39 protein-coding genes and 4 pseudogenes (1 of these 43 only partly in view) are annotated in these 57671 nt (G+C 70.5%); 18 read left to right on the forward strand and 25 right to left on the reverse strand.

Features of this window, described 5'->3' with window-relative positions:
- Positions 1–499 precede the first annotated feature (499 nt).
- Positions 500–2230, forward strand: a complete 1731-nt coding sequence (locus AC07AZ_RS27730) for a RecQ family ATP-dependent DNA helicase (protein WP_478852359.1) — start codon at positions 500–502, stop codon at positions 2228–2230.
- 410 nt (positions 2231–2640) lie between these two features.
- On the opposite strand, the gene AC07AZ_RS27735 is transcribed toward AC07AZ_RS27730, so the two are convergent.
- Positions 2641–3825, reverse strand: a complete 1185-nt coding sequence (locus AC07AZ_RS27735; RefSeq protein ID WP_478852361.1) for a beta-ketoacyl-[acyl-carrier-protein] synthase family protein — start codon at positions 3823–3825, stop codon at positions 2641–2643.
- A 593-nt stretch (positions 3826–4418) separates the two neighbouring features.
- On the opposite strand from AC07AZ_RS27735, the gene AC07AZ_RS27740 reads away from it, so the two are divergent.
- Positions 4419–5294: an NAD-dependent epimerase/dehydratase family protein gene (locus tag AC07AZ_RS27740; RefSeq protein ID WP_478852363.1), complete on the forward strand. Its 876-nt coding sequence runs from the start codon at positions 4419–4421 to the stop codon at positions 5292–5294.
- A gap of 324 nt (positions 5295–5618) precedes the next feature.
- Here AC07AZ_RS27740 and AC07AZ_RS27745 read toward each other — a convergent pair whose 3' ends face one another.
- The 5 genes from AC07AZ_RS27745 to AC07AZ_RS27765 form a co-directional block, all read right to left on the reverse strand.
- A complete protein-coding gene (locus tag AC07AZ_RS27745; RefSeq protein WP_478852365.1) occupies positions 5619–6746 on the reverse strand; it encodes a glycoside hydrolase family 12 protein in 1128 nt (375 codons plus the stop codon).
- A gap of 238 nt (positions 6747–6984) precedes the next feature.
- Positions 6985–8007: a LacI family DNA-binding transcriptional regulator gene (locus AC07AZ_RS27750; protein WP_478852367.1), complete on the reverse strand. Its 1023-nt coding sequence runs from the start codon at positions 8005–8007 to the stop codon at positions 6985–6987.
- Positions 8008–8270: 263 nt separating this feature from the next.
- Positions 8271–8813: an NAD(P)H-dependent oxidoreductase gene (locus tag AC07AZ_RS27755; protein ID WP_478852369.1), complete on the reverse strand. Its 543-nt coding sequence runs from the start codon at positions 8811–8813 to the stop codon at positions 8271–8273.
- A gap of 138 nt (positions 8814–8951) precedes the next feature.
- Positions 8952–9932, reverse strand: a complete 981-nt coding sequence (locus tag AC07AZ_RS27760; RefSeq protein ID WP_478852371.1) for an aldo/keto reductase — start codon at positions 9930–9932, stop codon at positions 8952–8954.
- 216 nt (positions 9933–10148) lie between these two features.
- Positions 10149–10997: an SDR family oxidoreductase gene (locus tag AC07AZ_RS27765; RefSeq protein WP_478852373.1), complete on the reverse strand. Its 849-nt coding sequence runs from the start codon at positions 10995–10997 to the stop codon at positions 10149–10151.
- A 250-nt stretch (positions 10998–11247) separates the two neighbouring features.
- Between AC07AZ_RS27765 and AC07AZ_RS27770 the strand changes: the two genes are divergently transcribed.
- A complete protein-coding gene (locus AC07AZ_RS27770; protein ID WP_478852375.1) occupies positions 11248–12240 on the forward strand; it encodes a helix-turn-helix domain-containing protein in 993 nt (330 codons plus the stop codon).
- Positions 12241–12500: 260 nt separating this feature from the next.
- On the opposite strand, the pseudogene AC07AZ_RS27775 reads toward AC07AZ_RS27770, so the two are convergent.
- From AC07AZ_RS27775 to AC07AZ_RS27820, 10 genes and pseudogenes are all read right to left on the reverse strand, one after another.
- A pseudogene (locus AC07AZ_RS27775) lies at positions 12501–13752 on the reverse strand (RICIN domain-containing protein).
- 100 nt (positions 13753–13852) lie between these two features.
- Positions 13853–15979 (reverse strand): beta-galactosidase, encoded by a 2127-nt coding sequence (locus AC07AZ_RS27780; RefSeq protein ID WP_478852377.1) that lies wholly within the window; start codon positions 15977–15979, stop codon positions 13853–13855.
- A gap of 602 nt (positions 15980–16581) precedes the next feature.
- On the reverse strand, positions 16582–17508 hold the full coding sequence (locus AC07AZ_RS27785; RefSeq protein ID WP_478852379.1) for a hypothetical protein: 927 nt from the start codon (positions 17506–17508) through the stop codon (positions 16582–16584).
- A gap of 205 nt (positions 17509–17713) precedes the next feature.
- Positions 17714–19219 carry an FG-GAP-like repeat-containing protein gene (locus AC07AZ_RS27790; RefSeq protein ID WP_478852381.1) on the reverse strand — a complete coding sequence of 502 codons (1506 nt, stop codon included), beginning with the start codon at positions 19217–19219 and terminating at the stop codon, positions 17714–17716.
- A gap of 170 nt (positions 19220–19389) precedes the next feature.
- Positions 19390–19817, reverse strand: a pseudogene (locus AC07AZ_RS27795) (LysR substrate-binding domain-containing protein); the annotation flags it as partial.
- Positions 19818–19878: 61 nt separating this feature from the next.
- Positions 19879–19956: pseudogene (locus tag AC07AZ_RS27800) on the reverse strand (hypothetical protein); the annotation flags it as partial.
- 201 nt (positions 19957–20157) lie between these two features.
- A complete protein-coding gene (locus AC07AZ_RS27805; protein ID WP_478852383.1) occupies positions 20158–20550 on the reverse strand; it encodes a DUF7144 family membrane protein in 393 nt (130 codons plus the stop codon).
- Positions 20551–20715: 165 nt separating this feature from the next.
- A complete protein-coding gene (locus AC07AZ_RS27810) occupies positions 20716–22089 on the reverse strand; it encodes a chloride channel protein (protein ID WP_478852385.1) in 1374 nt (457 codons plus the stop codon).
- Between the two features lie 874 nt (positions 22090–22963).
- On the reverse strand, positions 22964–24742 hold the full coding sequence (locus AC07AZ_RS27815; protein WP_478852387.1) for a cation:proton antiporter: 1779 nt from the start codon (positions 24740–24742) through the stop codon (positions 22964–22966).
- Positions 24743–25220: 478 nt separating this feature from the next.
- Positions 25221–26747 (reverse strand): annotated as a pseudogene (locus AC07AZ_RS27820) (glycosyltransferase family 39 protein); the annotation flags it as partial.
- A gap of 128 nt (positions 26748–26875) precedes the next feature.
- On the opposite strand from AC07AZ_RS27820, the gene AC07AZ_RS27825 reads away from it, so the two are divergent.
- Complete coding sequence (locus AC07AZ_RS27825; RefSeq protein ID WP_478852389.1) at positions 26876–27556, forward strand: response regulator transcription factor; 681 nt, start codon at positions 26876–26878, stop codon at positions 27554–27556.
- Positions 27543–29003, forward strand: coding sequence for a sensor histidine kinase (locus AC07AZ_RS27830; protein WP_478852391.1), 1461 nt, complete (start codon positions 27543–27545; stop codon positions 29001–29003). The genes AC07AZ_RS27825 and AC07AZ_RS27830 overlap by 14 nt, the downstream gene beginning before the upstream one ends.
- A gap of 110 nt (positions 29004–29113) precedes the next feature.
- On the opposite strand, the gene chvE is transcribed toward AC07AZ_RS27830, so the two are convergent.
- The 6 genes from chvE to AC07AZ_RS27860 all read right to left on the reverse strand — a co-directional run bounded on the left by chvE (position 29114) and on the right by AC07AZ_RS27860 (position 37162).
- The gene (gene chvE, locus AC07AZ_RS27835; RefSeq protein ID WP_478852393.1) at positions 29114–30208 is read right to left on the reverse strand and encodes a multiple monosaccharide ABC transporter substrate-binding protein; all 1095 of its coding nucleotides are present in this window, start codon (positions 30206–30208) and stop codon (positions 29114–29116) included.
- A gap of 1230 nt (positions 30209–31438) precedes the next feature.
- Positions 31439–32266 (reverse strand): enoyl-CoA hydratase/isomerase family protein, encoded by an 828-nt coding sequence (locus AC07AZ_RS27840; RefSeq protein ID WP_478852395.1) that lies wholly within the window; start codon positions 32264–32266, stop codon positions 31439–31441.
- Positions 32267–32294: 28 nt separating this feature from the next.
- Positions 32295–33035 carry an SDR family oxidoreductase gene (locus AC07AZ_RS27845; RefSeq protein WP_478852397.1) on the reverse strand — a complete coding sequence of 247 codons (741 nt, stop codon included), beginning with the start codon at positions 33033–33035 and terminating at the stop codon, positions 32295–32297.
- Positions 33036–33248: 213 nt separating this feature from the next.
- Positions 33249–33518 carry a hypothetical protein gene (locus AC07AZ_RS27850; protein WP_478852399.1) on the reverse strand — a complete coding sequence of 90 codons (270 nt, stop codon included), beginning with the start codon at positions 33516–33518 and terminating at the stop codon, positions 33249–33251.
- 924 nt (positions 33519–34442) lie between these two features.
- Complete coding sequence (locus AC07AZ_RS27855; RefSeq protein ID WP_478852401.1) at positions 34443–35981, reverse strand: hypothetical protein; 1539 nt, start codon at positions 35979–35981, stop codon at positions 34443–34445.
- Complete coding sequence (locus AC07AZ_RS27860; RefSeq protein ID WP_478852403.1) at positions 35981–37162, reverse strand: FAD-dependent monooxygenase; 1182 nt, start codon at positions 37160–37162, stop codon at positions 35981–35983. Before AC07AZ_RS27860 ends, AC07AZ_RS27855 begins: the two co-directional genes overlap by 1 nt.
- 750 nt (positions 37163–37912) lie before the next feature.
- Here AC07AZ_RS27860 and AC07AZ_RS27865 point away from each other — a divergent pair.
- The 9 genes from AC07AZ_RS27865 (at position 37913) to AC07AZ_RS27905 (ending at position 48309) form a co-directional block, all read left to right on the forward strand.
- The gene (locus AC07AZ_RS27865) at positions 37913–39895 is read left to right on the forward strand and encodes an APC family permease (protein WP_478852405.1); all 1983 of its coding nucleotides are present in this window, start codon (positions 37913–37915) and stop codon (positions 39893–39895) included.
- 608 nt (positions 39896–40503) lie between these two features.
- Positions 40504–40971 carry a cobalamin B12-binding domain-containing protein gene (locus tag AC07AZ_RS27870; protein ID WP_478852407.1) on the forward strand — a complete coding sequence of 156 codons (468 nt, stop codon included), beginning with the start codon at positions 40504–40506 and terminating at the stop codon, positions 40969–40971.
- A 1-nt stretch (position 40972) separates the two neighbouring features.
- A complete protein-coding gene (locus AC07AZ_RS27875) occupies positions 40973–42310 on the forward strand; it encodes a methylaspartate mutase (protein ID WP_478852409.1) in 1338 nt (445 codons plus the stop codon).
- Positions 42311–42315: 5 nt separating this feature from the next.
- Complete coding sequence (locus AC07AZ_RS27880) at positions 42316–43257, forward strand: transporter substrate-binding domain-containing protein (protein WP_478852411.1); 942 nt, start codon at positions 42316–42318, stop codon at positions 43255–43257.
- Positions 43258–43495: 238 nt separating this feature from the next.
- Entirely contained in the window at positions 43496–44470 is a 975-nt protein-coding gene (locus AC07AZ_RS27885; RefSeq protein WP_478852413.1) for a DMT family transporter, read from the forward strand.
- Positions 44471–44484: 14 nt separating this feature from the next.
- Positions 44485–45528, forward strand: coding sequence for an aspartate-semialdehyde dehydrogenase (locus tag AC07AZ_RS27890; protein ID WP_478852415.1), 1044 nt, complete (start codon positions 44485–44487; stop codon positions 45526–45528).
- The gene (locus AC07AZ_RS27895) at positions 45525–46610 is read left to right on the forward strand and encodes an amino acid kinase family protein (protein WP_478852417.1); all 1086 of its coding nucleotides are present in this window, start codon (positions 45525–45527) and stop codon (positions 46608–46610) included. The genes AC07AZ_RS27890 and AC07AZ_RS27895 overlap by 4 nt, the downstream gene beginning before the upstream one ends.
- 25 nt (positions 46611–46635) lie before the next feature.
- A complete protein-coding gene (locus AC07AZ_RS27900; protein WP_478852419.1) occupies positions 46636–47664 on the forward strand; it encodes a TauD/TfdA family dioxygenase in 1029 nt (342 codons plus the stop codon).
- Between the two features lie 75 nt (positions 47665–47739).
- Positions 47740–48309: a nitroreductase family protein gene (locus AC07AZ_RS27905; protein WP_478852421.1), complete on the forward strand. Its 570-nt coding sequence runs from the start codon at positions 47740–47742 to the stop codon at positions 48307–48309.
- A 51-nt stretch (positions 48310–48360) separates the two neighbouring features.
- Here the strand turns inward: AC07AZ_RS27905 and AC07AZ_RS27910 are convergent, their stop codons facing one another.
- The 3 genes from AC07AZ_RS27910 to AC07AZ_RS27920 all read right to left on the reverse strand — a co-directional run bounded on the left by AC07AZ_RS27910 (position 48361) and on the right by AC07AZ_RS27920 (position 52520).
- Positions 48361–49302, reverse strand: coding sequence for a LysR family transcriptional regulator (locus AC07AZ_RS27910; protein ID WP_478852423.1), 942 nt, complete (start codon positions 49300–49302; stop codon positions 48361–48363).
- A gap of 420 nt (positions 49303–49722) precedes the next feature.
- Entirely contained in the window at positions 49723–51756 is a 2034-nt protein-coding gene (locus tag AC07AZ_RS27915; protein WP_478852425.1) for a WD40 repeat domain-containing protein, read from the reverse strand.
- Between the two features lie 455 nt (positions 51757–52211).
- Positions 52212–52520: a hypothetical protein gene (locus AC07AZ_RS27920; RefSeq protein WP_478852427.1), complete on the reverse strand. Its 309-nt coding sequence runs from the start codon at positions 52518–52520 to the stop codon at positions 52212–52214.
- On the opposite strand from AC07AZ_RS27920, the gene AC07AZ_RS27925 reads away from it, so the two are divergent.
- The 4 genes from AC07AZ_RS27925 to AC07AZ_RS27940 form a co-directional block, all read left to right on the forward strand.
- Entirely contained in the window at positions 52465–52659 is a 195-nt protein-coding gene (locus AC07AZ_RS27925) for a hypothetical protein (RefSeq protein WP_478852458.1), read from the forward strand. The genes AC07AZ_RS27920 and AC07AZ_RS27925 overlap by 56 nt on opposite strands.
- Before the next feature lie 322 nt (positions 52660–52981).
- Positions 52982–54613: a glycoside hydrolase family 27 protein gene (locus tag AC07AZ_RS27930; protein WP_478852428.1), complete on the forward strand. Its 1632-nt coding sequence runs from the start codon at positions 52982–52984 to the stop codon at positions 54611–54613.
- A 108-nt stretch (positions 54614–54721) separates the two neighbouring features.
- A complete protein-coding gene (locus tag AC07AZ_RS27935; protein WP_478852430.1) occupies positions 54722–56212 on the forward strand; it encodes an arabinofuranosidase catalytic domain-containing protein in 1491 nt (496 codons plus the stop codon).
- Between the two features lie 200 nt (positions 56213–56412).
- Positions 56413–57671: the 5' portion of an NPCBM/NEW2 domain-containing protein gene (locus AC07AZ_RS27940; RefSeq protein ID WP_478852432.1), read on the forward strand. Its footprint extends 772 nt past the window's final position; only the first 1259 of its 2031 coding nucleotides appear in the window; the start codon lies at positions 56413–56415; its stop codon lies off the right edge, out of view.

The following is a 57671-nucleotide window of genomic DNA, read 5'->3' on the forward strand; positions in this document are numbered from 1 at the left end:
TAGGGGGGGGGGGGGGGGGGGGGGGGGGAGGGGGGGGGGGGGGGGGGGGGGGGGGGGTGGGGGGGGGGGGGGGGGGGGGGGATGGGGGGGGGGGGGGGGGGGGGGCCGCCCCCCCCCCCCCCCCCCCGCCCCGGTCCGGTCCGCTCCGCCCCGCCCCGGTCCGGTCCGGTCCGGTCCGGCCCGGTCTGGCCCGGTCCGGCGCGGGTTCCGGGCTTACCGCCAAGTGGGAGCCCAGGGGTCGTCACGGCTGAGAACGTGGCCGCACAGGAGGGGCGCCGTACTCGGCCGCCGGCAGTCTCCGGGTGGCACACGAGCGGTTCCGCACGCCGGCGGCTCCGGAACGCCGCACCCTCGCACCCGGCGACGGCAACCGACCACCGACCACCGACCACCGACCACCGACGACACAGAACGACAACACCGCGCGAGCGGACCGTTTTTCGTCCCGTCGGGGGTACACGAGCGCCGAACCCCACTGGAGAGCGGCGTCAGGAGTGCCATGCGCGTAAAGGTCGGATACTTCAAGACCAGGTCACTCAGGAGACGCCTGCACCGTTGTGCCCGTGAGGTGTTCGGCTGGCAGAGTCTGCGCCCGTCCCAACTCGACGCCATGACAGCCGTGATGGAGGGACGCGACACCATCGTGGTGATGCCGACCGGTGCGGGCAAGTCAGCCGTGTACCAGGTGCCCGGCGTCCTGCTCGAAGGGCCGACCGTGGTGGTCTCGCCCCTGATCGCACTCCAGCGCGACCAGGTCGCCCACCTCACCCGTATCGAGGGATCCAGCGCCTCGGCCGTCAACTCCGCGCAGCGCCCGCGGGACAACGAAGCCGTGTGGGAGCGCGTACGCGAAGGCAGCCTGGACTTCCTGTTCGTCTCGCCCGAGCAGCTCGCGAAGGACGAGGTGGTGGAGCAGATCGCCGCGGCCGGGCCCGCGCTCATGGTGGTCGACGAGGCGCACTGCGTGTCCTCATGGGGATACGACTTCCGGCCCGACTACCTGTCCCTGTGTCATGCGCGCGAACGCATCGGCCGGCCTCCGCTGCTGGCCCTGACCGCCAGCGCGGCGGCCCCCGTACGGGCGGACATCGTGGAGCGGCTCGGCATGCACCAGCCGCACGAGGTGGTCGCGGGGTTCGACCGCCGCAACATCACGCTGGAGGTCGTACGGCACCGGGAGAACGCGGGAAAGCGCCGGTGGGTGGTGGAACGGGCCGCGGCCGAGGCCAAACCGGGCATCGTCTACGCGGGGACGCGGCGGGAGGCCGAGGAGTACGCGCGGGAACTGTCGGCGCTCGGGTTCGACAGCGCCGCCTACCACGCGGGGCTGCCGGCGGCCGAGCGCTCCCGGACGCACGACCGCTTCCGGGACGGTGAACTCGACGTGGTCGTGGCCACCTCCGCGTTCGGGATGGGCATCGACAAGCCGAACATCCGCTTCGTGCTGCACGCGTCGGTGCCGGGTTCCCTCGACACGTACTACCAGGAGATCGGGCGGGCGGGCCGCGACGGACAGCCGTCGACGGCGATCCTCGCCTACCGGCCCGAGGACCTCGGCGTGCAACGGTTCCGGACGGGCGCTTCCCCCGACCCGGAGATGCTGGGCGGGCTGATCGACGCGGTGCGCGAGCACCGGGAACCGGTCACGGCGACCCGTCTGCGCGAACGCACCGGACTCTCACAGACAGCGCTGACGTCGATGCTGCACCTGCTGGAGGAGGCCGGGGCCGTCACGACGCAGAAACGCGGCGGCGTTCGGGCCGTGCCCGGGGCTCGGCGGGACGACTGCGTCCGCGAGGCGATGCGGATCGCTTCCGCCCGGGTGGACCTGGAGCGTTCCCGGGTGGAGATGATGCGGGCGTACGCGGAGACGAACGGCTGTCGCCGGCGCCACATGCTCGGGTACTTCGGCGAGAGTCTGGCGGAGGGCGACTGCGCGGGCTGCGACACCTGCGCCCGTACCCAGGAGTGGGAGGAGACCACCGTTCGGACGGGAGACATCCTGTCCGGCACGGGCCCCGGCCCGCTGGAACCCGTGGCGGCCGACGGCGCTTTCCCGCCCGGGACGCGGGTGGGGCACAGTGCGTGGGGCGAGGGCGAGGTCATGAGCGAGGAGGGGGACAGGATCACGGTCCTGTTCGAGAGCGTGGGCTATCGCACCCTGTCCCTCGCCGCCGTCCAGGCGCGCGGCCTGCTGACGCCGGTGCCGTCCTCCGTGACGACCGGGTGACGCCAGTGCCGTCCGCCGTGACGACCGGGTGACGCCACCTCGGCGGGCCGGGCCCGCGTGATGCGCCGCTCCGGCTCCGGTCCTCGCGCTCGCGGCCCGCAGGAGCGGTCAGGAGGGGCGCGGAGCGACCGGGTGCGCGTGTGGGCGCGAGGGCCGGAACGTCGTGCGACGCCGGTGACGGTACAGACGGCGCCCCCATCGGTGCCGTTGGCGTGAAAGGTGATGCGGGCCGCACGTTCCCCGCTGCGGGTGACGTCAGCGATGACGCGGGCTGCCCGTCCGCCGGCGGGTTGCCCGTCCGCTGCTGCCGGTGGCTTCCGCGGTGACGCGGACGGTTGGTTCGCCGCTGCCGGTGACGTCAGCGGTGACGCGGGCGGTCCGTCCGCCGCTGCCGGTGGCGCGGGCTCCCGTTACAGCCACTCCCCTTCGAGGGCGGTGGCGGTGAGGCCGGGTGCCGCGGCGTACAGAACGGCGCGGCTGCCCGGCTTCTGCCCGGCGTCGTACGCCCGCCTCAGGATGTCGAACACGGCGGCGCCTCCGCGGTTGCCGCTGGTGTAGCTGTCCCGGCTGTAGTCGAGCAGCCCCGACGGCCACGCGTCGGGCATCGTCTGCTCCATGTACTCCAGCACGCGGGTGCCGCCGGGGTGCGCGAGCAGCACGTCGGGGTGCCAGGAGTCGGGGTCGTCCTGGTAGCGGAGACGCAGCCACTCCCACATGGCGGTGACCGTCTCCTGCACGGCGCGCGGCCCTCGCCGGTCCATCACGAAGTGGGTGCCGTCCGCCCGTGTTTCCAGGCGGTGCAGGTCCTGGGTGCCGGGCAGGGTGTGGTGCCAGGCGGCGTCCAGCCGCAGCACGGACTCGCGCCTCGGGCGGCCGGTGACCACGGCGGCGACCGCGGTGTCCGCGAACAGCAACCGGACGATCAATGACTCGAGGGTGTCGTCCGCGGGCTGGTAGGTGGTGCTCAGCGCCTCCGCGATCACGACCAGCACCACCCGTTCGGGGTCCGCGGCCACGAGATCCGCCGCCAGGGCCAGGGACCGGGTTCCCGCGATACAGGCCCACTGTGCGGCCGGCAGCAGCAGCACGTCGTCGCGGAGGTCAAGCTTGTTGGCCAGGGCGATGTCCAGACCCGGCAGCGCGGGGGTGGTGGAGTGACTGGTGATCAGGCAGTCGACGTCCGCGGCGTCCAGCCCGGCGATCTGCAGGGCTCCGCGCGCCGCACGCTCCCCGTAGGACTGGACGGCCTCCCAGGCCGGCCCGGTGCGCTCCTGGACGGTCTGCGGCGCGGGTATCGACTCCAGGGCGGCGATCACGCGGTCCACGTCCTGTCGGGTGAACCCGTCGCGTGCCAGCGCCTCCTGGGCGCGCCCGGTGCCGACAGCCTGCAGGCTGCTGCCGTTGCCGGGCGCGACGGCGGCCTCCAGCGGCAGCATCCACCCGCGTGTCTCTATGCCGGTGCCGGCCGCGATGCCCTCGATCCGCGGAGCCCACGGCGCGTGCGGGTGGCGGTCACGCACCTCGGCCACGATCTCGCTGGTCTGCACGGCGTGTTCACCGTGTATCACGGCAGGAGGACAGAGGTAAGCGGCCATGTCGGGCACCTTTCCGAGGGAACGAGGAGGAACGTCACGGGGGCTGCGTCATGGACCACTTCGGAACTTCGCGCCCATACCGATGGACTCCACTGCGGGAGTCGCTGCTCCCGTCGAGCATGGACCCCAAAGGGACATTTACGCTGTGATGCAGACAACTTGGGCGACTTTGGAGGACGTGATACGGCACACACCCCGCGCCATGCGTCCTTCGGAGCGAGTCCGCGGGCCTACCTGACGTGCTGTCAGTCGACGGAGTCAGCGGGTCCGGAACGGCAGAGGGCCGAGTGACCATCCATGTCTCGCGCCGTCGTCCCGGATACGGCGTCGGCTCTTCGAGCGCGTCGAGGCACGGCGATGCGCAAGGGCGGGCGACGGCCACCCCGACGCACGGCGATGCGCAGGGATGGGCGACGACCACCTGTGCAACTCCGCACCGTGCACGGCAGGATGGCGGCATGGATCAAGGATGGGCAGCTCTCGTGACCGCCGTCATGGCGAGCGTTCCTGCCGTCCTGACAGGCGCTTCGGCAAGCCGCAGGACGCTCCACTCATCCTGAACGCCCGCCCACCCCCCTGACACTGGAGTTTCCATGCGTGTCTTCGTCGCCGGCGCGACCGGCGCTGTCGGCAGTCTGCTCGTCCCGATGCTGCTGGAGGCCGGACACGAGGTCACCGGGACCTCGAGGTCGCCGGCCGGGATCGAGCACATCGAAAGCCTCGGAGCGACGGGATCACAGGTGGACGCGCTCGACGCGGAGAGGTTGCGGGACGCGGTCTGCGCGGCCGCACCGGAGGCAGTGGTCCACCAGCTCACCGACCTCTCCGGCGCGGACGGGGCGGCCAACGGCCGCATTCGCCGGGAGGGGACGAGGAATCTGGTGGAGGCCGCGAAGGCGGCTGGGGTGAGCCGGATCGTCGCACAGTCGATCTCCTGGGCGTACGCGCCGGGCGGGGGTCCGGCCGACGAGGCGGTACCGCTCGACACCACGGCCGCTCAACCCCGGGCCCGGACGGTTGCCGCCGTCAGGGCCCTGGAGGAGACGGTGGCCGAACTGGAGACAGCGGTCGTGCTGCGCTACGGGCTGCTGTACGGGACCGGCACCTGGTACGCACCGGGCGGCGCTTTCGCGGCGGCCCTGGCAGGCGACCGGTCGGCGCCGTTCCTGGGGAGCACCGTGGCGAACGACGCGGTGAGTTCCTTCGTCCATGTCGCCGACGCTGCGGGCGCCGCGCTGGCCGCCCTGGACTGGCCGAGCGGACCGGTGAACGTCGTGGACGACGAGCCGTCCCCCGCCCACGAGTGGCTGCCCGCCCTGGCCGGCGCCCTCGGCGTGCCCGCACCCACCCGGGTGGCAGGTCGGCAGGGATGGGAGCGAGGCGCCCTCAACTCACTGGCCCGAAGCCGGGGTTGGCGGCCCGCCCGGCCGACCTGGCGGACCGGATTCGCGGCCCGGCGCGACTCGTGAGTTCTTCACGGTCCTGCCGGGGTCCTGAACAGGTCTGCGACCGCAACCTCGACACGTCGTCGGCACCGTGCCGGTTCCGGTGACGCGGACGGCTCTGCCTCCAGCGAACCCGGCGATCTCCACGTCATCGGCTGCGCGCACCCAAGGCGACACCGCGCCCTGGCTCACAACCCGTACGGCGTCGCCCTTTTGCCCACGACGTTCACGGCACCCGCCCAGCCGGAGCCGGCCAATGCGGCACCCGCCCGGCCGGTCGGCGCCGGCCACACCCGGGCCCGCCCTCCGGATGCGGAGACGGCGGGCGAGCCCGGGCGGGGTAAGGCGTCAGGCGGTGGCGCAGGCAGTGCCGTTGAGGCTGAAGCCGCCGGGCTTGGCGAACGCACCCGAGTAGGCGCCCTGGAAACCGAAGGACGTCTGGCCGCCGGGCGCGACCTGCGCGTTGTGGGCGAGGTTCGTCGCCGTGACCGCCCCCGACGACGCGGACAGCCCGGCGTTCCAGCTGCCGGTGATCTGCTGCCCGGCGGGCAGGGTGAACGCCAGGTTCCATCCGTTGAGGGGCGAGGAGCCGGTGTTGGTGAGGGTGACGTCGGCGGTGAAGCCGCCCTGCCAGACGTTCGTCGCGTAGGTCACCTTGCAGGCTGCGGAGCCGCCCGGATCACCCGGGTTGCCCCCGCCGGTGTCGACGGTGGAGGAGAAGGAGGTCACCGCGAGGCCGGCGCCGGCCTGCCAGGGTTCGAAGCCGGCCTGGACGCTGGTGAGATACCAGGAGTTCTGGGCCAGTTGGCGGGAGACGGCCTGACGGACGAAGTCCATGACGTCGAAGGTCCAGCTGCTGATCGCCGCAGGGGCGACGAAGGACAGGACGTCGTTGGATCCGTTGTTGCCGGACCACACCTGCCACTGGCGGCCCGCCACGGTGGCGGTGCCGACCTGGGAGCCGACGGGCTGCACGGATCCGACCTTGTTCAGCCACACCATGATCTCGGTGCGGTTGACTCCGTCGGTGCGGGGTGTGGGGTCGAGCCAGATGTCGTAAGCGGCGTCGTACACCGCGTTGTTCACGTAGCTGTAGGAGATGCTGGTGGGCGCACCGGCGATGGTGCTGAGCCGGGCGGGCAGGTTCGTGCCGGGTGAGCAGTTGGTGTAGTGGCAGCCGTTGAAAACGGACGGGTAGGACTTCGGCGCTCCGTTCGTCGGCACCGAGCCGTCGGCCTGGGTGACGCGGAATCCGGAGTCCGTGGCGGTGACGCACTGGGGGTCGCTGGTTCCCCAGCGGTTGTTCTGGACGACGTAACGGCCCTGGATCGTCGTCGATCCGAACTGCTCGCAGATGGTGGTGTCGGCCTGCGCCGCCGAGGCGGTGGTCAGCAGCGCGGCCAGTGAGACGAGCGTCGTGAGCAGGGCGCCGAACAGGCCACGCGCCCTGCGGGCATGGTGCGGTGACGGTCGCATGCGGGTCCTTTCCGAAGGGGTGGGGGAGTTGACGCGGGGGCACTTCCGCACGCTGTTTTGGGAGCGCTCCCATTCCCTCGGTTTCGGCAGGGACTCTAGGGAAGCCGCATGCCCCTGACAAGACTGTGGACGCGAAGGTTTCAAGCCTCTTCGAGCGCGGCGGGCAGGCGCGGAGCGCTCCATGCCTCGCATCTGCCGATTGGGAGCGCTCCCGAAGCGTGGCGCCCCCTGTCCGTGCTCAGGCGGACTCGCGCACCACCAGGTCCGTGCGGAGGATGACATGCCGCCACGCCACAGCGGGCTCCTTCATCTCTTCGAGAAGCAGCCTCACCATGGCCCGCCCGATCTCCTCCAAGGGCTGACGCACCGTGGTCAGGCGCGGCGCGGTCTGCTCGGCCAGCGGGAAGTCGTCGAAACCGATCACGGCGACGTCGTCGGGCACACGCCGTCCCGCCGCGCGCAGCGCCTCCAGAGCCCCCACCGCGGTGGTGTCCGACGCGGCGAGGACGCCGTCGATCTCCGGGTGGCGGCCGATGAGTTCGGCCATGGCGCGCCGGCCGCTCTCCTGGGTGAAGTCGCTCTCCGCGACCCAGGACGAGTCGGTCCGCAGACCGGCCGCGGCCAGCGCCTCCTGGTATCCGCGCAGCCGGCAGCGCGCGACGTGCATGTCCAGCGGCCCGGTGATGGTGGCGATGCCCGTGCTGCCCCGGTTCAGCAGATGGGAGACGGCGTTGCGGGCGCCGCCGACGTTGTCCGCGTCGACGTAACTGATGCGTTCGTCGCCCGACCGGCGTCCCAGCAGCACGGTCGGCAGCCGGGCCTCGGCGAGCATGTCGGGCAGCGGGTCACCCGCGTGCACGGACACCAGCAGGGCTCCGTCCACCCGTCCGCCGCGCGCGTACTCGAGGAACCGCTGCCGCTCGGCATCCGAACGCACCAGGGTCAGCAGCAGTTGCATCCCGGTGTCGGCCAGCGCGTCCCCGAGCGAGCGGACGATCTCGGAGAAGAACGGCTCCGCGAACTGCCTCCAGTCCGGCTCCGCCAGGACGAGTGCGACGGCGTCGGCCCGCCGGCCCGCCAGGGACCGCGCCGCGAGATTGGGCACGTACCCCAGTTCCTCGATGGCTCGCTGCACGGCTCGGCGCGTGGACTCCTTGACGCCGGCCGCGTTGTTGACGACCCGGGAGACCGTGCCCCGTCCCACCCCGGCGTGGGCGGCCACCTCCTCCAGCGTCGGCGCGCCAGGGCGCTGACTGCCCATCACCACCTCCCCTGAGATCACCGATCTTACGGCTCGGAGGGAGGCGGGCACATGGTTTCTCCAGCCACGGGGAGCGCATGGCTGAGGGTCCTCACGCCGGAAGTCCCCAGGGATCACGACATGCGGCGGGAATCGGCGTCACCCGCACGCGAGCGTCTGATGCCTGGGCCGGGAACAGGGCCGCGGCAAGCCGTTCGCCGGACAGAGCGGGCGTTTCCGTGCCGCGTCGCGATCGACGACGCGGCAACGCTGTGGACGTCCCGTCAGGCGGCGAAGGAGGCGAGCAGTTCGTTGTACTGCTTGGCGGCGATGGCCAGGTCCTCGTCGGAGAGGCCGAAAGCAGTGCCGTACACCTTGACCATCGGCTGCTGGATGTCGAACTGGCACAGTCTCAGGGTCGCTTCCCAGCTGCTGAGGAGGGTCTCGATGGTGGCCTTGTTCGCGCCTTCGGGGGTGTAGTGCCCGGCGGGGACGCCGGCGGTGACGGCGACGAGGGCCTTCTTGCCGGCCAGCTGCGAGGGAGAGCCGTCCATGGTGAAGGCCCAGCCAAGGGTGAAGACCTTGTCCTGCCACTGCTTGAACAGCGGGGTGGTGTTGTACCAGAACACCGGGTGCTGGAAGACGATCACATCGTGCTCGGCCAGCAGCGCCTGCTCTGCGTCGACGTCGATCCGGAAGTCGGGGTAGGTGGCGTAGAGGTCGTGCACGGTGACATGGGCCAGATCGCGGACGGCGTCCACGAGTGCCGCGTTGGCCTTCGACTGGGACAGGTCGGGGTGGCCTACGACAAGGAGAACCTTGGACATGGTGAGAAGCCTCTTCAGTGATCAGTGAAAGGGGTGAACGGAGATGCGGGTCGGTCGGGTGTGACGGGCCAGGACTCTGCCGGGGCGCCAGTCCTTCGCGAAGTCCAGGAGCAGGGGGCAGGGCGGCCGCGCCGGTGGTCAGCGGTCGATGCTGGCCATGTTGGCCTCGTCGTGGCGTTCGCCGGCGGCGGGGGTGAGGTTGTTGAGGCGGTCGAGCTGTGCGGGGGTGAGTTCGACGGCGTCGGCGGCGGTGTTCTCCTCGACGCGGGAGACCCGGCGGGTGCCGGGAATGGGGGCGACGTCGTTGCCGCGGGTCAGCAGCCAGGCCAGCGCGGTCTGGGCCGGGCTGGCTCCGATCTCGGCGCCGATGGCCCGCACTTCGTCGACGATGCGCAGGTTGCGCTGGAAGTTCTCCCCGGTGAACCTCGGGTTGGTCTTGCGCCAGTCGTCGTCGGCGAAGTCGTCGACAGTGCGGATCTGCCCGGTCAGCAGGCCGTGGCCGAGCGGGGAGTAGGGCACGAACCCGACGCCGAGCTCACGCAGCAGCGGGAGGATCTCGTCCTCGACGTCGCGGGTCCACAGGGAGTACTCGGTCTGCAGCGCCGCCACCGGGTGCACGGCGTGGGCCCGGCGGATCGTGTCGGGCCCGGCCTCGGAGAGTCCGATGTAACGCACCTTGCCCTCGGTGACGAGCTCGGCCAGCGCGCCGACGGTTTCCTCGATGGGTGTGTCGGGGTCGACGCGGTGCTGGTAGTAGAGGTCGATGTGGTCGGTGCCGAGTCGCTTGAGGGAGCCTTCGACGGCGGTCTTCACGTTGGAGGGGCTGCTGTCGATGACGCCGGGGCCGTCGCCGGCGTGGGAGACGAGACCGAACTTCGTCGCCACGACCACGTCGTCGCGGCGGCCCTTGATGGCCTTGCCGACGAGTTCCTCGCTGTGGAAGGGGCCGTAGATCTCGGCGGTGTCGATGTGCGTGACCCCAAGCTCCAGCGCACGGTGAATGGTGCGGGTCGACTCGGCGTCATCGAGCCCCCCGCCCGTGGTGTACGTGCCGGCCATGGTCATGGCTCCCAGACCGATGCGCGAGACATCGAGCCCGCCCAGTGATACGTGCTTCATCAGGTGATCCTTGTCGTAGTGGCTGTCAGGCCCGGTCGGCTGTCACGGCCTGTGAGCCGACCTGACCAGTGCTTGTGCGTCCTCGGTGCGCCCGTCACACTCTGGTGGTGCTGAGGTGGGTGCCCGGGCAGCGGATCGACGGCCGGCGGTGATGGGTGGCGGCTTCCGGCTCGGCCGGAGCCCGACCACCCGCGCTCCGGCGGGGTGCCGGTCGTGTCACTCTGCGTGACCGTCGTCGTAGGAGAGACTGCCGCCCAGTTCCCGGGAGGCTTCGGCCTGGGCGAGGAGTTCCTTCGCCTTGGCCTCGGCGGCCTCGATGGCGTCCGCGCCGGCGACGAAGCGCCGCAGGGGCTTGTCCTGGCCGGCGATGGTGAGCAGGGCGCGGGCGAGCTTGGCGGGGTCCCCGGGCTGCCGGCCGTTCATGCTCTTCATGCCCTCGATCCTCGGGGCGGTCCGCGGGGCGTAGTCGTCGATCGACAGCTCGGGCCAGTTGGTGGAACCGTCCACGAGCAGTTCGGTGCGGAAGTAGCCGGGCTCCACGACGGTGGTGTGGATGTTGTACGGCTCGACGTCGTAGCGCAGCGACTCCATCCAGCCCTCCTCCGCGAACTTGGAGGCGGCGTAGGCGGAGGTGAACTCCATACCGACCAGGCCGGCGGTCGAGGTGATGGTGATGATGTGGCCGGCACGCTGCCGTCGCATGATCGGCAGGACGGCGCGGGTGACGTTCATCGGGCCGAAGAGGTTGGTCTCGAACTGCCGGCGCATCTGCGCGGGCGAGATCTCCTCGAAGTAGCCGGTGTAGAGATTTCCGGCGTTGTTGATGAGGACGTCGACACCGCCGAAGCGATCGACCGCGGCCTGGACGGCGGCTTCGGCGTCCTCCGGGCTGGTGACGTCGAGTCTGGCGGCCGACAATCCGGCCTGCGGTCCGCCGAGAACCTTCTCGACCTCTTCGGGGCGACGGCCGGTGGCGACCACCTGGTGGCCGGCGGCGAGAGCCTCGCGGGCGATGTCGGTGCCCAGACCGCGTCCGGCACCGGTGACGAGAATGACCTTGCTCATGAGGGTTTCCTTCTGGGTGCCGCGAGCGGCACCCGGTCTGTGCGGGGGTGATGCCCGCGGTGCCCACGCTGCTGCGGAGGGGCCGGAGACCGGCGGACAGGGCTGCCGCCGGGCCCGGACCGTTCACACCGTCGTGGGCACTGCGGGCATCACCAAGAGAACCGGTTGGCACGGGAGGGTGGGAGTCCCTGATGAGGGGGTCACTGACAGGGACCCCCAGCCCGGCCCCGGCGCTCATAGAGTGAAGCCCATGGCAGGCAGAAACGACCCTTACGGCACCCATCGCGACATTCGCGACGACTTCCGCGCGGAGATCCGGGAATTCCTCGGCACGCGACGCGCCAAAGTCACCCCCGAACAGGCCGGACTGCCCGTCTACGGCGGAGAGCGCCGGCGCGTCACCGGGCTGCGCCGCGAAGAGGTCGCCCTCCTCGCAGGCATCTCCAGCGAGTACTACACCCGCCTGGAGCGCGGCAACGCCACGGGTGTCTCGGAGAGCGTCATCGAAGGCATCGCGCAGGCACTTCAGCTCGACGAGGCCGAACGACTCCACCTGCTGGACCTCCTGCGCGGCGCCGGCACCACCCGCCCCCCGCGCCGCCGACCGGCCCAGCAGCACGTCAGGCCCACGGTGCGACGCGTCCTCGACTCCATGAGCGGCACACCCGCGTTCATCCTCAGCGGGCGCGGGGACATCCTGGCCGCCAACCACCTCGGGCGCGCCCTGTTCTCGCCGGTCTACGCCGACCCGGCGCGGCCGCCGAACAACGCCCGCTTCGTCTTCCTGAGTCCGCACGCGCCCGGGTTCTTCCGCCACTGGGACGAGGTCGCGAACGACACGGTCGCCATGCTGCGTGCCGAGGCCGGCCGCGACCTCTACGACCGGCGGCTGACGGACCTGATCGGGGAACTCTCCACCCGCAGCGCGGACTTCCGCCGCCGCTGGGCCGCCCACAACGTGCGCATGCACACCACCGGCGTGAAACTCCTGCACCACCCGGTCGTCGGTGACCTCGATCTGCCCTTCGAGACCTTTCCACTCCCTGCCGGCCCCAGCCAGTTCCTCCTCACCTACACCGCCGAACCCGCGTCCCCCTCGCAGGACGCCCTGAACCTGCTGGCCAGTTGGGCCGCGGCCAACGAGGGCTTGGAGCGGTCCGCGCCGGCCCACGACGGCCGCGAGCGGTCCGCACCGGCCGACGATTCCGCTTCGGCCGCGGACCCGTCCGGGGCACCCGACTGACCGACCGCCCGGAGGCGTCGATCCGCACAGTCGTCCGCGCTTCCGGCGCACCGGCACGATCCCCCGGCCAGGGCATCGAAGAGCCGCGGTGTGGTGGGGAGCCGCCGGTCGTCAGTTGACGGTCAGGAAGGCGGGAGCAGTGACGCCCGGGCCCCGATCACTCCTCGACAGGCCGTCCCCCGGACGCGCTCACGACATCGGCGGCGATCTCGACGGACACAGAGAACTCCAGGTCGTCGCGGGCCCGCTTCCAGTCGGGGCTACCGGACGAGTTTCCAGTCCTGCGAGCCGTCCGTGGTCTCGGCCTGCAAGGTCAGAGGCGCCCCGTCCGACGCGCCGCTCAGGTACAGAGACGTGTTCTTGACGGACTGCAGTCGGTAGAACCCGCCGCTGGTTCTGATCAGGTTCCAGCTGCCGGTGGCGCTGTTGTCGACCCACTGGCCGATGCGCTGGCCGGCCGTCGCGTTGCCCGTCCAGACGCTGCCGCGCGACCGCCCGACTTGTTCAGCAGGGTCGTGCCGCCGTTCGGTTCGGTGAACACGTGCCAGTACTGGGTGTCCCGGTTCGCCGCCGAGCCGGGCTTCTCCAGACGGACGTCGGGAGTGTCGGCGTTGCCGATGTTCGCGTCGTTGGTCTTGTTCCCGGTGCCGATCACCTGGCCGGTCCTGCGGTTGACCAACTGGTAGTAGGGACCGTCGGATGGGCCGAGGTCCACCTCGGCGTGGGCGAGGGTCGAGGTGCCCTGGTTGTTGAGGATCGCGACGCGGCCGGTGCCGTCCACGTACTGCAGGTCGCGGCTGTAGCCGGCCGGAGAGGTCGTCTGGTACTCCTTCCACACGCCGTCGCCGCGTCCGCTCTCGTTGACCCAGACGTTGCCGCTGCCGGCCGCGTTGTACACGAGGCGCCCCCCCGGGAAGCCTGATGAGGACGGGGCTGCCGCCGGTCGCCAGGGCGTGGGAACCGGTGTCGAGCGGCAGCGTGGTGACACCCGTGCCGATGCCCGGTCCGGTGGTCGATCCGGTGGCGAACTTCAACGGGTCATCGGCCAGCAGGTATCTGGTGTTCACTCCCCCGCCCCAGTATTCGAAGGTGAGTACCCACCTGCCGTCCGTCGTGCGGACGACGTTGGGCATGCCCGGCCGCCCCCCGCCGATCTCCGTCCTGCCGCCGCCCATGTCCTGGGTCAGTCCGGCGACGTCGACGACGGGGCCGCTCCACTTCGCGCTGCGCCCGTCCCAGGTCCTGTGCCTTCACCTCGGACAGCGGCTGCCAGGAGGTGCCGTGGTCGTCGCTCCGGTAGACGGGCAGGGTCTGCTGGTCGGCGCTGCCCGTCGCCGCTACGACGGTGGACCTCTCGAAGGACGCGACCAGGCGCCCGCTCGGCAGTTGCGCCGACTTCGGGTAGACCGCGCAGTTGCCCCGGCCCTTCAGGCACGGCTCGTTTCCGAGCTGGTAGAGGATTCCACCCGTCGGGTTGTACGCCTGCACGCTCCCCATGGGTAGCGCCAGCATCGCTGATGCCGCGACGAAGGCTCCCAGCGCTTTCCCTGCTCTTCTTCTGTGCAACGCCCCTCCTCGGGGGATGGCCACGGTGGTGGCGGTGGAGGCCGGATCAGGAGACGAACACGCGGACGTCCCAGGCGCCGAGGTCCAGCGCCGTGCCCGCGGGGTGAGTCGTACTGTTCAGGGCGTCGGAGAGGTCCACCGGGGCGGGTACGCTCGCCGGCTCCCAGCTCCAGTTGTGGACGATGTGGACGCGCCGTCCGTCGGGTGCGGTGCCGGTGGTGGCGGTGACGGACTCCGGGAGGTCCCGCCATCCGCCGCGGGAGGCGGGTGCCGTCCAGGTGGCCAGTGCCCGAGCGAGGTCGCGGCCGGGCACGGTGCCGACGGTGGTGACGGGGCCGGCGCCGTGGCGGCGTGTGGTGACCGCCGGCCAGCGGCCGAAGTGGGGGTGGTCGTAGGTGACCAGTACGTCGGCGTCGGTGACGGTCAGACCGTCCGCCCAGCGCGTGGCCGTCGCTCCCCCGGGCAGGTCCAGCGGCCCGTCGGCCGCGGGCCGCACCGGAACGTCCTGGGTGAGGTTGCTGAACTCGTCGTACCGGACCCCGGCGGCCTCGACCAGGCGTCCGGGAGCCGGCTCGTGCCGGGCCCGCGCCTCGTGGTCGGCGTAGCCGGTGCGCGGGCCGAGGACGAGGTGGCCGCCCGCGCGGGCGTAGGCCGCCAGCCAGTCGAGCGTCGAGTCCGCGGCGACGTAGAGCGCCGGGACGACGAGGACGGGGTGGCGCCGGACGGCTTCCTGCGGCGTCATGCCCTCCCGCTCGCCGCGTGGATCGTGCAGCTGACGGGCGTGGACGATGCGGACCTGGCGGTCGGCGTCGAAGGCGCCGCGGTAGAAGGAGTCGAGGATGCGGTGGTAGGCGGTCGGGTCGGGCTCACCGTCGGGCTTGGCCAGCGGCGGGTACTTCTCCATGAGCCACTTGCTCGGGGTCGAGTACACCATCGTGAGGTCGGCGTCCGGTTCGAGCCCGGCGACGAGGGGACCGACGGCGTCGAACTCGGCCCCCAAGCGCGCCAGTTCGGCATACGTGCGGCCGGGCTGCCCGGTGTGGGGCAGGATACCGCCCCAGTAGGTCTCCGCGCCGAAGTGCAGCGTGTGCCAGTGCCAGTACTCGATCATGCGGGCACCGCGGCCGACCAGCGCCCAGGCAGCCTGGCGCCACTGACCGTCGTAGGCCGGCCGGTTGTCCCACGGCATGCCGATGGACGACGCGTTGGTCTCGGTGACCAGGAACGGCTCCTGGCGGGAGGAGAACATCCAGTCCGCGGTCTGGTACAGCGCCCACACGCCGGTGGTCTGCCAGCTCTGCTCGTGGTCGTCCGGCCTCGTGTCGGGCAGCAGCAGATCGTCCTGCATGCCGTAGTAGGCGTTGCCCGTGGTGACGTCGAGGCGGTCGGTCAGTTCGTCGTCCTCCACCGCGGGACGCTTGTAGGAGATGCAGGTGGTGACGAACTGCCCGGGGCGGGCGTACTCGCGGACGATGTCGGCCTGCCAGCCGATGAACTCGGTGCACTGGCGGGCCTGGAACTCCCGCCAGGCGACGTCGTACTGAGGCTGCGCGTTGCCGTCCGGCGTCCACAGGTCGGCCCACGTCGACAGCCGGTGCGACCAGTAGACCAGGCCCCACTCGCGGTTGAGGGTGTCGACGTCGCCGTACCTGGCACGCAGGTGGTCGGTGAAGCGCTGGAAGACGCCGTGGTTGTGGAAGAGCTCCAGGCCCGGTTCGTTGTCGACCTGGAAGCCGATGACCGCCGGATGGCCGGCGTACCGGGCGACGACCTTGCGGACGATCCGCTCGGCGTGGAACCGGAACGCGGGGTGGGTGAAGTCGACCTCCTGCCGGGCACCCCATCCGATGCGCTCGCCGGTGCGCCGCTCGCCGGTGATCTCCGGGTACTGGCGGGCCAGCCACGGCGGTACGGCGTAGGTGGGGGTGCCGAGGACGACGTGGATGCCGCGTTCGTGGGCCCCGTCGAGGACGGGCTGGAGCCAGTCGAGGTCGAACCGGCCGTTCTCCGGCTCCCAGGTCGACCAGACGGACTCCCCGACCCGGATCACGCTGACGTGGGCGGCGGCCATCAGGTCGAGATCGGTCTTGAGGCGTTCGTCGGGGCGTTCGTAGGGCTGGTACTCGTGGTAGTAGGCGGCGCCGAAGAGGACGCGGGCGGCCAGGTCCGCCATGAACAAACCTCCGGAGGGAAGGGGGCGTTGTGGGGGTGTCGGGGCTACTGCTTGACGCCGCCGGTGGCCAGTCCGCTCTGCCAGTGGCGCTGGAGCAGCAGGAAGGCCAGCACGCTCCCGGATGCCGTGGCTTTCGTCGCCGGAGACGAAAGCGGAGTCGGAAGTCAGGGCGGCCACCCGCTGGGTGTGGTCACGTAGCCGTCTGCGCTCATGCTCATACGGGCGCGGATCCGCTTGGTCTCTCCTCGGGGCATCCGGTTGTCGATGACTGGGCAGCACTTGTCGCTCCCGGAGCGGCGGCCCTTCCGGTTTCTGCCTTCGCGGGTCCCGCCTCCGCCCAAGGCGTCGAGCGGGAGACCCACCGATCGACACGCTGCCGGGGGAGACTCTCACCCGCGCCGAGACCGAGGGAACATCGACTCACTGCCGAGGGAGACTCTCACCCGCGCCGAGACCGAGGGAACGACGACAACCACACGGCGTGCTCGCCGTGCTCGCGCCCGTGCTCCTGCCCGGCGTCGATCGGACCGGCCACCGCATGGGAGGCGCCGCCGCATCGCCGGGGGACCTCAACCGCCAAGCCTCAGTGGCCCTCTGGACGATCAGTAGCCCTGGGTGATCACCTTCTCCCGCATCAGCGTGTCCAGTTCCGTGTTCGACAGAGGATGCAGTGTGTTCAGGAGGTGGCGCAGGCCCGACTCGCCGAGGGACTGGCTGGTGACCTCCGTGTCCACGCCGTGGCGGTGACGGGTGAGAGTGATGCCGCGGATGCCGCCGGGCAGCGGGCGGATCACGCGCATCTCACCGTGCGCGTCCACCGTGCAGGTCGCATCCTTCTCCACGAACTCCGGGCATCGTGGTGTCGGCGTGAGGGCCACACGCACCGTGAGGCCCACGTAGCCCGACTCGTATCCTTCCCGGACGGGGTGGTACTCGACGCCGAAGTAGGCGGGGCCCACCACGGCGCGGGAGACCCTCAGCCCAGGGGGCGCGGCGCCCAGGTACAGCAGTTCGGGATGCTGCCGGTAGTGCGCGATCTCCGCCGCGTGCCGGCGCTGCTGCGCCTGCGCCGGGCCGATGACGCTCCCGAAGACGACGCCCGCCGCCAGCGCGGCCACCCCTCCCAGCCGTACCCATCTGCTCGGTACGAAGAACGCCGCGGCGACGGCGTACGGCACACCTGTCAGGGCGACCCGCGTGCCGGCGCTCCCCAGGTCGACGTCCCCGGCGTAGGCGGCCAGGCCCGCCAGAACGCCGAGGGTGCCGAGCACGAAGACCAGGACCGCCCAACCGAGCCTGCGTCGCACCGAGCCGCACATCGGCACCACGGACTTCGCCGGGATGGCCGCCAGGGCGAGCAGACCCACCATCAGCGGCACGCCGAAAGCGAGGACCTGCGTCGTCGCTCCGGCACCGCCGCCCCAGGCCGCCGCCACCAGCTCGAAGCCGAGCACCGGTACGGCGGCCGCCGTCGTCGCCCAGACCAGGAATAGATGCAGGGCCGTCAGTGCCCCTCTGCCACTTGTCATGCCGCGGAGCCTGCCAGCCCGCGTCCTGACACACATGAGTGCTTCTACTCAGTACGTTTTCCGCCATCCGGTGAAAAGCACACGCCGAACTTCCGCCGACAGCCCGCCGACTGGACCGACGCGGCGCATGCCGCGTGTTCTTCGAGGATGGACAAGCGTGGGCCTCTCACCCGTCCGTGCGGGCCGGTCCACGATGGCGGCTGTGTCAGTAGGCGAAGCCCGCACCCAGCCGCGCGTGGGTGCCGTCGGTGCCGAGCAGACTGTTGCCGAAGATGACCGTGTTTCCGGCCGACACCACATACGCCTCCGAGCGGAAGCCCCACACGGAGCCGGAGCCGGAGTTCTCCCCCGGCGCGCCGACGCTCATGTCCTGCCGGCCGTCGCCGTTGCTGTCTCCGAGGTGCAGGGCGCTGCCGAAGGCGTCGCCCCGCTCCGAGACGCCCGGGATGGCGCCCCAGGAGTCCTGGGAGACCACGCGGGCCCCGGCGGCGGTCAGGCCGTCCGCGCTGCCACGCAGATACGCGACCATGCCGATGTCGGACACGTCCAGGTCCTCTCTGTGCCTGTCCTCCCCCGGCAGGCCCGTGACGACGTCCTCGTAGCCGTCGCCGTCGACGTCACCCACCTGGACGTCGGTGCCGAACCGGTCGCCCTTCTCCGCACCTCCGGGGATGCCGGGTGTGGCCTGGCTGAAGAACGTCGCCCTGGCCCCGTCGGGCCCGGCAGCGGTGCCGGGAATCCAGGCGACACGGCCCCCCTTGGCCCGGTAGGTGCCGGCGTCACTGGGATACCCCTCGACGACCCGGCCCACCACGATGTCCGCGTAACCGTCGGCGTTCACATCACCGACGTCCAGGTTCTCGCCCCCCATCAGTCCGGTGCCGTCCGTGTCATGGACCAGGGTGTACGGGGTGAGCCCCTGCCGGGTCCCGAACCAGTACACGATCCGGCGCGAGTCCCACTCGCGGGCATCACGCTCGGCCCCCACCACATCGGTGACACCGTCACCGTTGACGTCACCCACGGCCAGATCCATCACGTAACTGTCGTACGCGTCCTTCACCACCTGCCGGCGCCCCGCACCCGACCCCCTCCGGGTGAAGGGACCGCCGGTCAGCGACAGGTCGTGCTGGTTCACCACGGTGATCAGATCGCCGACGCCGTCACCGTCCACGTCCCCGACCGCCAGATGGCCCTGGAAGCCCAGATGGTCGCCCTCCCGCCCCGACCTCACCACCGTCCCGGCCGACAGTCCCCGCACACCACCCCACAACACCTCCACCAGACCCGAGTTCAGCCCTGCGGCCGTGTCCTCCCCGGGAACTCCCACGAGCAGATCCGCGAACCCGTCCCGGTCCAGGTCCGCGGTGGTCAGCGCACTGCCGAACTGATCACCGGCCTCGGCCGTACCCGGTGTTCCGGCGCTGTTCTGGGTGAACACCCGCTTCGTGGACGTCTTCAGCCCATTCGCCGACCCGTAGACCACTGCCGCGTACCCGGCCTTCGCCCGCCCCCCGACCCGCGCGGAAGGCACTCCCACGGCAAGGTCCCCGTAGCCGTCGCCGTTGAAGTCGTCCTGCGACCGCGGCGCGACCGGCGCGACCGGTCGTGCGTCATCGGCGGCCGCCCCGACCGCCGGCACGGCCACCACCCCGGTCACCGCCAGAACGACGGCAAGACCCGTACGGAACGCTCTTCGCTGCCTGTTCATGCGCTGTCTCCTGGTGGTGAGGCCGCCGGTACGGCCCGTACGACTCGCCGGATCGGCAAGGGGTTGCCCTGCCGAGCGAGGGAATCCGCCCGGCGCACAAGAGGAAGACGGGGTTCCGAACGTCGTGTCCCCGGCCGGGGCCGCGCCGGCTTGGCGCGCCCCTCGACTCGTCAGCGAGGCCGGCGAGGAAAGACGCGAGACGCCCGCAGTCGTGTGGCCGTGCGGCTCAACCCGGTCAGGGCGAGAGAACGGCTGTGCGCGGGCCAGGCGATGTGAGTGACGACGGGGGGGCGTCGGTCACGGGGACGGCTGTGCGCTCGGCGCACAGCCAGGCACGGGCCGAGTCGGGGTAGAGGGCCACGGTGCGTCCGAGGGCGATCAGCGGGGCCAACTGCGTCTGGTCGCGGATTTCGAGGCCCGGCCCGGGTGGGGAAACGCCGTGACGGGGCCAGCGGGCGAGCGGAAGACCGGGAACGTCACTGATGTCGGCCAGGGACAACGTCTTTCGCGTAGCGAGGGGGTGGCCGGCGGGAAGGATGGCGATCTGCCCCTCGGTCAGCAGTTCCTCGCTGTCGAAGCCGGCGAGGGAGTTGTACGGCGCACCGGACCTGCCCACCTCGCGAGCGGTGATGTCGGGCCAGTGTGTCCGCTTGGACGAGCTCCAGCGCGAAGCCCAGGTGCGGGCGGGCGTTGACGTACGGAATGGTCGTGGTGATGAAGTGGCGTTGCGCGGTCATCGGTCCTCCTACCGGGTGGCGAGGCCTGAACGCACAACAATCGAGGCCCCGTCCCGGGGCCTCGGATTCGGTACGCGTCCGTACTCAGCAGCCCCGTCGGCGGGGCATCATCCACTGCTGAGGCGAAGGCGTGTTCATGTGGGCGAGCGTAGCGGCCGGGCGTCATCGCCGCCCGCCATTTACGTCCCACCCCGCGCTGCGCTACACGCGCGCGCCGTGCACGTGCCGCGGCTCGACCAGCAGACCGTAGATGACCAGCACGGACACCACCATCGTGGAGATCGACCAGAACGGGTACACCGGAAGGAAGATCATCTGACCGACGAGACAGACCGCTGCCAGACAGATTCCCGTCCGTCGCGCCGCTCTGGAGCCGACAAGCACGCCGAGGCCCGCCAGGGCCATCACGATGCCGAAGGCGACCCAGATCCAGCCCCAGGCCGTGTAGTTGAAGATGAGCAGCCGGTTGCCCCCGGAGTACACGGTCGAGTAGAAGCCGTGGTTGAAGATCGCAACGAATCCGTTGAGCAGGTTGAAGAGGGCGCTGACCAGGAGCAGGATTCCGGCGAAGGCCACCCAGTGCGAGCGCTCCATCGGAGGCACCGCACCGTCAGGTGGAGAGGTGTGTTGCTGCATGGGGTATATGAGACGCAGTGCCACCGCAGGCGGCAATCGGTGGGCGCCATAAGTGTTACGCGGTCGGCGTGGTCGAGTCACTCGACGGGCAAACTGCGAGTCACGGACCGCGCCCCCGGCGGCTCAGCCGCCCGGCTCCACGCCCGTGTCCTGTTCGGTCGCGGCTGCTGCGGCCGGCTTCGGGGTCAACCTGAGCGTGAGGACGTAGGAGCACACGACCGACACGATCACCAGCGGCATGACAGTGAGTCCCTGTGAACCCAGAAGCAGGGTGGCCAGCAGCAGGGACGTCATCGGCAGCCTGAGCATCGCCGCGGACATCGCGCCCACGCCCATCGCGAGCCCAGCCGTCACACCGAGCCCGGGCAGGTGGGAGAGTGCGATGCCGCCGGCCGCGCCGACGAACATGGCGGGGAAGACCGGGCCTCCGCGGAAAGCTGCCATGGACACGCAGTAGGCCAGTGCCTTGCAGACGACGAGCAGCACGAGGGCACCTGCCGAGTACTGCGCGCTGGCGGTGAGAAGGGGGCCGAGGCCGCTCTGTCCCGAGTACAGGACTCCCGATGCCGGGTGGCCCGTCCACTCGGCGAAGAGCAGGGCGATCACGCCGACGACGACGCCCGCGACCAGAGTGGCCGTCAGGCGTCGCGGTTCGACCAGTGCGAGCAGGCGCAGAGCCAGCCATCGGATCCCGACACCGAGCAGGGCCGCCGCCACCCCGATCAGGACCGCCCAGCCGAACCCGGCGGCGTCCGGCGTGGCGGCCCGGGGCACGTCCGGCAGGGTCAGCGAGTAGGTGCCCAGGCCGGTCCACGAGCCCAGGCCGGTGAAGATGAGCGCGCCGATGCCGGAGGCGAGCAGTCCGGGTACCAGGACGACGCCGAGCATCGGTCCACCCAGGCCGGACATCTCCATCAGCAGGAACGCTCCGAGCAGCGGGGAGCCGAGCAGGGTGCTGATCGCGGCGAAGCTCCCGGAGGCTCCCACGACGGCGGTGGCCTGGTTCGGGATCGCCTTCCGCGTCAGTCGCAGCATGGCCACGGCGAGACCGCTGCCCAGGGCGATCAGCGGAGCCTCCGGTCCGATGACGGCGCCGAGGCTGAGGGAGACCACCGCGGCCAGCGCCACGCCGGGCAGGTTCACCGCCGGGGTCGGGCCCGAGGCCACGAACCCCCGGGCCGGCTCGTGCCCACCGTTGCCGGGGAGGTAGCGGACGATCGGGCCGACCAGGAGCGCGGACACGACCAGCAGCGGTACCGGCCACCAGTTGGGCGTGCCGTGGAAACCCAAGGCCCTCGGCAGATCGGTGTAGGTGAGCGACTGAAGCGTGTTGACGAGTGCGAGAAAGCCGAATGCCAGCGCCGAGATCGGGATGCCGACGACCGCTGCGATGAGGAGAAGGAACAGGTATCCGCGGCTGCGGACGAGTGACAGCGGGTCCCCGGCGGCTGTACGGGTCTTCTCGTCGGGCTCGGTGGGACGGCTGGGAGTGGTCATACCGGGACCTCCGGAAGGCACGCGTCACCGCATGACGGAGCCCTGGTTGTCGAGCTGGGGCGGTCGGCCGTGAGGACCGCCGCGTCTTGAGGGAATCGGAACGAGGACGCGTTACGCCGATGGGGATCGGCACAGGTGGCGGGATCCGACGAACGGGCCGCCGCTTGCCCGGCACCCGCCTGGGAGCGGGCCGCTCCTCCTGCGGCCCGGAGACATCCGGCCCGCGGGCATCCGGCTCGCAGGAATCCGGCCCGCAGGCACCCAGTCCGCAGGCATCCGGTCCGCAGGCATCCGGCTCGCACACATCCGGCTCGCAGGCTTCCGGTCCGGAGGGCGACCGTTGGGAAGCCGCCCGACCGGAAGCCGCCGCTTCGAGACCTGCCCGTTCCCGGTGCGTCGGGACGTGCTCCACCTGGCCGAGTCGACGGGCACGGCCCCGAGGCTCCCCGCCGCCAGGCCCCCGGCCGCTCCTCGGGCGTGGCGCGCCTCGCTGGGCGTGACGCAACGCCTGGCCTCCGTGACATCGCTTCCCTCCCGGCCGGTGACACCGATCCGTGATCGCCCTGGGGTGGTGACTGCGGCAGAAACGATCAGGGCCCGCGGCGCGGACCGGTGCCGTCCACGCGCTCTTCCTCATCCCGATCATGGTGGCCGGTGCCGGATTCGGCATCACGGCATGTCCCTACCGTGGACCGCCCGTCGGTCGGGGCGGGCAGCGTGCTCGCGGGAAGGACTTGAGCGCGCCCACCCGTGCGGCGACGCCAGGAACCGGCTGCGCAGTCAGGACGCGAACCGGGCCCCGGCGGATTCCGCATCCGCCGCGTGGAGGCTCGGCCCCGGGTGGGGACGGCACGTCGGACAGCCGAAAGCCGGTCTACTCCGGCCGGCTCTCGCGGCCCCGCGCGCCCGGGGTCAGCAGGACGGCCGTGTCACCGAGCCGTGGCGGGGGCGTGCCGGCTTCCGTGACCGGTTCGAGGCTGCCGTCCCGGCGCACGACGAACAGCAGATCGCTGCCCGGACGCGGGGCGTCGCCGGCCGGCTGCCCCAGAACCGCTGCCCCGTTCTCGTATCGGCGGGCAAACGCCGGCCAGGTCAGGTCCGGGCCGAACAGAACCTCGCCGCCGATGAACGGCGCCACTACTCCGTGGCTGTCGGCCGGCGCGTTGAGACGGTGGACCGGGCCCTCCACACTGCCGCGCAGAAGCACCGCCGCGAGAGCGTTGAAGTCGTCCTCGGCGGTGAGGAAGTACACCGCGGTGATGCCCTCCAGCCCGGCGGCCCCGCCCGTGGCGGCGCCCAGCAGTTCACCGGGTGCGAGTTCGATCCCGGCCCGCCGGATGCGTTCACGCTGTTCCTCCTCCCCCGCCCACATCACCACCTCCAGCCCGGCCGACTTCAGGGCCGCCCCCAGATCGACGACCCAGGGGTCGCCGCCGACCAGCAGCGGCCGTGAGCGGGACAGACGCACGACGCCCAGACGCCGGGCTACGGGGGCGGCGGTCAGACCGTAGAGCGTCACGGTCGCGACGATGACCACGAACGTGGCCGGGAGGATCTTCGACGCGCCGCCGATCCCGTCGGCCACCAGGCCGGCCGAGAACGTCGAGGCGGTGGCGGCCGCGACGATGCCGCGCGGCGCCATCCAGCCGATGAAGCCCCGCTCAGCGCCGGTCAGGTCGGTGCCGAGGGTGGACACGACCGCGACCAGCGGCCGGACGACTAGCACCAGAAAGGCGGCAAGTCCGAGCGCGGGCAGCCACACATGGCGAAGCGAGTGCGGGGTGACGGTGGCGGAGATCGAGATGAACAGCAGGCCGAGGATGAGGCTGACCAGGGTCTCGAAGAAGGGCCGGCGCGCGGGAACGTCCATCGAGGGAAGGTTGGCGACGGCCAGGCCCATCACCACGGCGGCGATGAGCCCGGTGTCGTCGCGCAGGACATCGCAGAACGCCGCCACCCCGATCACCGCGGCGAGCTGCGCCGTGGTGCCGAGGACCTCGCCGAGCCGCAGCACCCGGAACAGCACCCACAGCAGGGCGGTCCCGGTCGCTCCGCCGGCCACGCCGACGCCCACGCTTCCCAGGAAGTGTTCCATCCCGCTTCCGAGGTGGTGGTGCGAGCTCGCCACGACCGCGTGGAACACCAGTGCGCCCAGGACACCACCGACCGGGTCGATGAGGGAGCCCTCCCAGATCAGGACGCGCTGGAGGCGGTCCTTGGGGCGCACGAAGCTGAGCAGCGGTCCGACGACCGTCGGCCCCGAGACCACGAGGATCGTGCCGGTCATGACGGCCGCCCGTGAGGACATCCCCAGCAGTGGCGCGGCCAGGAGCGCGGCGAGCACCCCGGTGATCAGGACACCGATCCAGATCAGCCGGACGACGACGCGGCGGGTGTGGCCCTTCAGCCTCGCCATGTCCAGCCCGAGCCCGGCGTCGTAGAGGATGACGGCGACGGCCAGTGACACCAGCGGTGAGAACGCGGCGCCCAACAGTTGCTCGGGGTCGACGTCGTCGATCAGCGCGCCCGCGGCGAAGCCGACCGGCAACAGAACGATGAGGGCGGGGATGTGCAGGCGGCCGGCCAGGATCTGCGATCCGACGGCCAGGACCAGGATCAAGCCCACGCCGATGAGCACCTGGTCCGTCGTCACCTACGGCCCTGCCGTCCTGTGCGGCTTTCCTGCACGCGTGGCCTCCTCGGTCCGTCCTGCCGGAGGCCGGGACGCCGACGTGGTGGTGGCCCGGGATGCCGGCCCTTCCCGGAGCGTGCGGCCCCTCGTCAACCAGGTCAAGCGTGACACGTTGGCGTCGGCCCGATCGCCGGCCAGGTTCGCTCACTGAGGCCAGAGCAGCCGGCCGCACTCGCAGCGGGAACGCCGGCGCTGCTTCCCTCTGGGGCCGGAGGCGTCACGGCAGCCTGGTGCCGCGCCCCGGCTGTCCGCGCGGAGTACCGGCGGTGGACGCGGACACCGCTCCCACGGTCCGCAGGTGGGCGACAAGGGCGGGGTCGAGAGCGACATCGGCCGCTTCCGCCGCAACCACTTCGTCCCGTCCCGGAGTCGGCTCGCTGGCCGAGCTCAACACGCCGTCTGGCGGTGGAGCCGGCCGGGCCGGCACCAGTCGCGGTCGCCTCGTCACCCCACCGCTCGCACCCGGGCTGTTGGATCCAGGGCCGGCCTTCGGGGGCGGGTCGTGGTCTCGGACGTAGACGGTGACTCGCGCCCCGTTGACGTGGGTTGTTCCGTGCTCGTGGAAGTGGCGCCGCAGGGTGCTTGTTTTCGCTTCCTCCTGCGGGTCGGTCGGCGAGTGCGCACCCGCTGCGCGGACCACGACGATCCGGTCGAATTCCAGCATGCGTGCGGCTATTTCCTGGGCGGGAAGCTCGACACCTGCAAGTGTGTTCGAGGAAACGGGGTCCTGTGCCAGGGCGAGATCTGTCAGGAAACGGGTGTCCTCGGGGTTGGCCGCAGTCAAGATCCGGTGCTGGCCGGAGAGATACAGCAGCCCGTCGCCGGGACGGCCTTCCCTGCGTACGGTGGCGCCGATGGCGGTGACGTCGTTGCTCCGGCTCTGGGGCGTCCTCAGCGAAAGGCTCGGCTGGACGAGCGCGGCCAGTACGGCGACCGCCGCGATCCACGCGTTGCGGGAAGACCGCTGCCGCCGGTGGAAGTAATCCATGCAGGCGCCCAGCAGCAAGGCGATTCCGATATTGCTGTAGAGCACATACCGGTCGACGAAAAGGGGCTTGACCAGTGAGGCGATCAGCAGCAGAAGGCCCGGAAGCACGAGAATCGGCACAGCCAGCACGGAAAGCCGCACGGGCCCCCTCACCCCCAGGGGCGCTCGGGCACACGCCACGCCCACGACCGCCACAACCAGGAGATAACGAAGCCGCACCGGTCCGCCGATCCAGGACACCTGTCCCGACTGCCCCGCACTGCGGATCGCCAGCGGCAACAGCCCGGCCATGACGCACGCGGCAGCCACACTCCACGCCCTCAGCACCGGTCGTGGAACTCGGGAGACGACCAGTGTGACGCCGTGTGCGACCAGGGCGAGGACCGCGAACTCATGGAGCAGACAGGCCAGCAGCATGGTGGAGCCATAGACCGCCCACCGCCACCGGGCGCGATGCGGGACGCTGACCACGAGCGCATAGGTGGCCCAGGTGACCAGGGCACAGACCATGGCATACGAGCGGCCTTCCTGCGCGTACTTCTGCACCTGGGGAAGGAGCGGGAACACCAGCCCGGCCAGCAGCCCCGCACGGGGTCCCGCGAGGCGTAGCCCCAGAAGCCCGACTCCGCTCGCCGCGACGGACATTGCCAGCACAGAGGGCAGCCGCAACGTCAGCAGCCCTCCGCCGAAGAGACCGAAGATCTCATGCATCACGGCGTAGTAGAGGGCATGGACCAGATCAACATGCTGGGCGGTGAGCCATATCTGCGAAAGATCGCGGTGCGCGAGCTGGCAGGTGACGGACTCGTCCCCCCACATGGTGTTCTTCCTGCGGATACCCCAGAGCCCCAGAGCGATGGTCAGCGACGAGGGCGCGATGACGACCACGGCTCTGGCCGGGCTCGGTGTTTGTCGACGGGCGGGTACGGGAGGGGAAACCGTCCTGGCCACGGCGGGGGCACGTTCATCAACGGACATCGGCGACAGGGCCTTTCAGCAGTGGCGAAGACACTCCGCCAGCGTGCCCGGACCTCGTTGACCGGTTGCTGACCCAACCTGACCGGCCGATCAGGAAGCCGGGCCGGCGCTGTGCGAGGCTGCACCACATGCGCATCCTGGTGGTCGAAGACGAGGTGGACCTTGCCCACACCCTGCACACCGGTCTGACCGCCGAGGGCTACAGCGTCGACCTCGCCCATGACGGCCGACACGGACTGTGGATGGCCCGGACCGGCGAATACGCCCTTGTCGTACTGGACTTGATGCTGCCCGGACTCAACGGCTACAAGGTCTGCGCCCAGCTGCGCCGGGAGGGCAACGCGACCCCCATCCTGGTGCTCACCGCCAAGGACGGGGACTGGGACCAGGCAGAGGCCCTGGACACGGGGGCCGATGACTACCTGGCCAAACCCTTCTCCTACATGGTGCTCGTCGCACGGCTGCGGGCCCTGGTCAGACGAGCCGCCACGGTCGCCCCGCCCGTCCTTGCCGTGGGCGACCTCTCGTTGGATGTCGCCGGCCGGGTCTGCCGCCGGGCCGGGGCCCGGGTGGACCTCACACCCCGGGAGTTCGCCGTGCTGGAGCTGCTGGCCCGCCGGGCGGGCCAGGCGGTCTCCAAAACGGATCTGCTCTATCACGCGTGGCCCGACGAGGCCCAGGATCCCAACCTGGTGGAGGCGCGCGTCAGCGCCCTCCGCAAGAAGGTGGACGCCGCGTTCCACCGGCAGTCCCTGCAGACCGTACGGGGTACCGGCTACCGGCTGGTGGACGACCGTGAACGCGACTGAGCCGCGACGCCGCTGGTGGCCGCGTTCGGTACGAGCCCGCACAGCCCTGGCCGCCGCCTCGACCGCCGCCGTCATCCTGGTCGGCATCGGCTGGTGGGTACACCGCGACGTCTACCGCCAGAGCACGCAGATCGCCGAAGAACAAGCCCTGGTACAGCTCTGGGCTCTGGTCGATCAGCTGAACGAGGGTGTGGTTCCCGTTCGTAGAAGCGCCGTGCCGTACGAGGTCGTCGCGACCGGCCGACGCACCGCTGTCGCCTACGGCGGAGGCATGGTCGACTTCGGTCCCGGCACCCGCCATGTGCTGCCCGCCCCGACCGGGCAGGGGTCGCCCAACTTCGTCCGCCTGCCTGTGAACCGCGACTACAACCCCGGGATCAGAGACGACATGGCCGGCGGAACCTATCGGGTCATGTCCGCCGATATCAGTGCCGGTGAACTGAGCAGCGACAAGGTCGCCGCTCTGGGTGTCGCCGGCGACGCCAAGCTGCGGGTCTATGTGGTGGTGCTCCCGCAGACAGCCGAGTCGATCAGCGACACCACCGACCGCCTGCTGCTGCGGGCCGGGCTCGTCAGCCTCGTACTGATCGCCGCCGCCGCCTACTTCGCCGTCCGAATCGCGCTGCGGCCGGTCGAAGCCATCCGCGTCCTCACCGCCTCGGTCACCGCGAGCGACCCCCGCGAACGCGTCACCGTCCCCGCCACGGGACACGAGATCACCGCCCTGGCCACCACCATCAACACCACCCTCCAACGCCTCGACGACGCCGCCGCCCAGCAACGCCGCTTCGTCGCGGACGCCGCCCACGAACTACGCAGCCCCCTCACCACACTGCTGGCCAGCCTGGAAGTCGCGCTCGCCTACCCGGAACGCACCGACTGGCCCGCCGCGGCCACCACCGCCGCACGACAGACCCGCCGCCTCCACGCCCTCGCCGAAGACCTGCTGCTCCTCGCCCGCCTCGACACCCGCACCCCCGCAGCCGGCCGCGAAACAGTCGACCTGACAGCCCTCGCCTCGCGGCTGACCGAGCAATACCCCCTCACCGAACGACCGTTGAGCCTCACCTGCGACAGCCCCGCCCCCGCACACGCACACGGAAACCCAGACGAATACGAACGGCTGCTGCGCAACCTCATCGACAACGCCGCCCGCCACGCCGCACACCGCATCCAGATCACCATCCGACACCAGGACGCCTGGGTCGTCCTCACGGTGCACGACGACGGACCGGGCGTGCCCACCAAGGACGCCGAGCGCATCTTCGAACGCTTCGTCCGGCTCGACGACGCCCGCTCCCGCGACCACGGCGGCACCGGCCTGGGCCTCGCCATCGCCCGCGACCTGGCCCACCGTCACCGAGGCACCCTCGCCCTCACCCCCCGGTCCCTCGGAGCATGCTTCCAGCTACGCCTTCCCCGAGCCCCCGCCCCGGCCGAGGAATGACGCGCTTCACCGCGGCCGCCCTTCGGAACCGGAAGACCACCAGATGACCAGCGGGCGGCAGTCGCCCGCTCACGGGTGCCGGTGCCCACGCGTGATCAGACGAACAGCTCCTACTTGAGCTCGGCGTCCGTGTAGAAGCCGCCGGCGACCAGGATGTCCTCGTAGTTGCTCTTGTCGACGCTCGTCGGCTGCAGCAGATAGGCGGGCACGACCTTTGCTCCGTTGTTGTAGGTCGTGGTGTTGTTGACCGTGGGTCGCCTGCCGTTGAGCAGGTCGTCGACCAGTTGGGAGGTGACCTGGGCGAGCTCGCGGAGGTCCTTGTAGATGGTCTGCGTCTGCTGGCCGGCGATGATCGACTTCACCGAGGCCAGCTCGGCGTCCTGACCGGTGACCACGGGCAGCTCCTTGCCGCCCGGCCCGTAGCCGTGTGCCTTCAGTGCGGCCAGGATGCCGATGGACATGCCGTCGTACGGCGACAGCACCGCGTCGACCTTCCCGTTCGCGTAGGACCGGGTGAGGATCGCGTCCATGCGCTTGCGTGCGGTGGCACCGTCCCAGCGCCGGGTGGTGACCTGACCGAGCTTGGTCTGGCCCGACCGAACGATCAGCTTCCCGCTGTCCAGGTAGGGCTGGAGCAGCTTCATCGCGCCGTCGAAGAAGTACCGGGTGTTGTTGTCGTCGGCGGAGCCGGCGAACAACTCGACGGTGAAGGGGCCCTCGCCGTCGTCCATGCCGAGCTTGTCGATGATGTAGCGGGCCTGGAGGCGGCCGACCTGCTCGTTGTCGAAGGACGCGTAGTAGTCGACGTTCTTCGTGCCGAGGATGAGCCTGTCGTAGGAGATCACCGGGATCTTGGCCGCGGCGGCCTGCTGGAGCACGCCCTTCAGGGCCTGGTTGTCGATGGCGGCGATGACCAGTGCGTCGACGTTCTCCTTGATCAGCTTCTCGATCTGCGCGACCTGACGGTCCGGGTCGTCGTCGCCGTAGACCAGCCTGGTCTTGTACCGCATGCCCTTCAGGTCCTCGACGACGTTCTTCCCGTCGGAGATCCAGCGCTCTGACGCGCGGGTCGGCATGGCGATGCCCACGGTGCCGCCCTTGACGAGCCCGTCGGAGCCGGCGTCGCTCTTCTCGCCACAGGCGGACAGGGTCAGGACGAAGGAGACGGAGACAGCGCCGGCGACGGCGGTTCTTCGGTTGAGCATGGTGTTCGTTCCTTGCTCTTCTCGTCGTTGAGAAGGGGGTGACGGCGTAGCGGGTCTCTGCGGGAGTGGCCGGCGGGCCGGGCGGTGGGGCATCAGGCCGGAGTGTGTTGTCCCCGCCCCGAACCCTCGGCTCCCGACGCCGGATGCGGCGCGTGTGGAGCCCCCTTGGGCGGAGCTGGACCTGAGTGGGCCGAGCCCTTGACGGAAGGCGCGCCGCAGCGGATCGGTGGGGGAACCCGGTGGACGTCTCACGGCTGCCGAGGTCGTCGGCATGTCCGTGGGCGTCTCCAGGAAGGTGGGCCGGAACTGCGTGAACTGCCGTCGGGAAGGGGCGGGGTGACCGAAGGCCGAGGGCGGGGATCACGAGAGAGGCCGGGTATCGGCGCTCAGGGGCCTCGGTGCCTCGCGGAGCAGCGGTCGCTTCCTCCGGGCGGCCCGGCACCCGGGTTCCTCCGGCCGCCACGAGCCCCGTGCCGGCGTACGACCGGACGTGGGTCCGGTCGCGGCATGGCGTTCCGGGCCACATGCGTGGTGATTCCGTTGGTGGGCAGAGCGGTTGCCTCTCAGCTGTTCGAGATCTCGTACTGTGTCCGGAACGATGGCGAGACAGTAAGCAGCGCATCGCAGAGTGTCAACGGGGTGGACGGATAACGTTTCCGTTGCCGTCACTCAGCCCGGTCCGTCTCGGGTGTCGGCCGTCAAGTACACGTGGCCGAGCGCTTGTTGGGCACCAGTGCTGCTGAAGCCCGGTCGGTATGCGTCTGTGACGCACCGCAAGACGACTGCTTTCGAACCGACTCGACTTCCCACTCGCCCGGGGGCGGGCCGGGCCGGTGCTCCCTCCTGCGCGCGGCGCCGCCATCGACGGCACGAACCAGCGGCGGGGCGCTGCGAGGGCGGTTCCCCGCACCGCGCAGCAACCGCCGGAGTCTGCTTCCGCGGGCTTCCGCCTCAGGTCTCCCGGACCGGCTCCCACACGTCGGGGTGGATGCCGAACGTCCAGGCGACGACCGCCTTCACGGTCCGGGTCGAGGGGGCACCCTCAGCCAGTACGTTCGCCGGGTCCCGTCCCGTTCCGGGTGAATGGCGTGCAGGAGACGTGGCGGAGTCCGGCGGCGATGCCGCAGTTGCCGTCGTTCGCCGGGCGGATCGCCAGGTTGCGCAGCGCGACAGTGTTCCCTGGTCCGCATCCGGCGGCTGACCTGGGAGGCGTCCCCGCGGTAGGCGGTGTCACGGCTGCCGCAGCCGCCCGATCGCGGTGCCGAGGTCGGTCTCGATGCCGCCGGGCTGCTGCAGGCCGTTCTCCAGCAGGCGTTGGACGAACGGCCGGTGTTCCGGGCGGCCGGCGGTGGAGAAGTACGCCTGGAGGCCTGGCGTGAATTCGCTGTCCTCGGGCAGGGTGGCTACGTCGACCAGTTCCTTGATTCCGGTGATGGCCACTTTGTCGAAGGCTGCGATGCGGCGCGCGAACGCGTCAGTGGAGTCTTCGATCTCGGCATCCGGAACGAGGCGGTTGACGTAGCCGTACTGGGCGGCCAGGTCGGCGGGAATGTCGTCGCCGCCGAGCAGGATCTCCAGGGCGCGGCCCCGACCGACCAGCCGTCCGAGTCGTGCCATGGGTCCGCCACCGGGAACGGTACCGACACCGACCTCGAACTGGCCGAGGACCGCCCTTTCGGACGCGAAGCGGATGTCGGTGGCGAGCACGAACTCGCTGCCCGCGCCGCGGGTACGGCCGCGGATCTCCGAGATCGTCGCCACTGGAAGCTTGCGGAGCCGCACCAGGTTGTCCAGATACGGGTGCAGGCCGGTCGGTCCGGGACGCATCCCCGCCACTCGGGCGTTGTCAGCCTTGAAGTCCCAGTGGGCCATGAAGTAGCCGGGGGTGTCGCTCCGGAACACGACCACCGTGAGGTGCGGGTCGGTCCTGATGCCCTCGACGAGCGCGCCGAGCTGGTCAAGCGTGTCCGGGTCCAGCAGGTTGACCGGGCCGTTGTCGAACGTCACGCGCCAATAGGAGGGGGAGACTTCGACGACGTGAAACTGCTCCTCGGTCATGTCGACTCCGTTGCTCTTGGCGTGTTCGTCATGAGACGAACTGCTGCCCGCCGTCGATGTCGTATGTCGCGCCGGTCAACGCCGTATTGACCATGAGGTGGACGGCCAACGCCGCAACGTCCGCGGGTCCGACGACGCGGCCGATCGGCAGCGTCGCACGCAACTCGGCGCGGCGTTCCTCGATCCGGTCGCCCAGCAGCGAGGCCGAGAGCGGAGTGTCGACGAAGCCGGCCGCTATGAGATTGACGCGTACCGGCGCAAGTTCGAGTGCGAGGGCTGCGGTGAACGGAGGCAGCGCGTTGGTGGCGGCGGAGGCAGCCCCGAGACCTCGGCCGACGCGCCGTGCTCCGGTGCCGCCCATGAACACCAGGCTGCCTCCGGGCCTCACCCGGCCGACGGCGTTGCGCGCGACCTCGAGCTCCAGCACTGCGTGTTCACTGAGCGCGTCCCGTAGTTCCGCGGCACTCATGTCGAGCAGCGGCCGGTAGCTCGGGCCGCCGGCCGTCACCATGACGTGGTCAACCGGGACCGGCAGGTTCTGGAAGAACGTCGCCAAGGCCGCGGGATCGGTCGCGTCGAATGCCCCGGTGCGCTGCGTGCCGAGCTCTTTGGCCGCGCGCTCCAGCCGGCCGGGATCGCGGCCGAGAAGAACGAGCTCGGCGCCCTCGGTCCGGGCACGCCTGGCCGTCTCCAGCCCGATGCCGGCGCTACCGCCGATGACAACGACGGTCTGGCCCAGCAGTTCGGGCTTGCGCGCTGGGATTGTCACCGCCGACTCCTCCGCTACATCGCGCCGTGGGGTGGCCGCTCGTGTCGGCAGCCTTTTCGGCCTCTCCCGCACCACGCGGAGATTGCGCCACGCAGGCCATCCCGGGACCTGCACTGTGCGTTGGTCATGTTGCCCTGGGCTTCAGCCACCCGGCGCAGGGCCGACACGAGATCGTCCACGCGGTCGTATGTCGTGGGCATCGGCCTGTCCCTGTCAGCGGCCGGCCGGGCGGGTCTTGATCTCCTGGAGCAACCAGCCGTCGCCGTCCGGGGCACTGAACGGCACGAAGGAACCGTGGTCCGCGTGCTCGGGAGCCGCTCCGTCCGTGCGTGCCCGGGTCCCGGCGTGGTGGAAGACGTCCGTGAGGTCGTGGAACACCTCACCCACGTCCACTCCGCGTTCGGCGAGATCCGCCCGGGTCTCGCCGATGTCGTACACGGAGAGCGGCCGGCCCTGTGCGGAGCCGGACGGGGCCGAGGTCACGCCCTTGCCGAAGATGATCGAGCACAGGGAACCCGGCGGGAGGACTGCCCACCCGATGGCCCTCTTCGACGGCCAGGTCGGCGTCCCGTCGTCAGCCGGGCGATTGGTGAAACCATAAGGCCCGGTCAACGTCGGAGACCGGCAACATCACCACTTCGAGTCGCGTTTCACCGGCTTCCACCAGCGGCGTTCCGGGGCTCCCGGCGGGTCTCGCTTCCACGCTGCCCATCTCCGCCTCCAGCGATCGGTGGCATGGCTGATGGTCCAGAACTCACGCCTCCCGGGTTCTTGAGGAGGCGCTTCGCAGTCGCCGACACGGCTTCCTGACTGAGAACGCGCCCTACACCATGACACCCGCCCCCATCGACGCCCGCAAGCCGTGGCCTGACCCAGGTGACACCGGAAGCCCGCGTTCGGGACCGCGTTCAGCTCCGCCCGGGTGGTACTGCCCTGCTCGCGCAACCGACGGTCACGGGTGCGTTCCGCCACGGACGGGACGGGGCTCGGCGTCTGCTCGGTCCGGCGCACAGCTGGTCGCCAAGTGACTCACCAGTGACGCATACAGTCGCGCGACGCGGCCCGGGAGGAGAGCATGTGGACGCTGCCGAAGCCGATGCCGACGCGCCCCCGCGCCCGCTCGGCTCTGCCCGACGCCGAGGTGGGCCGGCGAGTCCGATGGGGACGTCTTCCGGTCCCGCCCTTCGGCCACTCCACTTACGCCGCCAGTGCCGACGGCTCCCACCCCGGTCGCCGTACCGTCACTGGTCCCGGCCGGACCACGACCGGGTGCGACAGTTGGTCCGGCGGCACTGAAAGGGCTCTGGCCTCACAGCCTCACCCGGAGCCGACAACCACTGGCCGCACGGCCCGAAGGTCGGGATCGCGCCGCTGCGAGAGCTGTAGGCGGCACACTGACGCGGCTCGTCAGTCCGGCGCACCCGGCGGCGACTCGGCGCAGAGATACGGGCGCGCGAGGAGCAGTCCCGTGCTGGTCATGGCCATGCCGAGATAGACCGGCGCGAGGTGGAAGAAGTCCGTGTAGTGGATCACGCCGTGCACCGCGACCGCCGGCAGGAATCCGGCGGTCGCCGCCGCGGTCAGGGTCCAGAACACCCACGCCTCGCCCCGCCGCCATCCCCACGCGCTGAGCAGGGTGATCGCCACCGCGGCGGACATCAGGGCGCCACCGAACCCGGCGCGGTCATGGGCGACAAACGGCACGAGCCGGGGATTCACGGTCTCCAGTGTCTGCGCGCTGGTGCCCAGGAAGGCCAGGTCGCTCGGTACGAAGACGCCGGTCAGGCCCACCACCGAAATCACCGCTCCCCCGACGAACATCCCCGCTCCCGTGATGATCAGCAGGAGTTGGCCGGTCAGCGCCCGGCGGCGCTCCTGCTCCGGTCCCTCGGGCACCAGACGCCACCGCGGTGTGGGCGGGGTCCGTAGGACCGCGGCCACGAACATCGGGAACAGCACCAGGACGGTGACTGTGTGCAGCGGCTCCACGAAACCGGTGGCCAGGAAGTAGAACACGGTCGGAAAACCGATCGCCCCCGAGAGCAGATACACCGTGCGGGCCCAGGGCCACCCGCGTCTGATCCCGCCCAGCGCGAGGCCGGTGTAGAGGGCGCCGATCGCCACCATCGTCCCGGCCATGGTGATCCGGTCGTGCTGGAGGAAATGCACGAGATGGTGGTTGGCGGCATGCAGGTCGGGCAGCGTCATGCCGAGATAGTCCCGGTCGTACCAGAGCAGTACCGGCCCGAGCGTGATCGCCGCGGCGCCGAGTCCGGCGCCCGTCATGCCCAGCCCGACGAGCAGCGCCCACAACCAGGCGGGCCAGCGGCGGGGGTCGCGGCCGGCGTCGTGCAGCCCCGGGGCGGGAGCGGTGGGCGTGGCCGTCTCGATGACCCGCGCGAACCAACCGGGCCCGGCCTCGACGAGCAGCGCGGGACGGGCGAGCACGACGGCGCCGGGTTCCTCGAGCGCGGCGGCCGCAGCGGTGACCGACGGGTCGGACACACGGCTCAGGTGCGGGTCGTCGTCGCTGGTGAACCCGTCGACATAGGGCTTGAGGGCGGCCTCGACCTCCGGGTCGCAGGCGTGGACGACCAGCGGGACGGAGCGGTCGGCAGCGGCCTCGCGGACCGTCTGCGTGTCGGCCGCCGAGACGGGCGCCACCTCGACGAAGCCGGCCCCGAGCGGTGGCAGAGCCTGTACCGCTTCGCGGGCCAGCGAGGGCGGGACGGACATGCCGAGACGGACGGCCACGGGCACGCCGGCGATCTCACCGGCGAGTTGCTCGGGTGGATGACGGTGTCCGAACGCCCGGGAGATCAGCCGTGCGCCAGCGGGCCGGGAGCCGATCGAGGCAAGCAACCGCAGTGCGGTGCGCTGCGACCGGCGGCGGCCGAGGACGGCGGCAGCAGGGCCGCGCAGAGGGTGATACGTCCAGTCCGGCATCAAGGACTCCCCGTCGGTCGCGCGGTCGCCCGATCGCCGGGCGGCGTCCAGCCGAGCACTGGCGTCATGGAACGCAGCGTCGCCCGCGTCGGCGTCAGCCGGGCGGCCACGTCGCGAAGCAACACCGCGGGCGGCCATGACAGCTGGCCGACGGCGCCGAGCCGGGCGGAGCGGCGTGTGACGGCCTGAGTCCTCGGGCGGCGCAGCAGGTCGTACGAGTGGAGCGCCCCGGCCACGTCCGGGGTGCCGTCGAGGCAGTGGGCGAGGGTGACCGCGTCCTCCAGCGCCTGGCACGCGCCCTGACCCAGATTGGGGGTCATGGCATGGGCCGCGTCGCCCAGCAGCGCGAGCCGTCCGCGGACGAAGGAGGGCAGCGGCGGTAGGTCGTACAGGTCGTGTCGGAGCACGGCGTCCTGGGGGACGGCGGCCAGCAGAGCGGGGACGGGATGCGGCCAGGACCCGAAGCGGCGCACCAGTTCGCCGTACTCGGACGAGCCGGCAACCGTTCCCTCCGGCAGCGACGCGGTCGCGAAGCAGTACATCCGCCCGCCCGGCAGCGCCGTGTAGCCGAACCTCGCGCCGCGGCCCCAGGTCGCCGCGCCCTCGGAGGGCGGCTCGGCGAGAGGCTCGGTGACCATGCGCCATGCGGTGTAACCGGCGTACCGGGGCTCGGCCGCATCGGGCCACAGGGTGCGGCGGACCACACTGTGCAGCCCGTCGGCGCCGACCACGAGGTCAGGCCGGGACTCGCCCCCGGGGTGATGGAGGACCGGGCCGTTGCCGTCATCACGGACGGCGGACACCTCGCTGCCCGACCGGAGGCTGTCGGCAGGCAGCACCTCGATGAGCGCCCGCAGCAGGTCCGCGCGGTGCAGGACCACCAGGGGATGGCCGAAGCGACGCGTCAGCTCCGCGTTGTCCGTCCGGGACAGCCAGCGGCCCCGGCGGTCGCGTACGCCGCCCGCGGTCTCCACGGCGCCGAGAGCCCCGACGGTGTCGGCCAGACCGAGCGCGTCGAGCGCGCGCAGCGCGTTCGGCCACAGGGAGATGCCGGCGCCGACCTCGGTGAACTCGGAGGCGCGTTCCAGCACTTCGACGCGCCAGCCCCGGCGGTGCAGGGCGACGGCGGCCGCGAGGCCGCCGATCCCGCCGCCGACGATGGTCGCGGCGCGCTGCGGCATGGGTCCTCGCTCCTGGTTCGGGGGCCCGGCCCCCGGTCAACTGGCCGTCGTCAGATGCCCGAGCGGCATGCGACGGGGCACAGGTCCGGCTGAGCAGCGCCTCATAGCAACATGTCGACAGGCACCTGTCAACGCGCCGCGAGTGAGACGGTCTCCCCGACGCTGTGCGGCCACGGCGTACCGCGGGGATCCGGCAAGGTCAGCCCCGACAACTTGCTCGTCCTGGACACCCTGGCGATGGCTCTGTGGCAGCGCGACCGGGACGGATTCCCGCACACAGCAGGCGAGTTGCCACATCACTCGGGCGCCGGGGCGCGATATACGCGTTTCCGGCCTGCCGAGCATCCGGATGCCGTGGGCATCGCGGCTTCGATCGGCTCGGTGGGTGACGCCCACGACAACACCCTCATGGTGGCGGCGACCGGCCTGTTCACCACTGAGCCGGACGAACCGGGCCGACCCTGGAACCGAACCTGCAACCCGTCTACGGCGGCGTCGAGATGCGTACGCCGTTTGAGGAACCCAGCACCAGGAGAAGCCCGCGGGGACTGTCCGGCGCCCCGCCTTCCTTCCCGCGCCACCGGCCTTGGAGCAGGTCCGGGACCGGGGCCGGGCAGGGGGACCTGCGTGGCACGGGTGTGCCGCCCCGGTGGGATGCGGGCTACGGAGGGGCCGCATACTCGGTGATCGCTGCGGTCACATGAACGCGGTGACCGGTGCACGGCGCCTGCAGAAGGGTTGTTGGGGAAGATGAAGGACGCGAACGCACTGACCGTTCCGGAAGTGGTGGACAGTCCCGCTGTTCGGTCGCATCCGAGCGGCAGCCTGGCGCGGTGGTTGCTACGCCACCGGGTGCAGCCGGTCGGACCGGCCGCAGGCGAGGGCCATACCGAGCCGCAGGCCTGGTGGAAGGTGATGTGCCTGACGGGAGTGGACTACTTCTCCAGCCTGGCGTACGTGCCGGCCATCGCGGCGCTGGCGGCCGGGGCGGTGTCGCCGCTGGCGACCTTGTTGATCGTGGCATTGACGCTGGTGGGGATGCTGCCGATGTATCGGCGGGTGGCCCGGGAGAGCCCGCACGGAGCCGGGTCGGTGGCGATGCTGGAGGACCTCCTGCCCTTCTGGTGGGGCAAGCTGTTCGTCCTCGTCCTGCTCGGTTTCGTGGCCACCTCGTGGATCATCACGATCACACTGTCCGCGGCGGACGCCTCCGTCCACATGATGGAGAACCCCTATCTGCCACACGCCCTGCACGGTCACGAAGTCGCCATCACGGTGGGCTTGTTGCTGGTGCTCGGAGGGGTGTTCCTGCTCGGGTTCAGCGAAGCGGTGAGCGTGGCCATCCCGCTGGTCGCGGTCTTCCTGCTCCTCAACGCCGTGGTGATCGGCGTCGGACTGGTGCAGGTGTTCACCACGCCGGGAGCGTGGTCGGCGTGGACACACGCGCTCGGCAAGGGCGGCGGCGGATTCGGTGATCTGGCAGGTCCGGCACTGACGGCGTTTCCGCTGCTGGTGCTGGGCCTCTCCGGTTTCGAGACCGGGGTGAGCATGATGCCGTTGGTGGCCGCCGACGGCGCGGACGCCGACCAGCGGCTGCGCTCACGGATCCGCAACACCCGCAGGCTGCTGACGACTGCCGCGCTCATCATGAGCGTCTATCTGCTGTCCGCGAGTTTCGCGACCACTGTCCTCATTCCCCACAAGGAGTTCGAGCCCGGCGGCGGAGCCAACGGCCGGGCCCTGGCCTGGCTGGCCCACGAACACGTCGGGGAGGCGTTCGGAACCGCCTACGACGTCAGCACCATCTTGATCCTGTGGTTCGCGGGCGCGTCCGCCATGGCGGGCCTGGTCAACATCGTCCCCCGATACCTGCCCGACTACGGCATGGCCCCCGAGTGGGGACGCGCGGTACGCCCGGTCGTGCTCGTGTACACCGCCCTGTGCGTGCTGATCACCATCGCGTTCGACGCCGACGTCGACGCCCAGGCCGGCGCCTACGCCACCGGCATTCTGGCCATGATGGTCTCCGGCGCCTTCGCCGTCACCGTATCGGTCGTTCGGCGTCGTCGGCGCGCGCCCGCCACAGGTTTCGCCCTGCTCACCGCGGTGCTCTTCTACGCCCTGGTGGCCAACATCGTCGACAAGCCCAACGGCATCGCCATCTCCGGAATGTTCATCGCCGGCATCATCACCGTGTCGTTGATCTCCCGGGTCTCGCGCACCACCGAACTGCGCGCCGACCGCATCGTCCTCGACCCGGTCGCCCGCCAGTTCATCGCCGACACCCTCGCCCACGACAACGCCATCAACATCATCGCCAACCGCCGTCAGGCCGGCGACAGTGCGGAGTACGCCGCCAAGGAACGCGAGCAGCGCGGCAGCAACCCGGTGCCCGGCCCGGCCGACGTGCTGTTCCTGGAAATAGACGTGGTCGACCCGTCCGACTTCAGTGAAACCCTCACCGTGTGCGGCGTGGAAGTCGACGGATACCGGATTCTGCGCGCCGAGGCCCCGGCCGCCCCGAACGCCATCGCCGCGATCCTGCTCGCCCTGCGCAACGCCACCGGCGTGCAGCCGCACTGCTACTTCGCCTGGGCCGAAGGCAGCCCCCTGAAGCACATGTTCCGTTACTTCCTGCTCGGCCGCGGCGACACCGCTCCGGTCACCCGCGAAATCATCCGCAGCAACGAACCCGACCCGGACCGCCGCCCCGGCATCCACGTCGGTGGCTGACCCCGCACGCCACCTCCCGGGCAGGCCCGCGGGATCCGTCGCAGGAACGGCTCCGACCTGCAATCGGCGGTGACGAGCCCGACCGGGGCGCCGACACGGCGGGCGAGACGTCAACTCCCGCCTTGCAGGGCGTACTTTCGAGAATGCCGGCACCGGGAGTCGAGGATGTGGCGGGCTGGGGTGCGGTGATCCGCGTGTCAGCTGGAGGGCGCGGATCAGGAACCCGCGCCCTCCAGCCGAGCCACTCCCCGAAACCGCGACGCACGCGGCGTCGTACCCGGCATCGGACACCGTCAGGATCTCGCCCACGGCCCGCAACACCTCGTGCGACCGCCGCCGGACACCGGCATCGTCCTGGTCGCCGCCGCGTCCGCCCGGTCGCCCCGTCCGCCCGCACCCCCGGCCTTGCCTGGGGTGCGGGCCGTCCTCGTCTCCCCTCGGGCGGCGACTCCCGCTCCTCGTGAAGAAGCCCGGTCACGCCCGCTGTCCGTGCCTTATCAACAACGTTGATAAGGGTATCGAATTCGTTTCGCAGTGGATCGTGGACTGATCGTCGCCGGAAGTCGTACTTTCAACGTGTCAGCTTCGTCGACCTGCGGATGGGAGCAATGCACCAGATATACCCGGCACCCTCCAGGCGTTTCATCGTCACGAGCGTGTCATCAGACGCCCACATGTGGAACCTCGTCTTCCTTCAGTTGCTGCTCGAGGAGCGAGGTGGGGAGGTGATCAACCTCGGAGCCTGCGTTCCGGACGATGTGATCATCGACGAGTGCCGCAGAAACCGTCCCGATGCCCTGGTGGTGAGCACGGTCAACGGTCACGGGCACCTGGACGGGCTCCGCCTCATCAGGCAGATCCGGTCCGACCCCGAACTGGCCGACCTGCGCGTCGTCATCGGCGGAAAGCTCGGTATCCGGGGATCCGGAAACGCCCGGTACGGCGCCGAACTCGTGGCAGCGGGCTTCGACGCCGTATTCGAGGCGGACGCCGGGCTCGCCGAATTCGACTCCTTTCTCGGCTCCTTGCAAGAGACGTCCAGCCGTGAACTCGCGATGACGGGAAGGGGGGCGTGAGATGAACAACGCTGTCGCTGAGGGCGCCGCCACGCGGCCCGTTCCCGCGGCGCACTCTCCGGTCGTCCCGGCACACGGCCGGTTCTCCCGCTTCATCCGGCACCACCACGAGCAGGGACGCCTGGTGGTGCAGCCGCGGATGGGGTTCGCCGGCACAACGGCCATGCGGCGCGGGCTGGAAGCGGTACGAGCGGTGCGGGGAGCGTCTGTCGGCACGGTCACCGTCGACAGCTATACCCGCGTCAACGATCACGACTCCGCCCGGCGTGCTCTCGAGCGGGGTGACGACCTCAACGGGTACCCGGTGGTGGCCCACGGCGTGCAGGAGACGCGTCGCCTGCTGCGGGGCGTGGCAGGTGAGGACTTCCCCGTCCAGTTCCGCCATGGCTCCGCTCTCCCCCGGGAGTTGTTCACCGCGCTGGCCGCCTGCGGCGCGGACGCCACCGAGGGCGGTCCCGTGTCGTACTGCCTGCCCTACAGCCGCGTACCGCTGCCGGAGGCGACCGCGGCCTGGGCCGAGTGCTGCCGCATCCTGGCGGACCAGCCGCAGCCGGTGCACCTGGAGAGCTTCGGCGGCTGCATGCTGGGCCAGTTGTGCCCGCCGAGCCTGCTGATCGCCCTGAGCATCCTGGAGGGCATGTTCTTCCGCGAGCACGGCCTGCGCAGCATCTCCGTCAGCTATGCGCAGCAGACCAGCCCGGAGCAGGACCTCGAAGCACTCGCCGCGTTGCGCCGCCTGGCCGCGCAGTGGCTGGGGGACGTCGACTGGCACGTGGTGCTGTACACGTACATGGGCGTGTACCCCAGGACCCGGGTGGGCGCCTATCGGATGCTGGAGGACAGTGTCCGCCTGGCGGTCCGCAGCGGGACCGAGCGGCTCATCGTGAAGACCGCCGTGGAGTCGCACCGGATTCCGACCATCGAGGAGAACGTCGACGCTCTGGAGTTCGCCGCCGCCGTGTCGGAGGACGAACGACGCGCCGGCCAGGGTGTGGACGCCGGAGCGCGGACCGGTGTCTACGAGGAGGCGCTGGAGCTGATCACGTCGACGCTGCGCTTTGGCAACGATGTCGGGTCCGCCCTGGTGGACGCCTTCGCCCGCGGTCGCCTGGACGTGCCGTACTGCCTGCACCAGGACAACGCCAACCGCTCGCGCGCGGCCATCGACCCCTCGGGCACCCTGCGCTGGTCGGAGCCGGGCGCGATGCCCGTGGCGGCTTCGAGAGGACACGGCCGCACTCCGGTGACCGCGCGTTCTCTCATCGACATGCTGAGCTACAACGAGCGCCGGTTCGACCGCGAGGAGCTGGTCGGCGCGGCGGTGAGGGGGATGCTGTGACGATCATGACGAGTCGGGCCACCGCGACACTGGACGCGGTGCGTGCGCACGGCCGCGTGCGGGCGGCGGTCAGTCAGGGAATACGCGGCTTGTCCCTGCCGGACGAGCACGGCTCGTGGAGCGGGCTCGACGTCGATGTCGCCCGCGCGGTGGCCGCCGCGGTGCTCGGCGACGCGGGCGCGGTGCAATGGATGCCGACGGACCCTGCCGAACGGTTGGCACGGCTCGCCACGGGCACGGCCGACGTGGTCACCTGCAACCTGTCCTGGACCCTGGGCCGCGAAGCCTCCCACCGCGTCCTGTTCGCCGGTGTCACCTGCTACGACGGGGAAGGCTTCCTGGTCCGGGCGGCGGACGGGGTGTCGCGTCCGGAGCAGCTGGCCGGACGGCGCCTGGCCATCCAGGAGGGAACGACCAGCGCGGACAACCTGGCGACGTGGTTCGGCGCGCGCGGGCTTCGGGTGGAGCCGGTCGCCCATGCCACCCCCGCCGAGGCTCTGGCCGCCTACGCGGACGGCAGATGTGCGGCCTATGTCCTGGACCGTATAGCGCTGGCCGGCGCCCGGGCCGGTCTGCCGCGCCCGGCGGACCACGTGGTGCTGGAGGCGGCCATCTCCCGGGAGCCGATGGCCCTTGCGGTCCGGGACGACGACCCGGCCTGGTTCCGGGTGTGCCGGTGGGTGCTGCAGTTCCTCATCGGGGCGGAACACTCCGTCAGAGAGAGCGGTTCACGGCAGGCGGCCCTGGACGCCGCCGTCCTGGCCGGCGAGCACGGGCCCGCGCTCGGCCTGGACCGGAACTGGGCCCGCCGGGTCCTGGACGCCGTCGGCACCTACGGCGACGTCTACGACCGCAACCTGGGCCCGGCCTCCGGCCTGGACGTGAGCCGCGGCCTCAACGCCCTGTGGACCGACGGGGGCCTGCACTACCCACTGCCCCTGCACTGACCTTCCGCCGGCCCGTGTGATCCATCGACAGCCTTGATGGGGGCATCGATTTCGTTCCCCGGCGGACCGTGGACCGGAACTCACCGGGAGTCGTAGCTTTTTCAGCGCGTCAGGTTGCCCCGGCGAGGGATGCGGACCGTCACCCGCACAGCCGGCCGGAACCACGCGCCGCCCGCAGCGAACCTTCCGCCCCCGTACGAGGGGGAGACGGAACTCCCCCCGGAATCAGGAGTATGACATGAGCACATCAGTCACGTCGCGTGACGCGTCGCGCCAGGAGACGCGCGGCGCCATCGAGTTGACGGCGGCCATGCTGCTGTCCGGCACCATCGGCGTGTTCGTCGTCGAGTCCGGCGCCTCACCGTTCAACGTGGTCTTCTACCGGTGTGTGTTCGGCAGCGCCTTCCTCGGCCTGTACTGCCTGCTCCGCGGCTTCTTCAAGAACCACGGATTCACCCCCAGGAAGCTCGGCCTGGCCGCCCTCGGTGGCGTGTTCATCGTGTTCAACTGGGCTTTCCTCTTCGAGTCCTACGACAAGACGTCCATCTCCGTGGCGACCGTCGTCTACCACACACAGCCGTTCTTCGTGGTCCTGCTCGGGGCCGTCCTGTTCAAGGACCGCATCACGGCGCACAAAGCCGGCTGGCTGCTCGTCGCCTTCCTCGGCCTCATCCTCGTCGCCGGCATCTCCTCCTCCGACCTCTCCGGCGACACCGCCTACCTGACCGGTCTCGGGTACGCCCTGCTGGCCGCCCTCTTCTACGGGCTGTCGACGATCATCACCAAGCGGGTGACCGGCGTGAAGCCCCACCTGGTCGCACTGGTCCAGGTGCTGCTGGGCATCCCCCTGCTGCTGCCCTTCACCCAGCTCGGCCAGAGCACGCACCTCGGTTCCGGCTGGGCCTGGCTCGTCGGCCTCGGGTTCATCCACACGGGCGTCATGTACGTCCTGATGTACTCCTCGTACCAGAAGCTGCCGACCTCGAAGATCGCCGTCCTGGCCTTCGTGTACCCGGCCGCCGCCATGGTCTGCGACTGGGCCGTCTACGGACACCACGTCACCTGGCTGCAGGCCCTGGGCATCCCCCTCATCGTCGCGGCCTCCCTCGGGATCAACCTCGGCTGGCGCCCCCGCCTGCGCCGCGCCCCGGAAACCGCTCCCGCCGCCCAGTCCCAGCCGATCTCCGCGCCCCGCAGGCGCACCACCGTCTGAAAGGAAACCCCGGCATGCCCCGCGTCACCGACCCGACCGCACCGCGCATCGCCCTGGTGGGCGCGACCGGAGTGGTCGGCACCACCCTCCTGCAGCTCGTCGAGGAGCGCGGCTTCCGCTACCGCGACCTGCACCTGGTCGCCTCCGCCCGCTCGGCCGGGCGGGAGCTGACCGTCGAAGGCCACACCTACCGGGTGCACGATCTGGACGGCTTCGACTTCTCCGGCGTCGACGTCGCCTTCTTCTCGGCCGGCGCCCGCGTGAGCACCACCTTCGTGCCCAAGGCCGTCGAGCAGGGTGCCCTGGTCATCGACAACACCAGCGCCTACCGGATGGACCCCGACACTCCGCTCGTCGTCCCTCAGGTCAACGCCCACGAACTCGCCGCACGCCCGGCGAGCGGGATCGTCGCCAACCCGAACTGCTCCACCATCCCGCTGGTCCGGCTGCTCAAGCCCGTGCAGGAGCGCTGGGGCATACGCCAGGCCGTGGTCAGCACCTACCAGGCGGCGTCCGGCGCGGGGTACTCCGGCATCGAGGAACTGCACGCCGGCGCCCGCACCGTCCTCGACGACCCCGACAGCGCGGGGGTGACCGGGACGTTCACCCCGTCCCTCGCCTTCGACGTCATCCCCAGCATCGACCGGCTCCTGGAGGACGGCTTCACCTTCGAGGAGCAGAAGATGCTCCAGGAGTCCCGCAAGATCCTTCACCTTCCGCACCTCGACGTCACCACCACCTGTGTCCGGGTCCCCGTGGTCAACAGCCACTCCGAGGCCGCCTGGATCGAATGCCACAACCCGGTGGACCGTGCCGAGCTGGTTCATCTGCTCGCCCAGCAGGACGAGGTCACCGTCCACGACCTGCCGGCTCCGGGGGCGTTCCCCACCCCGCGTACGGCGGGCGACCCCAACCGGGTTCACGTCGGCCGCGTCCGTGTCTCCCCGCACAACCCCCGCGGTTTCTGGCTGTGGATCGTCGCCGACAACGTGCGTATCGGTGCCGCTCTCAACGCGCTGCAGATCGCCGAAGCACTCCAGCGGCGAGGTGTCCTGTGACCGCGCCGGTTGTTCTGAAGTTCGGCGGCTCCACCTTCCCCGGCGTGGAGGCCTATGCCGAACTCGCCGCGGCCCTGGGCCGACGGGCGGCGCAGGACCAGCGGCCGATGGCCGTCGTGGTCAGCGCGATGCCCGGCGAGACCGAGAAGCTGCGGGCTCGGCTGCACGAGTCCAACCCCCAGCCGGAGGAGGCCAGCGTCGCCGGACTCCTCACCCTCGCCGACACGGTCAGCGCCCACCTCCTGGCCTCCGCGCTCCACCGCATCGGGGTCACCGCCACGGTGCTGGCCGGCCATCAGCAGGGTCTGGTCACCGACAGCACGTTCATGTGGGCCAAGGTGGAGAGCCTGGACGCCACCCCGCTCAGGCAGGCCCTGGACGACTACCAGGTCGTCATCGTGCCCGGAGGGCAGGCGGCCGACCGGTACGGCAGGCCCACCTGGCTGGGCAAGAACAGCTCGGACCTCTCGGCCGTCCTGGTCGCCGCCGCCGTCGGCGCGCACCAGTGCGAGGTCCACTCGGACGTCGACGGCATCTACAGTGCGGACCCCCATGCGGTCAGCGGCGCCCGCCTCCTGCGCGAGGTGACCTACGACACCGCCGCCCTGATGTCGCTGTACGGAGCGAAGGTCCTCCACCGCCGATCGGTGCGCACCGCCAGGCAACACGGCATCACGCTGGTGTGCCGCCACAACCGGGCCCCCTTCACCGCCGGCACGGTCATCAGCGCCGACGGCGCCCCGGCCAGCGGCATCGTGCTCAACACGAGGTCCCAGGTCCTCGGTTACGACACCGAGGACCAGGCCGACCGGGCGCACAGCGTCTTCCACGGCGAGGGAATCGACACCGTCCGGCTGGAGGACGGACCGCACCTCATGGTCGTCGGCGGCTACCTGGACATCGACCGCTTCCAGCGCCTGCACGACCTGCCCGAGGCCCGCGTCCTGGGCATCCCCGTCACAGAGATCACCGGCACCCGGGCCACCACCCACATCGCCGCCGACGCCGAACACGCCCGGCAGCTCGCGCAGAAACTCCACGACGCACTGCCCACCCCCACCTCCGAGACCCGATCCCGGTAAACCCCTGTAGGAAGGAGCAGCCACCATGACGGCGACCACGATTCAGACCACCTATCGCACGCCGCAGACCCTCAGCCTCATCGAAGTGCCCGACGCCGTCCGGGATGCCATCGGACGCGACCTGGCGGCCGAGCCGGATCCCACCCTGGACATCGACCGCGCCATGGCGCGCTACCACCAGATCTTCGCCGCACTGCCGCTCGAACTGCTGCAGCGCATCCTCGACTTCGGCCGTCACAACGACGCCCCCGGCGTCGGCTACGTCCGCAACCTGCCGGTCGACGCAGAGCTGCCCGCCACTCCCGGCGACGGGGGCCCGGCCTCCGACAAGAAGACCTTCGTCGCCGAGGGTGTCCTGCTCGGCCTGTCCGGTCTGCTCGGCGAGCCGGTCGGCTTCCTCACCGAGAAGAACGGCCAGCTCATCCACGACGTCATCCCGGTCCCGGGCGGCGCGATGACCCAGACCAACCAGGGCTCGACCGTCTTCCTCAACTTCCACAACGACATCGTCCACGACGCCATCGGCCGCTACGACGTCAGCAACCCCGACTTCCTCGTCCTCAGCTGCCTGCGGGCCGACCACGAGGGCATCGCCGCCACGCACTACGCCGACGGCCGGGACATCGTCCGCGCCCTCGACAGCCGCACTCTGGAACTGCTGCGCAGCCCGCTGTTCCGGCTCAACGCCCCCGGGAGCTACGTGCGTGACGTCGCCGGCGGGCGCGAGGTCCTCTCCGACCCGGTCGCCATGATCAACGGTCCGGAGGAATACCCGGAGATCTCCTCCTCCGCCAACGGAGTGCGCGCCATGACCACGGCAGCTGAGGCAGCGCTGGACCGGCTCCAGGCCGCCTGCCGCGAGACGGCCCACGAGGTCCACCTGCGCCCCGGGGAGGCCCTTCTGATCAACAACCGCAAGGGCCTGCACGCCCGCACCCCCTTCACCGCACGCTACGACGGCGCCGACCGCTGGCTGCAGCGGACCTACGTCCGCCGCAGCCAGTGGACCATCCGCTACCGCCAGACCGCGGACAGCCGCCGCGTTCACCACTGATCCCCCGAGTGGGGGCGGGGCATCCCGGTGCCCCGCCCCCGCTCGGCGTGCGCGCCGACAACGAGGAGAAACCTCATGGACGTCATGACGGCCGTGCTGACGCGCCGTAGTGAACACCGACTTGTCGAACCGGCCCCCAGCGACGAGGAGTTCACCTACCTGCTGCGGGCCGCCGCCACAGCCCCCGACCACGGCAGGCTCCGCCCGTGGCGCTGGATCCTGGTACGTGGTGAAGGGCGCGCCGCGCTCGGCCGATGCTTCGCCGAGGACTGCCCGCCGCCCGACCACCGACGGGATCAGGCAGAGGCCGCGACACGCCGCGCGCCGCTCCTCGCCACACTCGTGTTCGCACCGGTCGCCGATCAACGGGTCCCCGAGTGGGAGCAACTGGCCGCCGCCAGCGCCATGACCGGTTCTCTGACGCTGCTGCTGCACGCCCGTGGATTCGGAAGCATCTGGCGCACCGGCAGATTCACCGAATCGGTACGGGCCCGGCGGCTTCTGGGCCTGCGGCCCGAAGAGCGCCTCCTGGGCTGGTTGTACATCGGCACACCCGCACAACTCCAGCCCCGCAGGCGTCGGGTACCCGACGACGTCGACGACCGTGTCACCGTCTTCACCGACCAACTGGTGACCGCGTCATAGTCTTTGGGGCCGACCAGGCCCAGCAGAGCGGGCGACCGCCGCCGCGGGCGATCAGCCGGACTCGGCCGGCGGCGGCTCCTCGCGCATGAGCCGCACAGCGTGGTCGATGAAGAGCTTCAGTTCGCGCGTCAGCCGCCGGCCCCTGCGCCACGCCAGCTGCGTGTGCACGGTGAACGGGACCTCCCACGGCAGGGCCACCATCTCGCCCTTCTCCAGCTCCGTCGCCACGGTGACCGCGGGCAGCAACGCGATGCCCAGCCCGGACACGACGCCCCGCTTGATCGCCTCTATGGTTCCGAACTCGAGGAACGATGTCGTTTCCGTGTCCTGCAACTCCCGCTCGAACAGGTCGCGATACGCGCATCCGGCCTCGGTCACCAGGACGGACGCCGCCCGCAGATCGTCGCGCGACACCTTCTCGCGCTGCGCCAGGGGGTGCCCGTCGGCCGCGACGAGCACCAACGGCTCCTCGGCCAGCACCACGGTCTCCAGGCCCTGATGCCGCGTCTGCTCCTCTATCAGGAAGCCGATGTCGAACGTGCCCTGCCGCAGCGCGTGACAGGTCTCCGCGCACAGCGTCGGCCTCAACGACAGCTGCACCTTCGGATAGCGATGGTGAAAGAACTCCAGCAACGGCGGCATGCGGTACGAGGTGACGCTTTCCATCGTGCCGATCACCAAGGACCCCGACAGGCCGTCCCCGCCGGCGACATCCGCACGCGCGGCCTCGGCGAGCGCCAGGATCTGGTCGCCGTACTCGAGTAACTTCTCGCCGGCAGGCGTCAGACGGATCCGGCCGCCGAAGCGGTGGAAGAGCTCCACGCCCAGTGAGGACTCCAGCGCACGGATCTGTGTCGTCACGCTCGACTGAGCGTAGTTGAGCTCTTTCGCTGCTCGGGTGAAACTCAGCAGCGTCGCAACCTTGTGGAACGTTGTCAGGTGACGGATTTCCACCATTTCTCCCAGACTTGAACGTTCGGGCGGGCTGAACATGCCTCCGGCAAGAGCAAGGCACCATAAAAAAATAGCGACAAAACTACAGGCCGATATTCCCGAGTCCCGGAGGGGTGAGTGATGTTCATCACTCATGATCGCCGGGGTGGTACGTGCCGGTGGACGTGCTGCCGCTCCAACGCCGCGCAGTCCGCGAACGGACGGCCCTGGCGCGGGTGCCGGACCTCATGAGGCACACCGGCGTTGCCACGTTCGCCCTCGACTGGAGCCCGGGGGCCCGGCAGAGGTGCCGGGAACGCTCAGACGGCCGTCATGCGCACGACGAACGATGGTGGCCAGGGAATGGCCTCGGGCTCAACCCGGCCGGATGGCCGACAGCCATGGTGTGGTGTCGTCTGGCCCACGCCGCGACCGGCCCGCCGGACGCGCTTGTTCCGCGTCTCGGCCGGACGAAACGGTTCACTGCTGTGCGAGCGGGAGTCTGAGGACTCCGCGGTCGTGTCCGACGAGCAGGTGCGGGCCCGCAGTGGCCAGACAGGTGAACGTCACGTCCAGGGCCAGGTACTGCACTGTGCCGGTCTCCGGTTCCCATACCCGCAGTCTGTGACCGTGTCTGCTGCCGGTGACCAGGACCGTGCGGCCGCCGTCCAGGGTGGCGGCCGCGATGAGCGGCAGGCCGGCGGTGCCCGTTGAGCTGGGCAGAGCGTCGCCGACCTGGGCACCGGTGGCAGGGTCCCACAGCATGACCACGCCGACGTCGTCTCCGGTGGCCAGCAAGGTTCGGTCGTGTGTGGGCACGGCCGCCACCGCCGCCACACGGTGGTCGGCGTCGCTGAGCGCACGTTCGCTCAGCTGCACTGCCGCTCCTGGCTCCCAGGGGTCGTCGACGGCCGGATCCCACACGTGGAGGCGGCCCGCGTTGTCCGAGGCCGCGATCAGCGTATGGCCGGCCGAGATCGGGATGGCGGTGATCGACCGGATCGGGCTGCCGTAGGGGTTGAGGCGCCCGACAGGCTCACCGGTGACTGGCTCCCACATCCGCACCGACCCTCGGGGGGTGGCGGTGACGAGCAGGGTCCGACCGTCGGGAATGGTCGCCGCACACATTCCGGTCACCCCGCCGGGCCAGTTGCCGGCCGGCTCACGAACCGGACGCCCGGTGTCGGGGTTCCACACGGCGAACGTCCCGGTGTCGCCTCCGCTCGCGACGAGGACGCGGCCATCAGACAACGGCAGGGACGTCATCGAGCAGACACGGTCGGGATGTCCGGGCAACGGTCCATGGACGAGCCGGCTGTCGGCCACGTCCCACAGGCACACCACGCCGTTGTCCCCGGCGCCGGCCACGAGCGCTGACCGACCGGGGCGTGACACCACCGTCAGTGCGTTGACACCCCCGAGTGAACCGGGCGCGGAATCAGCAAACACGGCGATACGGCCCCAGGGTGTGCCGTCGGCCGCGCGTAGGGCGTTCCCGTCCTGCCGGAACCGTGTCGTTGCTTCTCCTGTCCGGCTGATCGCCGCTGACTCCACCGTGCCGGCCGACGTGTCGGCGGCCGTCCACTGCCCCATCGGGTGGTCGTGCGGGCGGGCGCCGTGCGGGTTCTCCGCCAGGCCGTCAGCGATCGTCCACGTGTGCTCGCAGTCCCAGCACCGGAAGCAACCGGTGAGCAGCATCAGTTCGCGCGCCCATTCCCTCCCGGCCGATTGCGGGGCGCCCTCGGCTGCGACCAGGCCGGCGACCAGGCACAGGACGGCCTGGCCCGGCGTTTCGGGGGGTACTCCTGCCGCCGCGACCTCCCGCGCCACCCGTAGGAAGGGCTCCCACCCCTCCCCGAGCGCGTCCTCCCGCAGCGCCGCGGCGACGTCGCCCCAGGAATGATCTCCCTCCCGGACCCGGGCGGCATCGGGCAGCACTGGAGCCTCAAGAAACGGACGCACCGTGTCCACGAAGAACCCGGGGATCTCGGTATCGCTTCCGCACCCGGGACACAACAGGAGAAGGTCCTTTTGCCCGGGCTCGAGAGACCGCCACAGCACTGTGGCGGTGTGGTGACCGGCGAAGGCGACACAGCTCAGCGCGAGGTGGGCGCGGACCTGCGCGGGAGTGCCTGCGGCAAGGAGGCTTCGGATGGCCGCCCGCTCGGCCAGTCGCAGCGCGGCGCTGAACCCCGCCTCGAGATCGGCCGGGACGGGGGGCCTGTCCTCCGCGGTCACGATGAATCCCATGTCCACCCAGAAGTCGGCGGACTGTTCCGGAGGCAGGACCGCTGCCGCCTCGACGAGATGTGGCAGGGCCGCGTAGGCCCCGTTGTACACGGTTCCGTCGCTTGTCAGGCTGTCGGTCATGTACGTGCAGGTCTGCTGCGACGCGTCGCCGGCTTCGGTGGCAGTCGTGGAGGCCAGCTGCTCCAGGAGTACTTTCACATCGTCGGCAGTGACACCGTCAAGGTCACGCCAACGCGGGCTGTGCAGGGGCAGCTTCGGAATCATGGAGGGAGTCTCGCAATCAGCGCTGACAATCGGAGGGCGTGGTGTCCGGTGGCCTCTTCACTCCCGGCGATGTGACCGACGCGGGCCTTGAGCTGCCTGGCGGCCTGGCGGGCGAGGCGGCAGCCCACCCGGCGGGCTGCCGCGTCCTGCCGCGGATCAGCTCATCACCTGATCGACGACAACCGTCACTGAGCGAACAGGGCACGATCCACTCCAGCCCGGCAGGCCGCCTGCTCGCGTTCCCGCACCACACAGCCCCGACCGCTTCCGCCTTCGACAAGTCCTGAGACATCAGCGTGCCGGCAGCACGGCCACGGGCCATCCGTGAAACCACGTATCTCCGCCAACCTCGATCCAGTGGTGGGACGCTGAGGGCCGTGCGAGCCCGAGGACTCCTCGGAGGACGGCCCGGTCGCGTCTGCACGCTCAAAGCGGGAAGAGGCCCGACCAACCCGTCACTCCTCGGAGGCGGTCTCCCGGATCAGCGGCTCGAACTCCCGCCGCACGTAAGCGTCGAACGGCTCCGCCAGCGCACCGTCGATCACCCGCCGCACCCGGTGCTGTGCAGCGAACTCCTTGATCGCCGCGCGGGAGGCCGGCCCCACACCCCCACCTACGATCAGCACCCCGAACTCCCCGGACTCCAACAGGCTTCGGGCCTCGTCGTCGGTGCTCACTCCCTCCGCGTCGAAGCCGTCCATGCGCAGCGTGGCCAACACCGCCGACACCCTCGCGGGCGTCCTTCCCAACACCAACGTCCTCATGACCGTTCGCCTCCCCTACATCGACACCGACACACCCGACCCTAAAAACCCAACCCGGCTTGAGGTCAACCCCAACACGCGCGCGCCCTCTCCTGAGCTGCGCCAGTCGACGCGCTTCGGCCGGCCCGGGACGAGGTGATCGCACGACCCGTTCGGCCGTAGCCACATGGCTCGCAGCGCAGGACCGCGGCCGACTGCTGCGGCTCGGCCGGAGGTAGCTGAGGCCCGCGTGCTTCGGAGCACGGCATCCGGGCCGGTTGTCGCGAATTCGACGTTCTCGCGGAGATCGGGTTCGCATGGACAGCGCACAGGGATTGACGGGCGCGGCGGAGGCGACCACTTTGGGGTGGGCAAACTTGTTCGCTTGTGGTCGCTTCCGTGCGGTCACCCTGCCGGCGCTGCCTTGGTGTCCTGCCGCGCCGGAGCACCCTCCACCAGTGGTCCCAGGAGGTCGATGAACCATGAGCAGCAGCCGGAGAGCCGCACGACCGTATGGCAGAACGCCAGTCCCGTCGAGATTGCTGGCGGTCACCGTCACGGGCCTTCTCCTGTTCCTCTTCGCGCCGTTGATCGCAGTCAGCGCCGCCCCGCCGGCCGCCGCGTCGGACAACGGCCTCGCGCTCACTCCGCCGATGGGCTTCAACGACTGGAACGCCTACGGCTGCAACGTCTCCGACTCGCTGATCAGGTCCACCGCGCAGGCCATGCACACCAACGGCATGCAGGCCGCCGGGTACACGTACGTCAACATCGACGACTGCTGGATGACCCACTCCCGCGACGCGCAGGGCCGCCTCGTGCCGGATCCGGCGAAGTTCCCCACCGGCGTCAAGGGCACCGCGGACTACGTGCACTCCCTCGGCCTGAAGCTGGGCATCTACGAGGATGCCGGCACCGCCACCTGCGCGGGCTACCCGGGCAGCCTCGGCCACGAGACCACCGACGCGCAGACCTTCGCGTCCTGGGGCGTGGACTACCTGAAATACGACAACTGCAACAACACCGGCGTGCCCGCACGGACCCGCTACACCGCCATGCGCGACGCGCTGTCAGCGACCGGCCGCCCCATCCTGTTCAGCCTCTGCAACTGGGGCCAGGAGAACGTCTGGACCTGGGGCGCGGACGTGGGTGACAGCTGGCGCACCACCGGCGACATCAGCGCGAGCTACTCCAGCATGCTGTCCATCTTCCACAGCAACGTCGGACTCGCCTCCTACGCGGGCCCCGGCCACTGGAACGACCCCGACATGCTGGAAGTCGGCAACAGCGGACTGTCCGACACCGAGGCCCGGACCGAGTTCAGTCTCTGGTCGGAGATGGCCGCACCCCTCATCGCGGGTACGAACCTGGCCTCCGCCAGTTCGGCCACCCTGTCCATCTACACCAACTCCCGTGTGATCGCCGTCGACCAGGACTCCCTCGGCAAGCAGGGCACCATGGTCTCCTCCTCCGGCGGGCTGGACGTTCTGGCCAAACCGCTCGCGGGGGGCGACGTGTCCGTGGCGCTGTTCAACGAGACCGGATCGACCGCGACCATCACGACCACCGCCTCCGCGATCGGCAAGACCGGTGCGTCCGCCTACGCGTTGACCGATCTGTGGTCCGGGACGACCTCCACCAGCGCGGGCACGATCAGCGCCTCCGTACCGGCACACGGAACCGTCATGTACCGCGTCGCGGGTGGGACCAGCGGCGGCGGCACCGTGACCGGCGCGATCCACGCCGTGGGCGCCGGCAAATGCCTCGACGTCCCGAACGCCACCGCCGGGACATCAGCGCGGATCCAGGACTGCGCCGGTGGCGCCACCCAGGTCTGGACCCGTACCTCGTCCAACCAGCTCACCGTCTCCCCCGGCGGCTCGACGATGTGTCTGGACGCCTACGACAACCAGACCACCGCAGGCACCAAGGTGGAGATCTGGTCCTGCAACGGACAGACGAACCAGCAGTGGCTCCTCAACTCCAACGGCACCATCACCGGAGCCCAGTCGGGCCTGTGCCTGGACGTGACGGGCGCCGCGACCGCGAACGGAACCCTGGCCGACCTGTGGACCTGCAACGGCCAGTCCAACCAGCAGTGGACCCTCGGATAGCGCCGTCGTCATCTCCCGCCGCTCCGCGTGCGTCGCCGTGCGGTTCATGACCGGCTTCACCACAACCGGCCCGTGCGCTCCTTCCCCCCACCCCTGTCAGGAGCATCCATGTCCAACCCTGTGACGACTCCCCTCTTCCGGCTGCGCCGAAGAGCGTTGTCCGCGGGCGCCGCCGTAGCGCTCCTCACTGGCGTCCTGATCGGCGGCGCACAGACCGCGCAGGCGGCCGGCTCGCTGCCCTGCGACACCTACGCCTCGGGCGGCACGCCCTGCGTGGCCGCGCACAGCACTACCCGGGCGTTGTACTCCGCGTACAACGGGCCGCTGTACCAGGTCAGGCGCTCCTCGGACAACGCCACCCGGGACATCGGCGTCCTCAGCGCCGGCGGATACGCCGACGCCGCCGCGCAGGACTCCTTCTGCGCCGGCACCACGTGTGTCATCACGGTCGTCTACGACCAGTCCGGCCGCGGCAACCGCCTCACCCAGGCACCCCCCGGCGGCTTCTCCGGCCCCGCCGCGGGCGGGTACGACAACCTCGCCAACGCCACCGCGGCGCCGGTCACCGTCGCGGGCCACAAGGCATACGGCGTCTTCGTCGCCCCCGGCACCGGCTACCGCAACAACCACACCAACGGTGTCGCCACCGGTGACCAGCCCGAAGGCATGTACGCGATCTTCGACGGCAGCCACTACAACGGTGGTTGCTGCTTCGACTACGGCAACGCCGAGACCGACAGCCGCGACGACGGCAACGGCACCATGGAGGCCATCTACTTCGGCAACATCAAGGTCTGGGGCTACGGCACGGGCAACGGACCCTGGATCATGGCCGACCTGGAGAACGGCCTGTTCTCCGGAGTCAATGCCGGTTACAACGCCAACGACCCGACGATCAGCCACCGGTTCACGACGGCGATCGTCAAGGGAGAGCCGAACCACTGGTCCCTCCGCGGCGGCAACGCCCAGTCCGGCGGCCTGTCCACCTTCTACAACGGGACCCGTCCCAACGTGGCCGGCTACAACCCGATGAGGAAGCAGGGCGCCATCATCCTCGGCATCGGTGGCGACAACAGCATCGGCGCTGCCGGCACCTTCTACGAAGGCGTCATGACCTCCGGCTATCCCTCGGACGCCACCGAGAACGCCGTCCAGGCCGGAATCGCCTCCGTCGGCTACAGCACCTCCTCGGCAGGCGGGCCGAGTACGGGTGTGCTGCACGCGGTGGGTGCGGGCAGGTGCCTGGACGTGCCGAACGGGTCGACCACGGCGGGTACGCAGCTGCGGATCTGGGACTGCGCCGGCGGACCGAACCAGGTGTGGACCCGTACCTCGTCGGGACAGCTGACCGTGACCGAGTCAGGTACGACCTTGTGCCTGGACGCCTACGACAACCAGACCTCGGCCGGCACCAAGGTGGAGACGTGGCCGTGCAACGGCGCTGCGAACCAGCAGTGGAACGTCAACGCCGACGGCACCGTCACCGGTGTCCAGTCCGGCCTGTGCCTGGACGTCACCGGCGCCTCCACCAGCAACGGCGCCCTGGTGGAACTGTGGACCTGCAACGGGGGATCCAACCAGCGCTGGTCCCTGGGCTGACCCCGCGGACGCCCGGGTCGAGAACATCGCGGCCCGGGCACCGTGCCCCATCACCGCGTCGCGGGCGACACCCCAAGGGCCCGCGTCAGCTTACGGCCGCGCCGGGACGGAACGCGTCGGCAAGATCCGGCATCACCGGCCATGGCGTCGATGTCTCGCACCAGCGGATCCCCTTCCCCCCCTGCGCATGGAGGACTGTCATGACACGACTGCCCGGCAGGCTGCTCGCCTGCGCGACCGCCTGTCTGTTGTGGGCTGCGGGGCTGGGTGCTGTGGCCGTGGCGGGCGCGGTCACCGTGGCACCACCCGCCGCCGCACTCGACAACGGTCTCGCCCGTACTCCGCCCATGGGCTTCAACGACTGGAACGCCTTCGGCTGCGACGTCAGTGAGCAGCTCATCAGGCAGACAGCCGACTACTTCGTCACCTCTGGTCTGAAGTCCGCCGGATACACGTATGTCAACATCGACGACTGCTGGATGACGCACGACCGGGACAGCCAAGGGCGCCTGGTGCCAGACCCGGTGAAGTTCCCCGGCGGCATCAGGGGCACGGCCGACTACGTGCACGCCAGGGGACTCAAACTCGGCATCTACGAGGACGCCGGCACCGCCACCTGCGCCGGGTATCCGGGCAGCCTCGGCCACGAGACCACCGACGCCCACACTTTCGCCGACTGGGGTGTGGACTACCTCAAGTACGACAACTGCAACAACAACAGCGACGGCAGCCGCGAGGACTACGTCAAGCGCTACACCGCGATGCGCGACGCCCTGCTCGCCACCGGCCGCCCCATCGTGTACTCGCTGTGCGAATGGGGTGCGCAAAATCCATGGGAATGGGCCGGCGACGTCGGCAACTCGTGGCGCACCACCGGCGACATCAGTGACAACTGGTCCAGCGCCCTGTCCATCGCCAGGGCCAACATGCCACTGAACGACGCGGCCGGGCCCGGTCGTTGGAACGATCCGGACATGCTCGAAGTAGGCAACGGCGGCATGACCGACACCGAGTACCGCAGTCACTTCAGCCTCTGGTCGATGATGGCGTCTCCGCTGCTCATCGGCACCGACCTGCGCAAGGCCACGCCCGCCACTCTGGCGATCCTGGGGAACAGGGACGTCATCGCTCTCGACCAGGACCCGCTCGGACGTCAGGCCACCGTGCTGTCGTCCGACGGTGACCGCTACCTGCTGGTCAAGGAGCTGGCGAACGGTGAGCGAGCCGTCGCCCTGTTCAACGCGGGCGACCACGCCCAGCGGATCGCCACCACCGCGTCAGCGATCGGGCTCCCCCACCGTGCCCGCTACGCGGTCCGCGACCTGTGGCAGCACACGGACTTCCACAGCGCCGGGGACCTGGCCGCGACAGTGCCGGCACACGGCACCGTCGTACTACGGGTCAGCGCCGAGCCGAAGAAGGTCACCGGTGCCCTGTTCGATCCGCCGCTGCTCGACAC

It is taken from the genome of Streptomyces sp. NPDC043878 (genome assembly GCF_056435735.1).

What these genes read in the sequence shown, in the direction of transcription:
- AC07AZ_RS27890 (WP_478852415.1), top strand. Translation starts at nt 44,485, where the DNA reads ATGCCCCGCGTCACCGACCCGACCGCACCGCGCATCGCCCTGGTGGGC.
- AC07AZ_RS27805 (WP_478852383.1), bottom strand. Translation starts at nt 20,550, where the DNA reads ATGGAGCGCTCGCACTGGGTGGCCTTCGCCGGAATCCTGCTCCTGGTC.
- AC07AZ_RS27770 (WP_478852375.1), top strand. Translation starts at nt 11,248, where the DNA reads ATGGCAGGCAGAAACGACCCTTACGGCACCCATCGCGACATTCGCGAC.
- AC07AZ_RS27910 (WP_478852423.1), bottom strand. Translation starts at nt 49,302, where the DNA reads ATGTTCAGCCCGCCCGAACGTTCAAGTCTGGGAGAAATGGTGGAAATC.
- AC07AZ_RS27780 (WP_478852377.1), bottom strand. Translation starts at nt 15,979, where the DNA reads ATGGCGGACCTGGCCGCCCGCGTCCTCTTCGGCGCCGCCTACTACCAC.
- AC07AZ_RS27935 (WP_478852430.1), top strand. Translation starts at nt 54,722, where the DNA reads ATGTCCAACCCTGTGACGACTCCCCTCTTCCGGCTGCGCCGAAGAGCG.
- AC07AZ_RS27785 (WP_478852379.1), bottom strand. Translation starts at nt 17,508, where the DNA reads ATGACAAGTGGCAGAGGGGCACTGACGGCCCTGCATCTATTCCTGGTC.
- AC07AZ_RS27740 (WP_478852363.1), top strand. Translation starts at nt 4,419, where the DNA reads ATGCGTGTCTTCGTCGCCGGCGCGACCGGCGCTGTCGGCAGTCTGCTC.
- AC07AZ_RS27745 (WP_478852365.1), bottom strand. Translation starts at nt 6,746, where the DNA reads ATGCGACCGTCACCGCACCATGCCCGCAGGGCGCGTGGCCTGTTCGGC.
- AC07AZ_RS27755 (WP_478852369.1), bottom strand. Translation starts at nt 8,813, where the DNA reads ATGTCCAAGGTTCTCCTTGTCGTAGGCCACCCCGACCTGTCCCAGTCG.
- AC07AZ_RS27810 (WP_478852385.1), bottom strand. Translation starts at nt 22,089, where the DNA reads ATGACCACTCCCAGCCGTCCCACCGAGCCCGACGAGAAGACCCGTACA.
- AC07AZ_RS27765 (WP_478852373.1), bottom strand. Translation starts at nt 10,997, where the DNA reads ATGAGCAAGGTCATTCTCGTCACCGGTGCCGGACGCGGTCTGGGCACC.
- AC07AZ_RS27760 (WP_478852371.1), bottom strand. Translation starts at nt 9,932, where the DNA reads ATGAAGCACGTATCACTGGGCGGGCTCGATGTCTCGCGCATCGGTCTG.
- AC07AZ_RS27920 (WP_478852427.1), bottom strand. Translation starts at nt 52,520, where the DNA reads ATGAGGACGTTGGTGTTGGGAAGGACGCCCGCGAGGGTGTCGGCGGTG.
- AC07AZ_RS27865 (WP_478852405.1), top strand. Translation starts at nt 37,913, where the DNA reads ATGAAGGACGCGAACGCACTGACCGTTCCGGAAGTGGTGGACAGTCCC.
- AC07AZ_RS27825 (WP_478852389.1), top strand. Translation starts at nt 26,876, where the DNA reads ATGCGCATCCTGGTGGTCGAAGACGAGGTGGACCTTGCCCACACCCTG.
- AC07AZ_RS27855 (WP_478852401.1), bottom strand. Translation starts at nt 35,981, where the DNA reads ATGCCGGACTGGACGTATCACCCTCTGCGCGGCCCTGCTGCCGCCGTC.
- AC07AZ_RS27730 (WP_478852359.1), top strand. Translation starts at nt 500, where the DNA reads ATGCGCGTAAAGGTCGGATACTTCAAGACCAGGTCACTCAGGAGACGC.
- AC07AZ_RS27905 (WP_478852421.1), top strand. Translation starts at nt 47,740, where the DNA reads ATGGACGTCATGACGGCCGTGCTGACGCGCCGTAGTGAACACCGACTT.
- AC07AZ_RS27790 (WP_478852381.1), bottom strand. Translation starts at nt 19,219, where the DNA reads ATGAACAGGCAGCGAAGAGCGTTCCGTACGGGTCTTGCCGTCGTTCTG.
- AC07AZ_RS27915 (WP_478852425.1), bottom strand. Translation starts at nt 51,756, where the DNA reads ATGATTCCGAAGCTGCCCCTGCACAGCCCGCGTTGGCGTGACCTTGAC.
- AC07AZ_RS27885 (WP_478852413.1), top strand. Translation starts at nt 43,496, where the DNA reads ATGAGCACATCAGTCACGTCGCGTGACGCGTCGCGCCAGGAGACGCGC.
- AC07AZ_RS27860 (WP_478852403.1), bottom strand. Translation starts at nt 37,162, where the DNA reads ATGCCGCAGCGCGCCGCGACCATCGTCGGCGGCGGGATCGGCGGCCTC.
- chvE (WP_478852393.1), bottom strand. Translation starts at nt 30,208, where the DNA reads ATGCTCAACCGAAGAACCGCCGTCGCCGGCGCTGTCTCCGTCTCCTTC.
- AC07AZ_RS27840 (WP_478852395.1), bottom strand. Translation starts at nt 32,266, where the DNA reads ATGACCGAGGAGCAGTTTCACGTCGTCGAAGTCTCCCCCTCCTATTGG.
- AC07AZ_RS27870 (WP_478852407.1), top strand. Translation starts at nt 40,504, where the DNA reads ATGCACCAGATATACCCGGCACCCTCCAGGCGTTTCATCGTCACGAGC.
- AC07AZ_RS27875 (WP_478852409.1), top strand. Translation starts at nt 40,973, where the DNA reads ATGAACAACGCTGTCGCTGAGGGCGCCGCCACGCGGCCCGTTCCCGCG.
- AC07AZ_RS27930 (WP_478852428.1), top strand. Translation starts at nt 52,982, where the DNA reads ATGAGCAGCAGCCGGAGAGCCGCACGACCGTATGGCAGAACGCCAGTC.
- AC07AZ_RS27735 (WP_478852361.1), bottom strand. Translation starts at nt 3,825, where the DNA reads ATGGCCGCTTACCTCTGTCCTCCTGCCGTGATACACGGTGAACACGCC.
- AC07AZ_RS27900 (WP_478852419.1), top strand. Translation starts at nt 46,636, where the DNA reads ATGACGGCGACCACGATTCAGACCACCTATCGCACGCCGCAGACCCTC.
- AC07AZ_RS27750 (WP_478852367.1), bottom strand. Translation starts at nt 8,007, where the DNA reads ATGGGCAGTCAGCGCCCTGGCGCGCCGACGCTGGAGGAGGTGGCCGCC.
- AC07AZ_RS27880 (WP_478852411.1), top strand. Translation starts at nt 42,316, where the DNA reads ATGACGAGTCGGGCCACCGCGACACTGGACGCGGTGCGTGCGCACGGC.